Source organism: Streptomyces sp. NPDC059787 (genome assembly GCF_042732315.1).
GTDB lineage: Bacteria > Actinomycetota > Actinomycetes > Streptomycetales > Streptomycetaceae > Streptomyces > Streptomyces atrovirens.
Genome location: NZ_JBHWHX010000045.1, coordinates 1 through 52,354, shown reverse-complemented (window position 1 = coordinate 52,354; position 52,354 = coordinate 1). Strand labels below are relative to the sequence as shown.

Here is a 52,354-nt window from a genome sequence, read left to right as displayed (position 1 = left end):
CGCCGGCGGCCTCCGGTCCGCGTCCGGGCCCGCGCCCCGCGCCGCGACCGGCTCCGGCGGCCCCGGAGTTCCAGGCCCCGCCCGCGGCGGCGGCCTCGGCTCCGGCTCCGTCCGGCCCGAAGCCCGGCGGCGCGCGTCCCGGTGCCCCCAAGCCCGGCGGTCGTCCCGCCGGTCAGGGTGGTCAGGGTCAGGGTCAGGGCGGCCAGGGCCGTCCGGCCGGTCAGGGTCAGCGTCCCGGCGGCGGCGCACCGCGTCCGGGCGGTCGCCCGGCCGGTCCGCGTCCCGGTAACAACCCCTTCACCTCCGGTGGCTCCACCGGCATGGCCCGTCCGCAGGCTCCGCGCCCGCAGGGCGCGCGTCCCGGTCCGGGTGGTCCCGGTGGTCCCGGCGGTGCCGGTCCCCGTCCGCAGGCCCCCGGTGCCCAGGGCGGCGGTCCGCGTCCGCAGGCTCCGGGCGGGCAGCGCCCGACCCCGGGCTCGATGCCGCGTCCGCAGGGTGGTCCCCGTCCCGGCGGCGGCCCCGGCGGCCCGCGTCCGAACCCCGGCATGATGCCGCAGCGTCCCGCTGCCGGCCCCCGTCCCGGCCCCGGCGGCCGCGGTCCGGGCGGTGCGGGTCGTCCTGGCGGTGCCGGTCGTCCCGGTGGCGGCGGCGGCTTCGCCGGCCGTCCCGGTGGCGGCGGCGGTGCCGGTCGTCCCGGTGGTGGCGGCGGCTTCGCCGGCCGTCCCGGTGGTGGCGGCGGCTTCGCCGGCGGCGGTGGCCGTCCCGGCTTCGGTGGTCGTCCCGGCGGTCCCGGTGGCCGTGGTGGCACGCAGGGCGCCTTCGGCCGTCCCGGTGGTCCCGCGCGTCGTGGCCGCAAGTCGAAGCGGCAGAGGCGCCAGGAGTACGAGGCCATGCAGGCCCCGTCGGTCGGCGGCGTGATGCTGCCTCGTGGCAACGGCGAGACCATTCGCCTGTCGCGCGGTGCCTCGCTCACCGACTTCGCGGAGAAGATCAACGCCAACCCGGCGTCGCTCGTCGCGGTCATGATGAACCTCGGCGAGATGGTCACCGCGACCCAGTCCGTCTCCGACGAGACGCTCCAGCTCCTCGCCGGCGAGATGAACTACACCGTTCAGATCGTCAGCCCGGAGGAGGAGGACCGCGAGCTGCTCGAGTCCTTCGACCTGGAGTTCGGCGAGGACGAGGGCGACGAGGAGGACCTGGTGGTCCGCCCGCCGGTCGTCACCGTCATGGGTCACGTCGACCACGGAAAGACCCGCCTCCTCGACGCCATCCGCAAGACGAACGTCATCGCGGGCGAGGCCGGCGGCATCACCCAGCACATCGGTGCCTACCAGGTCACGACCGAGGTCAACGAAGAGGATCGCAAGATCACCTTCATCGACACCCCGGGTCACGAGGCGTTCACCGCCATGCGTGCCCGCGGTGCGAAGTCGACCGACATCGCGATCCTGGTCGTCGCGGCCAACGACGGCGTCATGCCGCAGACGGTCGAGGCGCTCAACCACGCCAAGGCGGCCGACGTCCCGATCGTCGTCGCGGTCAACAAGATCGACGTCGAGGGCGCGGACCCGACCAAGGTGCGCGGTCAGCTGACCGAGTACGGCCTGGTGGCCGAGGAGTACGGCGGCGACACCATGTTCGTCGACATCTCCGCCAAGCAGGGTCTGCACATCGACAGCCTCCTCGAGGCCGTCATCCTCACCGCGGACGCCTCGCTCGACCTGCGGGCCAACCCGGAGCAGGACGCGCAGGGCATCTCGATCGAGTCCCGGCTCGACCGCGGCCGCGGTGCCGTGGCGACCGTCCTCGTCCAGCGAGGCACGCTGCGGGTCGGCGACACGATGGTGGTGGGCGACGCCTACGGCCGTGTGCGCGCCATGCTCGACGACAACGGCAACAACGTCGCCGAGGCGGGCCCGTCGACGCCGGTCCAGGTCCTGGGCCTGACCAACGTCCCGGGCGCGGGCGACAACTTCATCGTCGTCGACGAGGACCGTACGGCCCGTCAGATCGCCGAGAAGCGCGCCGCCCGTGAGCGCAACGCCGCGTTCGCCAAGCGCACGCGCCGCGTGTCGCTCGAGGACCTGGACAAGGTGCTCAAGGCCGGCGAGGTCCAGCAGCTGAACCTGATCATCAAGGGTGACGCTTCCGGATCGGTCGAGGCGCTCGAGTCCTCGCTGCTCCAGCTGGACGTCGGCGAAGAGGTCGACATCCGCGTCCTGCACCGCGGCGTCGGTGCGGTCACGGAGTCCGACATCGACCTGGCGATGGGCTCCGACGCCATCGTGATCGGCTTCAACGTGCGCGCCGCCGGGCGTGCCGCGCAGATGGCCGAGCGCGAGGGTGTGGACGTCCGCTACTACTCGGTCATCTACCAGGCGATCGAGGAGATCGAGGCGGCCCTCAAGGGCATGCTCAAGCCGGAGTACGAAGAGGTCGAGCTCGGTACGGCGGAGATCCGCGAGGTCTTCCGCTCGTCCAAGCTGGGCAACATCGCGGGTGTGCTCATCCGCTCCGGCGAGGTCAGGCGCAACACCAAGGCGCGCCTGCTGCGCGATGGCAAGGTCATCGCGGAGAACCTCAACATCGAGGGTCTGCGTCGCTTCAAGGACGACGTCACCGAGATCCGCGAAGGCTACGAGGGCGGTATCAACCTCGGAAACTTCAACGACATCAAGGTCGACGACGTCATCGCGACGTACGAGATGCGCGAGAAGCCGCGGGTGTAACACCCCACGGTGTGCGCGGGCACACGGCGGAGCGGCCGGCGGAGCACAATATCCGTCGATCGCCGCGTCCCCTTCGATGTACGGTTCTGATGTCCCTGCCCACCACGGATGGCGGGGCCATCGATCCCGTACCGGCGGGTGAACCGGTTGCACATGTATGTGGGGACACTGTCCTTCGACCTCCTCCTCGGCGACGTACATTCGCTGAAGGAGAAGCGCTCCGTCGTCCGCCCGATCGTCGCCGAACTCCAGCGCAAGTACGCGGTGAGCGCGGCCGAGGTGGATCACATGGACCTCCATCGCCGGGCGGTCATCGGCCTGGCCATGGTGTCCGGCGACACGGGGCACCTGACCGACGTACTGGACCGCTGCGAGCGGTTGGTCGCCGGGCGCCCGGAGGTGGAACTGCTGTCCGTCAGGCGGCGCTTCCACGGTGAAGACGACTGACGACCACAGCCCAGAGATACGCAGACAGGAAAGAACGGGAGACGGACCAGTGGCCGACAACGCGCGGGCGAAAAGGCTGGCGGACCTCATCCGAGAGGTGGTGGCCCAGAAGCTGCAGCGCGGGATCAAGGACCCGCGGCTCGGCTCGCACGTCACCATCACGGACACCCGGGTCACGGGTGACCTCAGGGAGGCGACCGTCTTCTACACGGTGTACGGGGACGACGAGGAGCGCAAGGCCGCCGCGGCGGGCCTGGAGAGCGCCAAGGGCGTCCTGCGCTCCGAGGTGGGCCGGGCGGCGGGCGTGAAGTTCACGCCGACCCTGGCCTTCGTCATGGACGCGCTCCCGGACACGGCACGCAACATCGAGGACCTCCTCGACCGGGCGCGCCAGTCCGACGCGAAGGTGCGCGAGGCGTCCGCGGGCGCCGCGTACGCCGGCGAGGCCGACCCGTACCGCAAGCCGGAAGACGACGAGACGGACGACACCGCCGAATGAACCGGAAGCCCACCACGCCCGACGGCCTTGTCATCGTCGACAAGCCGTCGGGCTTCACTTCGCACGACGTGGTCGCCAAGATGCGCGGCATCGCGCGCACCCGGCGCGTCGGCCACGCCGGCACCCTCGACCCGATGGCGACGGGCGTCCTCGTCCTCGGCGTCGAGAGGGCGACCAAGCTCCTCGGCCACCTCGCGCTGACCGAGAAGGAGTACCTCGGCACGATCCGGCTCGGGCAGAACACGCTCACCGACGACGCCGAGGGGGAGATCACCTCCTCCACCGACGCCTCCGCGGTCACCCGCGAGGGCATCGACGCCGGCGTCGCCGGCCTGACCGGCGACATCATGCAGGTGCCGTCCAAGGTCAGCGCCATCAAGATCAACGGGGTGCGCTCCTACAAGCGGGCCCGGGAGGGCGAGGAGTTCGACATCCCCGCCCGGCCGGTCACCGTCTCCTCGTTCTCCGTGTACGACGTCCGGGAGGCAGTCGCCGAGGACGGCACCCCGGTGCTGGACCTGGTGGTGTCGGTCGTCTGCTCCTCCGGCACCTACATCCGCGCCCTCGCCCGCGACCTGGGTGCAGGACTGGGCGTCGGCGGGCACCTCACCGCGCTGCGCCGGACCCGCGTCGGCCCGTACAAGCTGGACTCCGCGAAGACGCTGGACCAGCTCCAGCAGGAGCTGACGGTGATGCCGATCGCCGAGGCCGCCACGGCCGCGTTCCCGTGCTGGGACGTCGACGACCGGCGGGCCAGGCTGCTCACCAACGGGGTACGCCTCGAGATGCCCGAGGAGTACGCCGGCTCCGGAGCCGTGGCCGTGTTCGGCCCCGAGCGCCGCTTCCTGGCCCTCGTCGAGGAGCAGCGCGGCAAGGCCAAGAGCCTGGCCGTCTTCGGCTGACCCGCGGGCGGGTCCGCCCGTGGAGCGGCGTCACGGGGATGGACATGCCGCCGCTCCACGGTCCCCCTCGGTTCCCCCACCCCTAGGGTGTATCCATCCACCCCCGCCTGTTCACCCGTAAGTGCGGGCGCTCGGAGTGAACCGGGGGAGCGGAAGGGGGCGCGTTCACCGGACGATCTGTCCCGCTGATCATCCCGGCCCTACTGTCGCAGCCAAGGGCACGGATGCGCGACGGGAGGCTCGACGATGCCGTCCCCCTACGAATACGAACCCCGTCACGAACGGGAGGCCCCGGACGACGCTCCGGGCCTGTGCGACGTCCTGGTCCGGCTGCACGACCTCGCCGGCCGGCCGCGCGGCACCGGCTTCGTGGCCGATCACCACGGCACGGTGATCACCAGTCACGAGGCGGTCGACGGTCTGCCCCGGATCGTGCTGCACGCGGCGGCCGGCCGCCAGTGCGTGGTGACCGCGGACGCGGTGACCCCGCTGCCCGCGCTCGGCCTGGCCCTCGTCCGCAGCGAGGGGCTCGGCGTCGCACCGCTGCCGGTCACCACGCGGCGCACCGTCCGGCCCGGCACCTATGTGCGGATCCCCGCCGGAGGCTGGCGCGAGGCGCGCGTGCTGGGGACGGGCCCCGTGACCTACACCGCCACCGACCGCGCGTACGCACTGGGTGACGCGCTGGAACTGGCGGTCGGCACCGCGGGCCGGGACGCGCTGCGGCTCGGCGGCGGCGCCGCCGGCGGCCCGGTGCTCGACGCCACCACCGGCACCGTCCTCGGTGTCCTCGGCACCGCGCTCCACTCGGACGACCGCGCCGAGGGCTTCGCCGTACGGCTGCCTCCCCGGGCCCCCGCCGAGGGCCCGCTCGCCGAACTGCTCACCGAGAACACGGCCACGGTCCCGGCCCACGGAGCCGACCTCAACCTCGCCGGGGTGGTGCAGCTCACGGCCGGCTCGGTCGGGTGGGACGGGCCGGCCGGTGGTGTGGGGCTTGTCGGCCGGTCCGCTGTGGGTGCGGAGTTCGCCGCGTTCGAGCGGGGTGGGTCGGCTGGTGTTGTGGGGTCTGTTGTGGGTGCGGGGGGCTCCTCGGTCGGACAGGGCAGGCCGGCCGGTGGTGTGGGGCTTGTCGGCCGGTCCGCTGTGGGTGCGGAGTTCGCCGCGTTCGAGCGGGGTGGGTCGGCCGGTGTTGTGGGGTCTGTTGTGGGTGCGGAGGGTTCCTCGGTCGGACAGGGCGGGCCGGCCGGTGGCGTGGGGCCCGTCGACCGGTCCGCCGTGCTCGCGGAGTTCGCCGCGTTCGAGCGGGGCGAGGCCGCCGTGCTGGGCCTGGTCGGGCCGCCCGGCAGTGGTCGTACGACGCAGCTCGCGGCGCTCGCCGCCCGCCGGCACCGCGCGGGCCGGCCCACGCTCCGGCTGCGCGGTGCCGACCTGGACGAGGGCGACGGCTCGGTCGCGGACGCCGCCCGTCGGGCACTGGACCGGGCCGCCGTCGTCGTCGCGGCCTCCCGCGCCCCGTTCCCGGCCGGCCCGGACGCCCTCGGTGACGTGAGCCCGGAGCACCTGGCCGGGCTCGCCCGCACGGCCGGCCACCCCCTGCTGCTCCTCCTCGACGGCCCCGAGGAGATCCTGCTCGACAGGCCGGCCGAGTGGACCGCCGGGACCGTGCGGTGGCTGCGGGCGACGGGGGCCCGGATGGTGGTCGCGTGCCGCGCGGAGTACTGGGAGGAGGCGGGGTTCCCGGAAGAGCTGCTGCACGCCGGTGCGCCCCGCCCCGACGGGCTCCCCGCCTGTGTGGCCCTCGGCGATCTCACCGCCGAGGAGGCCCGCCAGGCGCGCGCCCGCCACGGCGTCCCCGAGGGCGCGGTGGCCGCCGCCGACGCCCGCCACCCCCTGACCCTGCGGATGCTCGCGGACATCCGGTCCGCCCACGCCGACACCGCCCCCGACGCCCCCGTCGACCGCGACGACGTCTTCTCCGCCCACCTGGACCTGATGTGCCTGCGGATCGCCGTCCGCCTCGCCGACGGGAACGGGATCCGCGGCACCGCCGTACGCCGGCTCGCCGCCAAGGTCGCCGGACAGGTGCACGAGGCCGCCCGGCGCAGCCTCGGGGCGGGCGGGCTGGACCGGGAGACGTTCGACGCGCTGTTCCCCCGGGGGTCCGCCCCCGCCCGGCTCGGCGGCGGCACCGGCTGGGCCTCGGCCGTGCTCGCCGAGGGGCTCCTCGTCCCGGCCGGGACGACCGGCTACCGGTTCGCGGACGAGGAACTGGCCGACTGGCTCCACGGCACCCACCTCGACGTGGACGACGCCCTGCGCGCCCTGGTCCACACCGCTCCCGCCACCCCGGTCGCTCCCGACGGGCGCCTCCCGCGGCCGGCTGCCGCCGAGGACGGCTTCCCGCCGCCCGGCGGCCGGCCCCGATCCGCCGCTGCTTCCGGCGGTCGGGATGCCGTTGAGGGGGCTCTTCCGTTGTCCGGCCGCTGGGCCGGTTCGGCCGGTGATCGTCGTGATCTGCCTGCTGTCGCTTTCGATCCCTGGACCGTTGTCGGTCCCGATCCCTGGGCCGTCGCCGATACCGATTACCGGCCTGCTGACGATTGCCTCTTCCACCACAGCGGTGTGACGGCCGATGACGGTGGGGGCGGCGTGGCTGCCGGACGCCCGGCGCTGCCCGCCGTCGGCCTCCTCCCGGCCGCCCCCGGCGCCGAAGCCGTCCTTCCGGCCGGCACCCCCGTCCCGCACCACCGCATCGGTGTCGTCGTCGAGGCCCTGCTGTTCCTCGCGCGGCGGCACGGCAGCCGGCGGCTCTCCACGCGGCTCACGGATCTGGTGCACGCCCTCGATGCCGCTCCGGGTTCCTGGTGGGCCGTCCGCCTGCTCGGCGGGACCCTCGCGCGCGTGGCCGACGCGACGCCGTACACGGACGTGCTGCGGCTGCTGGCCGACCGTCTCGTGGCCTGGCGGGAGCAACGGCGGGGCGTGCCGCCGGAGCTGGGGCCCGCCTTCTGGACCGCTCTCCGGCTGCCGCCGGAGACGCGGTGCGCACTGCTGCGCCGGCTCGTCCACGCCGACGGCCCCCCGTGCGAGAACGGGCCCCGCTTCCTCGACGCCACCGCGCGGCTGCTCGCCGCCGACCCCGTCGCCGTACTGCCGTACCTCGTCCGCTGGTTCGAGGACGAGCGGCCGCTGCCCGCCACCCCGCACGCGACCGTGGCGACCGCCGCGCAGGCGCTGCTGCACACCCATCGGCACGCGGCCCCGGACGCGCTGACGGAGGCGCTCGCCGACAGTGCGCACCGGCGGGCCGACCAACTGCTCACCGTGCTGACGGAGGAGGAGCCCGCCGCGATGTGCAGGGCCGTCGACCGGTGGGCGAAGGACGGACGACCCGCACGACGGGCCACGGCCGTCGCCTACGGCCTGCTCGTCGCGCCGTACGCGCGCGACGACACCGACCGCACCCTGCTGAGGTACGCGGCGCTCGCCGTCCTCGTCCGCACCTCCGACCGCGAGCTGCACGGCGGCGCCCTCGCCCTCCTCGTCCGCGACCCGAACAGCAGGGACCGCCACCTCCCGCGGGCCCTGGAGCGCTTCGCGGCCGGCGACCCCCACCTCCCGCCGAGCGCGCTCACCCCCGCCCTCGCCACCCACCCGGAGCCCGTCCTCGACGCCTTCCGCACCAGGCTCGGCGGGACCGGCGCGGGCGAGACGCTCCGTGCCCTCGCCGACGCCACCCCGCCCGCCCCGGCCCGCCAGGTCGCCGCACTCGTACGGGAGACGGTGGAGCGGCGGCCGGAGCTGACGGGACAGGTGGCCGCGTACGCCGACGGGCGGCTGGAGCGGGGCCCGGCCGCCCGTGCCGTACTGAGGACCCTGCTCACCGGTCTGCTCGACGGCGGCCCGCAACCGCTCCGGGTGGCCCTCGCCGGCATCCTCGCCGGCCCCGGCACACCGGCCTCCCGCCCGCTGCGCCGCGAACTGCTGGACACCCTGCTCGCCCGCGAGTCCGACCCCGCCGTCCTGGAGGCGGTGCTGCGCGCCGCGGCCCGCAACACCGGCCCCGAGCCGCGCGTCCTCGTCCACCGCACCGGGCTGCTCCTCGCGCGCACCACGGAGGGCGCCACCCGCTTCGACCGCTGTCTGGCCGACCTGGGCAGCCATGTGCCGGGCTTCGCCGCCGCCGTGGCCGGCTGGCTGACGGACGCCCCACGCGAGTGGTCCACGCTGATCGGGCCCGCCACCCGCCGGACCATCGAGAACCTGGCCGGCGCGGTCGTCCCCGCCTGACCCCGCCCGGCCGGCACGTGCACCCCGTCACACAGCCCCCATGCCGATGCGGGCGCCCGGCACACGGCATGGCACCCTTAGAGCTGCGCAGAGAAGTCCACGGACTCGGGTTCGTTCGACAAGGTTTCGACAAGGAGCAGGCACAGTGCAGCGCTGGCGTGGCTTGGAGGACATCCCCCAGGACTGGGGGCGCAGCGTCGTCACCATCGGCTCCTACGACGGAGTCCACCGCGGACACCAGCTGATCATCCGGCATGCCGTGGACCGCGCCCGGGAGCTCGGCGTCCCCGCCGTCGTCGTCACCTTCGACCCGCACCCCAGCGAGGTCGTCCGCCCCGGCAGCCACCCCCCGCTGCTCGCCCCGCACCACCGGCGCGCCGAACTCATGGCCGGCCTCGGTGTCGACGCGGTCCTGATCCTCCCCTTCACCACCGAGTTCTCGAAGCTGTCCGCCGCCGACTTCGTCGTCAAGGTGCTGGTCGACAAGCTGCACGCCAAGGCGGTCGTCGAGGGCCCCAACTTCCGCTTCGGCCACAAGGCCGCGGGCAACGTGGAGTTCCTCGCTGAACAGGGCCGGGTCTACGACTTCGACGTCGAGGTCGTCGACCTGTACGTCAGCGGTGAGGCGGGCGGCGGCGAGCCGTTCTCCTCCACGCTCACCCGCCGTCTGGTCGCCGAGGGCGAGGTCGAGGGCGCCGCCGAGATCCTGGGCCGCCCGCACCGGGTGGAGGGCGTCGTCGTCCGGGGCGCCCAGCGCGGCCGTGACCTGGGTTTCCCCACGGCCAACGTCGAGACCCTCCCGCACACCGCGATCCCCGCCGACGGTGTCTACGCCGGCTGGCTGCACGCCCAGGGCGAGGCCATGCCGGCCGCGATCTCCGTCGGCACCAACCCCCAGTTCGACGGCACCGAGCGCACGGTCGAGGCGTACGCCATCGACCGCGTCGGCCTCGACCTGTACGGCCTCCATGTCGCCGTCGACTTCCTGGCCTTCGTGCGCGGCCAGGCGAAGTTCGACACGCTGGAGGCGCTGCTGGAGCAGATGGCCGAGGACGTCGAGCACTGCAAGGACCTCGTGGCCACGGCCGGGAAGCCGTAACCGGTCAGTTCTTCCGGGCGTGCGCCCAGTGGCACGCCACCTGGGCCGCGCCGCCCCCGCCGAGGATCTCCGGGTCCCGGCCCCGGCACGCCTCCGCCACCCCCGCCCGGTCCGCCTCGCCGCCCGCCAGGATCTGGCAGCGGGCGTGGAACCGGCAGCCGGACGGGACACGGGACGGGTCCGGGGGCTCACCCGTGAGGACCACCGGCTCGCCCGGCGCCTCGGGGAGGACCGACAGCAGGGCCCGGGTGTACGGATGCCGGGGGGCCGTCAGGACCTGCTCCACCGCCCCGGTCTCCACGATCCGGCCCAGGTACATCACCGCGACCCGGTCGGCGATGTTCCAGGCCAGTCCGAGGTCGTGCGTGACGACCAGTGCGGACAGGCCCAGCTCGGCGCGCAGCCGCAGCAGCAGGGCCAGGATCTCCCCGCGTACGGACGCGTCCAGGGAGGCCACCGGCTCGTCGGCGACGAGGAGTTCGGGCTCCAGCACCAGCGCGCCCGCGATCACCACGCGCTGCCGCTGACCGCCGGACAACTCGTGCGGATAGCGCAGGAGGAAGCGCTCCGGCGGACGCAGCCCGGCCCGGGACAGGGCGTCGGCGACCGCGGCCCGCTCGTCACCGCCGTGGCCGTGGATACGCAGTCCCTCGGCCACCGCGTCGTACACCGTGTGCCGTGGGTTGAGCGAGCCGCTCGGGTCCTGCAGCACCAGCTGCACGCGCCTGCGGTACGCCTTCAGGGAGCGGCCGGAGTACTCCAGCGGCCGTCCGTCGAAGGTGACCCGGCCCGCGGTCGGCTCGACCAGACCCAGCAGGGCGCGGGCCAGCGTCGTCTTGCCGCACCCCGACTCGCCGACCAGGGCGACGATCTCACCGGGACGGATGTCCAGATCGACACCGTCCACGGCCCGGGCGACCGGGGCACCGTGCCGCCCCGGGAAGGCGACGCGCACACCCTGAGCGCTGAGGAGGGGAGTGGTGGAGGTGCTCATGGGGTATTGGGCCTCGCTTCCTCCAGGGACCCCGGATCACCGGCTGCCGTGTTCCGCTGGGGGTCCGGATCACCGGCTGTCGTGCTCGGTCGGGGGTCGGGTCCGTCGGTTGTCGTGCCGTGTCGGGTGCCGGAGTCGCCGGCTGCCTTGCTCGGCCGGGGGGCCGGGCCGTCGTCTGTTGTGTCCCGCCGTGGGCCCGGTGCGTCGTCCGCTGTGTTCCGGTGGGGATCCGGACCACCGTCCGCCGGGTCCCGCCGCGCGGCCGGGCCGTCGGTCGGAGTGTCCCGTGGGGAATCCGGTTCGTCGGCCGGCTCGGCCGCCGTGGTGACCCGTACGCACGCCACCCGCCGGCTCGGGCCCGCGTTCCGCAGCGGCTGGTCCTCCGTGGCGCAGGAGTCCAGCGCCACCGGGCACCGTGGATGGAACGTGCAGCCCGACGGCAGCGCCGCCGGGTCCGGCGGGTCGCCCGGCAGGCCACGCGGCGCGAAGCGCGACGCCGGGTCGCCGATGCGCGGGAACGCGGCCGACAGCGCCTGGGCGTAGGGGTGGCGGGCGGACTCGTACACCTCTCCCGCCGGGCCCTCCTCGACCACCCGGCCCGCGTACATCACCGCGAGCCGGTCACAGGTGCCGGCGAGCACCGCGAGGTCATGGCTGATCATGATCAGCCCCACGTCCTGGTCCGCGACCAGCCGCTCGATCAGCCGCAGGATCTGCGCCTGGATCATCACATCCAGCGCGGTCGTCGGCTCGTCGGCGATGATCAGCCGCGGATCGCAGGCCAGCGCCATGGCGATCATGACGCGCTGCCGCTGACCGCCGGACAACTCGTGCGGGTAGGCCGCCGCACGGGCGGCCGGAAGACCGACGTGCTCCAGCAGCTCCCCGGTCTTCTTCCGCGCCCCGGCCGGAGTGGCCTTCCGGTGCAGCAGGATCGGCTCGGCGATCTGGTCGCCGATGCGCCGTACGGGGTTGAGGGAGTGCATCGCCCCCTGGAACACGATGGACGCCCCGGCCCAGCGGACCGCCCGTACCCGGCCCCACTTCATGGCCAGTACGTCCTCGCCGTCCAGCAGGATCTCCCCGCCGACCCGCGTCCCGGCCGGGAGCAGCCGCAGCAGCGCCAGCGCCAGGGTGGACTTGCCGCAGCCCGACTCCCCGGCGATCCCCAGCTTGCGACCCGCGTCCAGCCGTAGGTCCACCCCGCGCACGGCGGCCGCCCCGCCCGCGTACGTGACCGTCAGCCCTCTGACGTCGAGCAGACTCAACGGGACACCCCCAGCCTGGGGTTGAGGACGGACTCCACGGCCCGTCCGCACAGTGTGAACGCCAGCGCCACCACGGCGATGGCGATGCCCGGCGGCACCAGGTACCACCAGTGCCCGGCGCTGACCGCACCCGCCTCCCGGGCGTCCTGCAGCAGCCCGCCCCACGACACCACCGTCGGATCGCCGAGCCCCAGGAAGGCCAGCGTCGCCTCCGCCAGGATCGCTGAGGAGATGATCAGCGTCGTCTGTGCCAGCACCAGCGGCATCACGTTGGGCAGCACATGCCGGGACATGATGTGCCAGTGCCCGCCGCCGAGCGCCCGCGCCCGCTCGATGTAAGGCCGGGTCTCCACCGCCAGCGTCTGCGCCCGCACCAGCCGGGCCGTCGTCGGCCAGGTCGTCACCCCGATCGCCACGACGATCGTCAGCAGCGAGCGGGACATCACCGTGGCCAGCGCGATCGCCAGCACCAGCGTCGGCATCACCAGGAACCAGTCGGTGATCCGCATCACCACCGTCGCGTACCAGCCCCGGAAGTGTCCCGCCGTCACCCCGATCACCGTGCCGATCGCCACCGACAGCACGGCCGCCAGCAGCCCCACCAGCAGCGACACCCGCGCACCCCAGATCACCAGGCCGAGCAGATTCCGCCCGAACCGGTCGGCCCCGAAGGGGAGTTCCGCGCTCGGGCGCTCCAACGGGCTGCCCGGCGCGCCGGTCACGTCGGCCACGTCGGAGCCGACGACCAGCGGAGCGGCCAGCGCGAGCAGCGCGAACAGCGCGAGCGTGGCGAGGCCGAAGAGGCCGGCCCGGTGCGTGCGGTACTGCCGCCAGAACCGCGCGGCCGAGGCCCGGCGCCGCTGCCACGCCAGGGCGCGGGGGCGCGCGGCCGGCGTCTTCTCGGTCGTCATCGGCCCACCCGGGGATCGAACAGCGGATAGATCAGATCGGCGAGCGTGTTCATCACGACCACCGCGGCGGCGAACACGAAGAACAGCCCCTGCACCAGCGGCAGATCGGGCACGCTCAGCGCCTGGTAGAACAGCCCTCCCAGACCCGGCCAGGAGAAGACCGTCTCCACCAGGATCACACCGGCCACCGTCCGCCCGAGGTTGATGAAGATCAGCGTCACGGTCGGCAGCAGCGCGTTGGGCACCGCGTGCCGGCGCCGTACGAGGTCGTCGCGCAGCCCCTTGGCCCGCGCGGTCGTCAGATAGTCGCTGCCCATCTCGTCCAGCAGCGCCGACCGCGTCACCAGCAGCGTCTGCCCGTAATCCACGGCCACCAGCGTCAGCACCGGCAGCACCAGGTGGTGCGCCACGTCCACGACGTACGCGAAGCCCTCCTCCCCGCCCGACTCCATGCCACCGGTCGGGAACAGGCCCGGCAGCGGCCCGATCCCCACCGACAGCGTGGTGATCAGCAGCAGGCCCAGCCAGAAGGAGGGGAGGGAGTACAGCGTCAGCGCCAGCCCGGTGTTGAGCCTGTCGCCGAGCCGCCCGTGCCGCCACGCCGACCGGGTGCCCAGGACGATCCCGAGCGCCGTGTAGAGGACGAAGGCGGTGCCGGTGAGCAGCAGCGTGTTCGGCAGCGCCTCCGTGATCTTGTCGACCACGGGCGCGTTGAACTGGTACGACGTCCCCAGGTCACCGGTGAGCGCCTTGCCGCAGTAGTCGGTGAACTGCTGCCACAGCGGCAGGTCAAGCCCGAACTGCTCCCGGTACGTGGCCAGTTGCTCGGCCGACACCTGGCGGCCGCCGGTCATGAACTTCACCGGGTCGCCGGGGATCAGCCGGAAGAGGAAGAAGCTGGTGACGAGGACGGCGAGCAGGGACACGGCCGCGCCGGCGAGCTTGCCCGCCACATAGCGCGGATACGCGGTGGTGATACGGCCGTCGCGTGGCCCGCGTGGCCCGCGTGGCCCGCGTGGCCCGCGTGGCCCGCGGGTGGCCTCCGGTCCGTCCTTCGCCGGACCGGCGGCCCCCGTGCCCCCCACCGATGCGGATGTCGCGTCAGCGGTCATGAGTGTCCGTTCGCCGCCTACTCGCGATCCTCGGCCGTGGCCCGTCGCCGCATCGCCGCGAGGAGCCCCAGCCCCGCGAGGACGACGACACCCGCGACGATCCCGATGACCACACCCGTCGACGACGAATCACCGCCCCCGTCACCGGAGTCCGCCGGCACCGCCGACCACCAGCTCCAGTAGCCGTCCTGGCCGTAGATGTTGCCCGCCTTCGCCGGCATGGTGGTGATCGACTCGATCTGGTCCGTGCGGTACGCCTCGACCGCGTTCGGATACGCCATGACGTTCATGTACCCGAGGTCGTACAGCCGCGACTCCATCTGCTTGACGAGGTCCGCCCGCTTGCCGGCGTCGTACTCGGCGAGCTGCCGCGCGTACAGCTCGTCGTACGTCTTGTCGCAGATGAAGTTGTCGGTCGCGCCGGTCTCCTCCGGCGTCGCCGGGAGCGCCGCACAGGTGTGGATGGACAGCACGAAGTCCGGGTCCGGGTTGACCGACCAGCCGTCGAAGGCGAGGTCGTACTCACCGGCGAGCCAGGGATCGGTCACGTTGTCCAGGCAGTTGAGCGTCACCCCGATACCGAGGTCGCCCCACCACTCCTCGAGGTACTGGCCGACCGCCTTGTCGTTCGGGTCGGTGGCGTGGCACAGCACGCGGTAGTCGATCGGCTTGCCGTCCTTGCCGATCCGCTTGCCGTCGCCGTTCTTCCTGTAGCCGGCCCGGTCGAGCAGCCGGGCCGCCTCCGCCGGGTCGTACGCCAGTTCCTGGTCGGCCGACGGCTCCCAGAAGTACTGCGAGAAACGTGGCGGGATGTAGCCGGCGCCCTCCACGGCGTGCCCCTGGAACACCTTGTCGATGATGGTCTTCCGGTCCACCGCCATGAACAGCGCGTTGCGCACCCGCTGGTCGAGCAGCGAGGGGTGTCCGTCACCCATCTCCTCGCCGTTCTTCGCCCTGGCGCCCGGGTTGGTGGCCAGCGCGTAGAAGCGGCGCCCCGGCGCGTCGTTGACCCGGATGTTCTTCTCGCTCCTCAGCGCGTCCGTCTGGGCGGGCGTCAGGGACGGCGACCCGGCGACGAACGACACCTCGCCCTTGCGCAGCGCCGACACCGCGGCGTCCTGGTCCTTGTAGTAGCGGAAGACCAGTTCGTCGAACTTGGGTGACCCGCGCCAGAAGTCCTTGTTGGCCTTCAGCCGCACATAGCTGTCCGCCTTGTAGTCGGTGAGGACGAACGGCCCGTTGCCGACGACGGGGAAGTCCTTGTCATTGTTGAACTTCGAGTAGTCGCCGGCCTTCTCCCACACGTGCTTGGGAACGATCGGCACGTCCAGCGCCGTCATCGTGGCCTGCGGCTTCTTCAGCTCGATGACCAGCTCGGTGGGGCTCGGCGCGGTCACCTTCTCGAAGTTGGCGACGTAGCTGCCGTTCGCGGTGGCCGCGCCGGGGTCCGTCATCATCGTGTTGAACGTCCAGGCCGCGTCCTCGGCGGTGGCCTGCTCGCCGTCCGACCACGCGGAGTCCGAGCGGATGGTGTACGTCCAGGTCAGCTTGTCCGGCGACGACTCCCACTTGGTGGCCAGGCCGGGGATGACGTGGTTGTCCTCGGGGTCGTAGTTCGTCAGGTACTCGTAGGTGAGCCGGTGGATGCTCGTACTGAGCAGCCGTACCGCCAGGAACGGGCTGAGCGAGTCGACGCTCTGCGCCACCGCGACGGTCAGCACCTTGGCGCCGTCGTCGGCCGCCCGCGCCTGCTGCGGCGCCGGGTTGAGCGGGGTGGCGAGCCCGGCGCTGAGGGTGAGCGCGGCGGCGCCGGCCGCCATGACGAGCCGGGTGCGGCCCGGGGTGCGGTGCTGGCCGCCGTACTGATCGTTCGTTTCCATGGTCGCTGACCTCACGTCATCGCTCGCACGGGAAGGACGGGTTGATCAGATGAGTGATGAGTGTGTCTATCAGCGACCACCGCGGGCGTCAACGGCGCGAACACCCCATGTGGCCTGCGGAAACAACGAGTTCACGCACATGGCGCGTTCATTGGTCCAGATCACTGAAGCACTGCTGGCCAGGGCCTGACGGCGGATTCCGGCCCCGCACGCGAAAGCGGCCCCTCGAAAGGGGCCGCTCGGCTGCGGTGCCTTACTGCCGGCCGGGGTGAGGGGGATAGGGCTGGCCCGGGACCTGCGGGTACGGGTGGCCGGGCTGGGCCGGGGGCTGTCCGGGCTGCGGCTGCTGGGGGTACGGGCCCGGCTGACCGGGGACGGCCTGACCGGGCATGGGCTGACCGGGCATGGGCTGACCCGGAACGGGCTGGCCGGGGAAGGGCTGGCCCGGCATCGGCGGGGCGGCGACCGGCGGCGGGTTGCCGTCGGAGGTCCACAGACCGTGCGACTGCTGATGCCGTACGAAGTCCTCGGCGACCAGCGCCGCGAGGTTGAAGTACGCCTCCCGCACCTTCGGCCGCATCATGTCGAGGTCGACCTCCGCACCGGCGGCCAGATGCTCGTCGAACGGCACGACGAGCACGCCCCGGCACCGGGTCTGGAAGTGCGCCACGATGTCGTCGACCTTGATCATCTTGCCGGTCTCGCGCACCCCGGAGATCACGGTGAGGGACCGCGAGACGAGGTCCGCGTACCCGTGCGCGGACAGCCAGTCCAGCGTCGTACTGGCACTGCTCGCACCGTCCACGGACGGCGTGGAGATGATGATCAGCTGGTCGGCGAGGTCCAGCACGCCGCGCATGGCGCTGTAGAGCAGACCCGTACCGGAGTCGGTGAGGATGACCGGGTACTGCTTGCCGAGCACGTCGATCGCGCGCCGGTAGTCCTCGTCGTTGAACGTCGTGGACACGGCCGGGTCGACGTCGTTGGCGATGATCTCCAGACCGGACGGCGCCTGGGAGGTGAACCGCCGGATGTCCATGTACGAGTTGAGGTACGGGATCGCCTGGACGAGGTCACGGATGGTGGCCCCGGTCTCGCGCCGCACACGGCGGCCGAGCGTACCGGCGTCCGGGTTGGCGTCGATCGCGAGGATCTTGTCCTGCCGCTCGGTGGCGAGGGTGGCGCCGAGGGCGGTGGTCGTGGTCGTCTTGCCGACGCCGCCCTTGAGGCTGATGACGGCGATGCGGTAGCAGGACAGCACCGGCGTACGGATCAGCTCCAGCTTCCGCTGCCGCTCGGCCTCCTCCTTCTTCCCGCCCAGCTTGAAACGCGAACCGCCGCCCGCGGGGCGGCTGCTCTTCGCCTTCTGCTTCTTGCTGTTGAGCAGCCGGTCCGAGGACAGCTCCACGGCAGCGGTGTAACCGAGGGGCGCCGCACCGGGGTTGGTCGGCTGCCGCTGGTCGTGCTGGATGGGCTGCGGCCAGGCGGCCCCGGTACGCGGATCGACGGGCTGCTGCGGCGGCACACCGGGCTGCTGCCCCTGCGGCGGCTGCTGCGGGAAGCCGTAACCGGCCTGCGGGCCGGGCACGGGCGGGGTGCCGGGCCGGGCCTGCCCGAAGGGCTGCTGCGGAACTGCCGCGCCGGGCTGGGGGAGCCCGTACCCGGCGTGCGCGTCGGGAGCGGGAGCACTCTCGGGCTGCTGCGCCGGGGGTTGGGGGGCTGCCGCGCCGGGGGCGCCGGGCTGCGGGAAGCCGTAACCGGCGGGCTGGGCCGGAGGGGCCGGGGTGGCACCCGGCTGGGGGAAGCCGTAGCCGGCGGGGGCGTTGGGCGCCGGGGTGGGCGGAGTGTCGGGCTGGGGCTGCGCAGAGGGCTGCGGAGCCGACGTCGGGGCTGCCGCGCCCGGCTGCGGGAAGCCGTAGCCGGCCGGGGCGTTCGGCGCCGGCGCGGCCGGGGGCTCGGGCTGCTGGGCCGGGGGCTGGGGGGCTGCCACGCCGGGGGCGCCGGGCTGTGGGAAGCCGTATCCGGCCTGTGGGTCGGGTGCGGGGGCAGCCTCGGGCTGCGGGTTCGCCGCGCCGGGGGCGCCGACGGGCGGGAAGCCGTAACCGGCAGGTTGGGCCGGGGGAGTCGGGGCGGCGCCCGGCTGCGGGAAGCCGTAGCCGGCGGGGGCGCTGGGCGTCGGCGCGGGCGGAGTGTCGGGCTGCTGTGCGGGGGGCTGCGGGGCTGTTGCGCCCGGTTGCGGGAAGCCGTATCCGGCCTGCGGGTCGGGTGCGGGGGCAGCCTCGGGCTGTGGGGCTGCCGCGCCGGGCTGTGGGAAGCCGTATCCGGCCTGTGGGTTCACCGCGCCGGGAGTACCGGCGGGCTGGGCCGGGGGCGTCGGCGCGGGACCCGGCTGCGGGAAGCCGTAGCCGGCCGGGGCGTTCGGCGCCGGCCGGGTCTCGGGCTGTTGCTGGGGTGCCGGGCCGGCGGGCGGGAAGCCGTAGCCGGCCTGCGGGGCGGTCGGCGGGTTCCAGGCGGCGGGCGCGGGCTGCGGCGCCTGGGGCTGGAACGGCGGCTGCTGGGCAGGGACGGCCGGCTGGTCCTGCGCTGCCGCGGGCTGAGGCTGCGCGCCCCCGTCCGCCGGCTGGGCGGGCGCCTGCGCGGGCCACTGACCGGCCGGCGCCGGGGCGGCGGGGTACGCCGACGGCACCGGGGGAACACCCTGCGGCGCCGGGGGAGTCCAGGCGGGCGGGGCGTCGGGCGTGGCCGGGGCGGCGTCCTGGGGCGTGCTGTCCTCGGGGGCCTCTGCGGGCACCGTGTCGGCGGGCACCGCGTCGTTCACCGGCTCGGCGTCCTCGGGCTCGACAGCCGTCGGTTCGTCCGTCACCGGTACGCCCCCGGAGGGCACCGCGTCCTCGGGCTCGGCCTCCGGCTCCGCCGACGCGGCGTCGTCCTCCACGTCGGTCACCGAGGACTCGGCGTCCTCAGGTGTGACGTCCTCCGAGTCGGAGACCTCGCCGACTTCGCGCTCGCCGGACGTACCGGACGCCTCCTGGGCGTCGTCGGCGTCCGACGGGCCCACCGCGGCGTCGGAGACCTCCGCGGTGCTCTCGGCGTCGTCGTCGGTCCCGTCCTCACCGTCGGACGGCTCCAGTCGCACCTCAGCCTCCGCCTCGGCCTCAGCGCCGGCCTCCGCCTCGGCTTCCGCCTTGGCCTCCGCCTCGGCTTCCGCCTTGGCCTCCGCCTCGGCTTCCGCCTCGGCCTCCGCCTCGGCCTCCGCCTCGGCCTCAGCTTCCGCGCCCGCTTCGGCTTCCGCCTCGCGCTCCGCGATCTCCCGCTTCAGCGCGGCGGCGGAGAAGCGGATCGTCGCACCGCTCTCCAGATCACCGTTGTCGGCCTGGAACCCGCCGACCGGGATGTTCGGCACGGCCGAAGGGGAAGCCGCACCCGACTCCTCGGGCTCCTTCTCCGCTTCCGACCGCTGCGGCTCGAACCCGCTCCCCACCGGAAGCCTCGGCACGGCCACCGGCCCTCCGGACGGCGGCGCGGGTGGTGCGGGCGGTGCGGGCGGCGTGAACGGCACGGCGGGCGCGGGCGCCGGAGGCGTGAACGGGGCGCCCGGTGCAGGAGCGGGCGCGGGCGGAGTGAAGGGCGCCCCCGGCGCGGGCGCGGGCGGCTGCGCCGGAAGGGACGAAGGCCCCGCCGCTCCCACCGCGTGCGGCGGCGGAGCCAGCCCCGGCAACGGCGGAACGGGCACATGGGAGGAAGGAGCCGAAGCCGGCGAGGAGGGCGAGGAACCGGAGGGCGACGAAGCGGACGACGCCCCCGACTCCGAACTCTCCGAAGCGTTCTGCGTGTACCAGGCCGGCGGTGCGTAGTCGATGGTGAACTCGCCCGTCGTCTCGATGGCGGACTCCGCGTCGGGCTGGCCATCGCCGGGTGTCGCCCAGCCCCCGCGCGTCCCGTCCCGATCGCTGCTCACAGTTCCTCCTGGTGTGGTCGAGCACCCTCGTGCGTGCTGGGGGCGACCATGTGCCCTCCCCGTAGGACGCCGGGGCCCGGTTCGCGGGTTCTGGCGTCGCGCCGGGTACCAGCCTAATCACCAGTAGCCCCACCCCGTCAGCCCCGCCCACCCCTCGGCACGGGCCGTTCCGCCTCATGCGTCGCGGTCAAGAGCCGTACGAATTTCGCTACTTAAGCGGGCAAACTCGCTCAACACCCACGCAACGGTCAACAGGCGGGCCACCCAGTCCATCCCACGTGTGACACCATCAACCCGCCCTGGACAGCCACCAGTTGACGCACAGGCCAACGGGCGGCACGCACGCGTACCGCCCGTTGCCACATCTCCACATCACTCGGAGGCCGCGGCAAGCCCTCCGTCGCCCGGCGCCGGCTCCAGGTCGAACTCACCGTCCCGCGCCCCCAGCACGAAGGCCCGCCACTCCGCCTCCGTGTACCGCAGCACCGTGTCCGGGTCGAGCGAGGACCGCATGGCCACGGCACCGCCGGGCAGGTACGCGATCTCGACCCGCTCCTCGTGCTCCTCGGTGCCCGGCGCGCTGTGCCACTCGACGCCGGAGATGTCGAGGGCGTAGAGCTCGTCCTTCTCCCGCTCCTTGCGTGCCTTGATCTCCTCAGCCGTCTCCGCCATGCCGCAGCGACCCCTTCCCGACGTACGAACTGTCCGAGCGCTCACCCTAGTGGCCTGCGACGTCCCGTCCGGCCGGTTCGGCGGACCGGGGGGAAGGGCCCCGGTCCAGCCTGGTACCCTGAGTGACGGCCGTTTGTGTACGCGCCACCGGAGCGGGCTCGCTCCGGAGGTCGCGCCCAGCGGATCCCCGCCTTCCGAGTCATGGAAGACCCCCCGAGACGAAGACCGGGGGCGCTCGGTGGCCACTCACAGACTATGAGGAGTACGCGTGTCGCTCGACGCCGCAGTGAAGAAGCAGATCATCTCCGAGTTCGGTACCAAGGAGGGTGACACCGGCTCCCCCGAGGTCCAGGTCGCTCTGCTCTCCCGTCGGATCTCCGACCTGACGGAGCACCTCAAGACCCACAAGCACGACCACCACTCCCGCCGTGGTCTGCTCATCCTGGTCGGTCAGCGCCGCCGGCTGCTGCAGTACCTCGCCAAGAAGGACATCCAGCGCTTCCGTGCGCTGGTCGACCGCCTCGGCATCCGCCGCGGTGCGGCGGGCGCCAAGTAAGACGCCGTGAAGGGAGCGGTTCCCGGGGTAAGGGGACCGCTCCCTTTGCTGTACGTGCGGACTGTCACCGCACCTTTGTAGTGTGGTAGCACAACGCAACAGGTACGAACGACGCACGAGGAGAAGCGCACCTCGCCGCCGCCGGTCCTCGGTAGTGGCCCCCGGGAGAGTGAACCCCGGGAGCTTCGATCGAAGACCGGCCCGCACCAGCGGAGCGCTTCTCCGCCCCCGTCCCCTCCGCCACACGGGCGAGACGGGACGTAAAGACGACAAAGTAACGGAGAAAACGCTAGTGGAGAACGAGACCCACTACGCCGAGGCCGTCATCGACAACGGCTCCTTCGGCACCCGCACCATCCGCTTCGAGACGGGCCGCCTGGCCCGCCAGGCCGCCGGCTCCGCCGTGGCCTACCTGGACGACGACACCATGGTGCTGTCGGCCACCACCGCCTCCAAGAACCCCAAGGACCAGCTCGACTTCTTCCCCCTCACGGTGGACGTCGAGGAGCGGATGTACGCCGCGGGCCGGATCCCCGGTTCCTTCTTCCGCCGCGAGGGCCGGCCCTCCGAGGACGCCATCCTCACCTGCCGCCTCATCGACCGTCCGCTGCGCCCGTCCTTCAAGAAGGGCCTGCGCAACGAGATCCAGGTCGTCGCCACGATCATGGCGCTCAACCCCGACCACCTGTACGACGTCGTGGCGATCAACGCCGCCTCCGCGTCCACGCAGCTGGCCGGTCTGCCCTTCTCCGGCCCGATCGGCGGCGTCCGCGTCGCGCTGATCAACGGCCAGTGGGTGGCGTTCCCGACGCACAGCGAGCTCGAAGACGCCGTCTTCGACATGGTCGTCGCGGGCCGCGTCCTGGAGGACGGCGACGTCGCGATCATGATGGTCGAGGCCGAGGCCACCGAGAAGACCATCAAGCTGGTCGAGGGCGGCGCGGAGGCGCCGACCGAGGAGGTCGTCGCCGCCGGTCTGGAGGCCGCGAAGCCCTTCATCAAGGTGCTCTGCAGGGCCCAGGCCGACCTCGCCGCCAAGGCCGCCAAGCCGACCGGCGAGTTCCCGGTCTTCCTGGACTACCAGGACGACGTCCTCGAGGCCCTCACCGGCGCCGTCAAGCCGGAGCTGGCCTCCGCGCTGACCATCGCCGGCAAGCAGGAGCGCGAGGCCGAGCTGGACCGCGTCAAGGCGCTCGCCGCCGAGAAGCTCCTGCCGGAGTTCGAGGGCCGCGAGAAGGAGATCTCCGCCGCGTACCGCTCGCTGACCAAGTCCCTGGTCCGTGAGCGCGTCATCAAGGAGAAGAAGCGCATCGACGGCCGCGGTGTCACCGACATCCGCACCCTGGCCGCCGAGGTCGAGGCCATCCCGCGCGTGCACGGCTCGGCGCTGTTCGAGCGTGGCGAGACCCAGATCCTGGGCGTCACCACCCTCAACATGCTCCGTATGGAGCAGCAGCTGGACACCCTCTCCCCGGTGACCCGCAAGCGCTACATGCACAACTACAACTTCCCGCCGTACTCCGTCGGCGAGACCGGCCGCGTCGGCTCCCCCAAGCGCCGCGAGATCGGCCACGGCGCGCTCGCCGAGCGTGCCATCGTGCCGGTGCTGCCGACGCGCGAGGAGTTCCCCTACGCGATCCGTCAGGTGTCCGAGGCCCTCGGCTCCAACGGCTCGACGTCCATGGGATCGGTCTGCGCCTCCACGATGTCGCTGCTGAACGCCGGTGTGCCGCTCAAGGCCCCGGTCGCCGGCATCGCCATGGGCCTGATCTCCCAGGAGATCAACGGCGAGACGCACTACGTCGCCCTCACCGACATCCTCGGTGCGGAGGACGCCTTCGGCGACATGGACTTCAAGGTCGCCGGCACCAAGGAGTTCGTGACCGCCCTCCAGCTCGACACCAAGCTGGACGGCATCCCCGCCTCCGTCCTGGCCGCCGCCCTCAAGCAGGCCCGTGACGCCCGCCTCCACATCCTCGACGTGATGATGGAAGCGATCGACACGCCGGACGAGATGTCCCCCAACGCGCCGCGGATCATCACCGTGAAGATCCCGGTCGACAAGATCGGCGAGGTCATCGGCCCCAAGGGCAAGATGATCAACCAGATCCAGGAGGACACCGGCGCCGAGATCACCATCGAGGACGACGGCACCATCTACATCGGCGCCGCCGACGGCCCCGCCGCCGAGGCCGCCCGCACCACGATCAACAGCATCGCCAACCCGACGATGCCCGAGGTCGGCGAGCGCTACCTGGGCACGGTCGTGAAGACGACGACGTTCGGCGCCTTCGTCTCCCTGCTGCCGGGCAAGGACGGTCTGCTGCACATCTCGCAGATCCGCAAGCTGGCCGGCGGCAAGCGCGTGGAGAACGTCGAGGACGTGCTCGGCGTGGGCGCCAAGGTCCAGGTCGAGATCGCCGAGATCGACTCCCGCGGCAAGCTCTCCCTGATCCCCGTGATCGAGGGTGAAGAGGGCGCCTCCGACAACGACAAGAAGGACGACGCCGACAAGTGACGTCCCGTAGCGCCAAGGCGACGGCCCGCACCTCCTCGGAGGCGCGGGCCGTCGCCCGTACCCAAACCCTGATCAAGGGCGAGAACGGCATCGGTACGGTCCGCAGGACCACCCTCCCCGGCGGCCTGCGCATCGTCACCGAGACGCTGCCCTCGGTCCGCTCGGCGACCTTCGGCATCTGGGCCCACGTCGGCTCCCGCGACGAGACCCCGGCCCTGAACGGCGCCACCCACTACCTGGAGCACCTGCTCTTCAAGGGCACCTCCCGCCGCTCCGCCCTGGACATCTCCTCCGCCATCGACGCCGTCGGCGGCGAGATGAACGCGTTCACGGCCAAGGAGTACACGTGCTACTACGCGCGCGTGCTCGACACCGACCTGCCGCTCGCCATCGACGTGGTGTGCGACATGCTGACCGGCTCGCTGATCCAGGAGGAGGACGTCGACGTCGAACGCGGCGCCATCCTCGAAGAGATCGCGATGACCGAGGACGACCCGGGCGACTGCGTGCACGACCTGTTCGCGCACACCATGTTCGGCGACAACCCCCTCGGCCGCCCCGTCCTCGGCACGGTCGACACGGTCAACGCCCTCACCGCCGACCGCATCCGCCGCTTCTACAAGAAGCACTACGACCCGACCCATCTCGTGGTCGCCTGCGCCGGCAACATCGACCACAACAAGGTCGTACGCCAGGTCCGTGCCGCCTTCGAGAAGGCCGGCGCCCTCAAGAACGCCGACGCCGATCCGATCGCCCCGCGCGGCGGCTCGCGCGCGCTGCGCACCGCCGGCCGGGTCGAGCTCATCGGCCGCAAGACGGAACAGGCGCACATCGTCCTCGGCATGCCGGGCCTGTCCCGCACCGACGAGCGGCGCTGGGCCCTGGGCGTGCTGAACACCGCCCTCGGCGGCGGCATGTCGTCCCGCCTCTTCCAGGAGGTCCGGGAGAAGCGCGGACTGGCCTACAGCGTGTACTCGTACACGTCCGGCTTCGCCGACTGCGGCCTGTTCGGCGTGTACGCGGGCTGCAGGCCCTCCCAGGTGCACGACGTGCTGAAGATCTGCCGCGACGAACTCGACCACGTCGCCGAGCACGGACTCCCCGACGACGAGATCGAGCGCGCCGTCGGCCAGCTGAGGGGCTCCACCGTCCTCGGCCTCGAGGACACCGGCGCGCTGATGAACCGTATCGGCAAGAGCGAACTGTGCTGGGGCGAGCAGATGTCGGTCGACGACATGCTGGCCCGGATAGCCTCGGTGACCCCGGACGACGTCCGCTCGGTCGCCCGCGACGTCCTGGGACGGCGGCCCTCCCTGTCGGTCATCGGCCCGCTCAAGGACAAGCAGGCGTCCCGCCTGCACGACGCCGTCGCCTGACCCCTCCCGGTAAGGAAACAAGGAACATGAGCAAGCTGCGCGTGGCGGTCCTCGGTGCCAAGGGCCGGATCGGTTCCGAGGCGGTACGGGCCGTCGAGGCCGCCGAGGACATGGAGCTGGTGGCCGCCCTCGGCCGGGGCGACAAGCTGGAGACCCTCGCCGAGAACGGGGCCCAGGTCGCCGTGGAGCTGACCACCCCCGCCTCGGTCATGGGCAACCTCGACTTCTGCGTGCGTCACGGCATCCACGCCGTCGTCGGCACCACGGGCTGGACCGACGACCGCCTCGCACAGCTGAGGGGCTGGCTGGAGCAGTCCCCGGAGACGGGCGTGCTCATCGCGCCGAACTTCTCCATCGGCGCCGTCCTCACCATGAAGTTCGCGCAGATCGCCGCCCCCTGGTTCGAGTCCGTCGAGGTCGTCGAGCTGCACCACCCGAACAAGGTGGACGCCCCCAGCGGCACCGCCACGCGCACCGCCCAGCTCATCGCGGAGGCCCGCCGCCGGGCCGGCAGCGCCCCCGCCCCGGACGCCACCACCACCGCCCTCGACGGCGCCCGCGGCGCGGACGTCGACGGGGTCCCGGTGCACGCGATCCGGCTGCGCGGGCTCCTCGCCCACCAGGAGGTCCTGCTCGGCGGCGAGGGCGAGACCCTCACCGTCCGCCACGACTCCCTGCACCACAGCAGCTTCATGCCCGGCATCCTGCTCGGCGCCCGCCGCGTGGTGACCACTCCCGGCCTGACCTTCGGCCTGGAACACTTCCTCGACCTGAACTGAGCCCGAGCCGACCCCATGCGCGCGAAGATCTCCTACGCCATCACGGCCGCCGTCCTGGTGGTCTATTTCGTCCTGGTCGGCAGCCGTGGCGTGCTGCTCATCGAGGCCGGCACGCCCCTCACCGTCACCTTCGGCGTGGCGGTGCTGATCCTGCCGGTCATCGGTGTCTGGTTCCTGTGGAAGAACACCGAGTTCGTCCGCGACGCCAACCGGCTCGCCGCCCTGCTCGACGCCGAGGGCGGCCTGCCCGTCGACGAGCTGAAGCGGCTGCCCAGCGGCCGGGTCGACCGCGACTCGGCCGACGAGGTCTTCGCCCGCCGCAAGGCCGAGACGGAGGACGCCCCCGACGACTGGCGCAGCTGGTTCCGGCTCGCCGTCGCCTACCACGACGCCCGCGACACCCCTCGCGCCCGCAAGGCGATGCAGCGGGCGATCGCCCTGCACAAGACCTCTCACTGAGCGTGGGGGGGCCCCGGGCCCCCCCCGCCCGGGCCCCCCGCCCCCGCAGTCACACCGTGACGGTCACGCCTCGCGCGTGCCCTCGTACATCTCCTCGATGAGGTGCTTGTACTCGCGCTCCACCACCGGGCGCTTCAGCTTCAGGCTCGGGGTGATCTCGCCGTGCTCGACGTCGAGGTCGCGGGGCAGGAGGCGGAACTTCTTGATGGTCTGCCAGCGCTGCAGGCCCTCGTTGAGCTGCTTGACGTAGCCGTCGACCATCTCGACCGTGGCGGGCGCGGCGACGATGTCCGCGTACGGCTTGCCCTCCATGCCGTTCTCGGCCGCCCAGGCCGTGAGGGCGGCCTCGTCGAGGGCGATGAGGGCGGTGCAGTAGTTCCGGTCGGCGCCGTGGACGAGGATGTTGGAGACGTAGGGGCAGACCGCCTTGAACCGGCCCTCGACCTCGGCGGGGGCGATGTACTTGCCGCCGGACGTCTTGATCAGGTCCTTCTTGCGGTCGGTGATGCGGAGGTAGCCGTCGGGCGAGAGCTCGCCGATGTCGCCGGTGTGGAACCAGCCGTCCTCCTCCAGGACCTCGGCGGTCTTCTCGGGCAGGTTGTGGTAGCCCTGCATGATGCCGGGGCCGCGCAGCAGGATCTCGCCGTCGTCGGCGATGCGGACCTCGGTGCCGGGCAGCGGCTTGCCGACGGTGCCGGTGCGGTAGGCCTCGCCGGGGTTGACGAAGGAGGCGGCGGAGGACTCGGTGAGGCCGTAGCCCTCCAGGATGTGGACGCCGGCGCCGGAGAAGAAGTAGCCGATCTCGGGGGCGAGGGCGGCGGAGCCGGAGACACAGGCGCGCAGGTTGCCGCCGAAGGCCTCACGGATCTTGGCGTAGACGAGCTTGTCGGCGATGTTGTGCTTCGCCGAGAGGCCGAAGGGCGCGCTCGCGGTGCCGGTGCGGCGGAAGTTGTCCTGGGTGACCTTGGCGTACTCGCGGGCGACCCCGGCGGCCCACTGGAAGATCTTGTACTTGGCGCCGCCGCCGGCCTTCGCCTTGGCGGCCACGCCGTTGTAGACCTTCTCGAAGATGCGGGGCACGGCCGCCATGTAGGTCGGCCGGACCACCGGAAGGTTCTCGATGATCTTGTCGACGCGGCCGTCGACGGCGGTAACGTGGCCGGCCTCGATCTGGCCGGAGGTGAGCACCTTGCCGAAGACGTGGGCGAGCGGCAGCCACAGGTACTGCACGTCGTCGGCGCCGATCAGGCCGGTGGCGGGGATGGCCTTGGCCATGTACGACCAGCAGTCGTGCGGCAGGCGTACGCCCTTGGGGCGGCCGGTGGTGCCGGAGGTGTAGATGAGGGTGGCGAGCTGGTCCTTGGTGATCGCGGCGACCCGCTCCTTGATCAGCTCCGGTTCCTTCTGGAGCCGGGCGGCGCCGAGCTTCTCCAGGTCCGTGAGGGTGATCACGAAGTCGTCGGTGTCGGCGCCGGCCGGGTCGACGACCACGACACGGGTGAGTTCGGGCAGCTCGGCGCGCTTCTCGACCGCCTTGGCCGCCTGCTCCGCGTTCTCCGCGACGAGCACCCGGCTCTGGGAGTCGGACAGGATGTAGGCGGACTCGTCGGCGTTGGTCTGCGGGTAGACCGTGGTGGTGGCGGCGCCGGCGCAGAGGATGCCGAGGTCGGCGAGGACCCATTCGACCCGGGTGGAGGAGGCGAGCGCGACCCGCTGCTCGGGCTCGACGCCCAGCTCGATCAGGCCGGCCGCGATGGCGTGGACCCGCTCGGCGGTGCCCGCCCAGGTGAGGGACTTCCAGTCGTCCGGGCCCTCGCCGGAGGCCGCCGGGACCGGGTAGCGGTAGGCCTCGGCGTCCGGTGTGGCCGCCACACGCTCCAGGAAGAGGGTCGCCACGCTCGGCGGACGGTTCTCGATCAGTGTCTGTGTGTCGCTCACGACATCCTCCGGGGCCCGCGACGGTGCGGCTGGCTCAGTGCGGCTGGGGTTTCCTCGCGTCGTTGTTTAACTCGCGAGTAACTATCGAGCACGGACAGAGTAAAGGGCTACCGGCCACGGCGTAAGGGGCCACGGGCTGTAACTTCACACGGAGAGCCACCCTGCCGACGGGCGGGGCCCGCCGCACCGACGTGCGACGGGCCCCCATTGCACCCGGTTTGCGGAGTGACCCGCGGTAACCTCCGGGCGCTTCCCCGTTGTCTCCCCGGCTGCTTCCCGGCTACTTCTTGCCCTTGGCCGATCCCGCGCTGTCGTCGCTGGAGAGGACGGCGATGAAGGCCTCCTGCGGAACCTCCACCGAACCCACCATCTTCATCCGCTTCTTGCCCTCCTTCTGCTTCTCCAGCAGCTTCCGCTTACGGGAGATGTCACCGCCGTAGCACTTGGCGAGAACGTCCTTGCGGATGGCACGGATGGTCTCGCGGGCGATGACCCGGGAGCCGATGGCGGCCTGGATGGGCACCTCGAAGGCCTGGCGCGGGATGAGCTCGCGCAGCTTGGCGACGAGCCGCACCCCGTAGGCGTACGCCGCGTCCTTGTGGGTGATCGCGGAGAACGCGTCCACCTTGTCGCCGTGCAGCAGGATGTCGACCTTGACCAGGCTGGAGGTCTGCTCGCCGGTGGGCTCGTAGTCCAGGGAGGCGTAGCCGCGGGTCTTGGACTTCAGCTGGTCGAAGAAGTCGAAGACGATCTCGGCGAGCGGGAGGGTGTAGCGGATCTCGACGCGGTCCTCGGAGAGGTAGTCCATGCCGAGCAGGACACCGCGCCGGGTCTGGCACAGCTCCATGATCGAGCCGATGAACTCGCTGGGCGCCAGGATGGTGGCGCGCACGACCGGCTCGTACACCTCGCCGATCTTCCCCTCGGGGAACTCGCTCGGGTTGGTGACGGTGTGCTCGCTGCCGTCCTCCATGACCACCCGGTAGACCACGTTCGGCGCGGTCGCGATGAGGTCGAGGCCGAACTCGCGCTCCAGGCGCTCGCGGATCACGTCGAGGTGCAGCAGGCCGAGGAAGCCGACGCGGAAGCCGAAGCCGAGGGCGGCGGAGGTCTCCGGCTCGTAGACCAGGGCGGCGTCGTTGAGCTGGAGCTTGTCGAGGGCCTCGCGCAGCTCCGGGTAGTCGGAGCCGTCCAGGGGGTAGAGGCCCGAGAACACCATCGGCTTGGGGTCCTTGTAGCCGCCGAGCGCCTCCTCGGCGCCCTTGTGCTGGCTGGTGACGGTGTCACCGACCTTCGACTGGCGGACGTCCTTCACACCGGTGATGAGGTAGCCCACCTCGCCGACGCCGAGGCCGTCGGCGGACAGCATCTCCGGCGAGTTGGTGCCGATCTCCAGCAGCTCGTGCGTGGCGCCGGTGGACATCATCCGGATCCGCTCGCGCTTGTTGAGCTGGCCGTCGATGACACGGACGTACGTCACGACACCGCGGTAGGAGTCGTAGACCGAGTCGAAGATCATCGCGCGGGCGGGGGCGTCCTTGACGCCGACCGGGGCGGGGATCTCGGCGACCACCTTGTCCAGCAGCGCCTCGACGCCGAGACCGGTCTTCGCGGAGACCTTGAGCACGTCGTCGGGGTCGCAGCCGACCAGGTTCGCCAGTTCCTCGGAGAACTTCTCGGGCTGCGCGGCCGGCAGGTCGATCTTGTTCAGTACGGGGATGATCGTGAGGTCGTTCTCCATCGCCAGGTAGAGGTTGGCGAGGGTCTGGGCCTCGATGCCCTGGGCGGCGTCGACCAGGAGGACGGTGCCCTCGCAGGCGGCGAGCGAGCGGGAGACCTCGTACGTGAAGTCGACGTGCCCGGGGGTGTCGATCATGTTGAGGATGTGCGTGGCGCTCTTGTCGTGCGTGGGCGCCCACGGCAGACGCACCGCCTGGGACTTGATCGTGATGCCGCGCTCGCGCTCGATGTCCATGCGGTCGAGGTACTGAGCGCGCATCTGCCGCTGCTCGACCACACCGGTCAGCTGGAGCATCCGGTCGGCGAGTGTGGACTTGCCGTGGTCGATGTGCGCGATGATGCAGAAATTGCGGATCAGCGCCGGGTCGGTACGGCTCGGCTCGGGCACATGGCTGGGGATCGCGGGCACGCAGGGTCCTGATTCTTGAGGCGTCCGCATAACGTGTGCTTGTGCGTCTGCGGTCTCGGGTCGGATCGATACGTAGCTTCCATGGTCCCACGGGTGGCGACCGGGGACGGGTTTGGGCCACCGAATGGGCCGCTGGTAGTGTGGGGGGCTGTGTCTCATGCCCTCTCAGCGCGAGGCACACCCCAAGAAATCACCGGTGCGGGTCCACTGCGGCTCCGTGCCAGAACCTGTAGAGGCTCATTCGTGGCGAACATCAAGTCCCAGATCAAGCGGAACAAGACCAACGAGAAGGCCCGGCTGCGCAACAAGGCCGTCAAGTCCTCTCTGAAGACCGCGATCCGCAAGGCCCGTGAGGCCGCCGCCGCGGGTGACACCGAGAAGGCCACCGAGTACCAGCGCGCTGCCGCGCGTCAGCTCGACAAGGCCGTCTCCAAGGGCGTCATCCACAAGAACCAGGCCGCCAACAAGAAGTCGGCGCTGGCTCAGAAGGTCGCGGCCGTCAAGGGCTGAACCACCCTTTTGATCTGACCGTCGGCGGGACCCCGGGCGGGCCCTCTCTCATCCGCCCCCGGCCGGCACCCCGAGCTCGTACGCGGCCTGCGTTCGCCACGCGGGTGCGAGCTCACACGCTTCAACCGAAGGCCCCGCCCTCACACCCTTCCCCGGGTGGTGGGCGGGGCTTTCGGCCTCTTCCGTGCCGTTGCGCCCGGGCCGTTGTGCCCGGGCCGTTATGCCCGCCCCCTCGACCGGGCCGCGCGGGCGATCGTGACGACCGCCTTCTCCAGGGCGTACTCCGGGTCGTCCCCACCGCCCTTCACGCCCGCGTCCGCCTCGGCGACCGCGCGCAGCGCGACGGCCACACCGTCCGGGGACCAGCCGCGCATCTGCTGCCGCACCTGGTTGATCTTCCAGGGCGGCATACCGAGATCGGCGGGGCCTGCGTTCGGCGACGACTGCAGCTTGCCGATCGCCCGTACGCCCTGGGCCAGCGCGCTGGTGATCAGCACCGGGGCCACGCCGGTCGACAGCGACCAGCGCAGGGCCTCCAGGGCCTCCGCCGCGCGTCCCTCGACCGCGCGGTCGGCGACCGCGAAGCTCGACGCCTCGGCCCGCCCGGTGTAGTACCGCCCGACGACCGCCTCGTCGATCGTGCCCTCGACGTCCGCGACCAGCTGGGACACCGCCGAGGCCAGCTCCCGCAGATCGCTGCCGATGGCGTCGACCAGCGCCTGGCACGCCTCCGGGGTGGCCGACCGGCCGGCGGTCCGGAACTCGCCCCGCACGAAGGCCATCCGGTCCGCCGGCTTGGTCATCTTCGGGCACGCCACCTCCCGCGCCCCCGCCTTGCGCGCCGCGTCGAGCAGCCCCTTGCCCTTGGCTCCGCCCGCGTGCAGCAGGACGAGCGTGATCTCCTCGGCCGGCGAGCCGAGGTACGCCTTCACGTCCTTGACGGTGTCGGCGGACAGGTCCTGCGCATTGCGTACGACCACGACCTTGCGCTCCGCGAAGAGCGACGGGCTGGTCAGCTCGGCGAGGGTGCCGGGCTGGAGCTGGTCCGGTGTCAGGTCGCGTACGTCCGTGTCGGAGTCGGCGGCCCTCGCGGCGGCCACCACCTCCCGCACGGCACGGTCGAGCAGCAGGTCCTCCTGGCCCACGGCGAGCGTCACCGGGGCGAGAAGGTCGTCGGATGCGGTCTTCCTGGCCATCGCGACAAGCATCCCACGCGCCACTGACACCGCCGCCCGGCCGGCGGTCACCGGGCTACGGCTCCTCCCGCCAGCCGTCCCACCCGGCCACGAACTCGTTCAGCTCCCCGGGGTCCAGCCGGGCCGGCTCGTCCCGCAGGACGACGAGCCACTGCGCGTCCTCCGCGTCGTCCTCCCCCGCCAGGGCGTCCCGCACCAGCCGCGGCTCCTCGTCCACGCCGAACCGTTCCCCGAGGGCCTCGGCCACCTCCTCCGCGGCATCACGGTCGGGCAGCACCAGCACATGTCGCACATCACTCACACGGGCCATTGTCCGGTACGGGGGTCAGCTGCCCGTCCCGGTAGGGGAGGCAGCCGCCCGTCCCGGTGCCGGGTCAGCTGCCCGTACCGGTGCCGCGCACCGTCGGCACCGTGTCCAGCGCGATCCCGAACCGGTCCCGGTAGAGCGCGAGCACCTCCTCGTCCGTCCCGGTCTCGTGCTCCTGCCGCGTCCCGTCCGGCGCGGTGACCGTGAACCGCCGACCGCTGAGCGTGATCCTGCCCCCGTCCCCGGTGATCCGCGAGCACACCGGCGACCGCGTGAAGTGGGAGGCCGGTGAGGTGCTGTGCCACCACGCCCCGACCGTGAAGTCGGCGAGCGCCCTCGGCCGGACCTCCAGGCGGTACACCGGCCGCCCGTTCCGGCTCACGTCCAGGTCCGCCGCCTCCACCCGGTCGGACCCGCCGCGCACCCCGGCCGCGTCGGCACCCGCCTCGGCGATCCGGAACGTGCCCCCGGGATCCTCCTGCTCCCCGCGCTCCCCGAAGGCCAGCGGCAGGTGGAAGTGGGCGCCGAAACCGACGTCGGCCAGCCAGTCGCCGCCGTCCACCGTCCGCACCCGCAGCGCGAGATGGTCGTACGGGATGCCGAGCCGGCCTCCGTCGCCGTACACCCGCGCCGCGAGCAGCTGGACGTCGTAACCGAGGGCGGCGAGCAACGCCCCGAAGGCGCCGTTGAGTTCGTAGCAGAACCCGCCCCGCCGCGCCTCCACCACCTTGTCCAGCAGCCGCTTCCCGTCCAGCACGATCTCCTCGCCGAGATGAATGGACAGGTTCTCGAACGGCACGGTCTCCAGATGCCGCAGATGCAGCTCGCGCAGCGCGTCCACGGTGGGCCAGGCGGGCTGCTCGACGCCCAGGCGGCACAGATAGGCGTCGACTCCCGCGGTGTTCATCCCCTCAGTCATGCCCTCAGTGTCGCGCCACCCGCAACTCCTTGCCCCCGTTCCCGCCGACGGCCACCGCCAGCGCCCCGTCCCGGTCCGTGCGCAGCACCGTCGCTCCCCCGGCCCGCAGGGCGGCGACCGTGCCCGGTGCCGGGTGCCCGTACGTGTTGTCCTCCCCCGTGCTGATCAGCGCCAGCCGTGGGGCCGCCCGGCGTACGAGGTCCGGGTCCTGGTACGCGGAGCCGTGATGGGCGACCTTGAGGACGTCCACGTCGGCCAGTCTCCCGGCCGCCGGTGATCTCGCCAGGGCGCGCTGGGACGGGGGTTCCAGGTCTCCGAGGAGCAGCAGGCGCAGGCCTGCCGTGCGGACCAGCATGGCGACGCTGGCGTCGTTCGGGCCTTCCGGCGCGGAGTGGGCGCCCGGTGGGGGCCACACCACCTCCCAGGACAGTTCTCCCGTGCGCCGCACCTCACCGGCGGCGGCGTGCGTCACCGGGATGTGGCGGGCGGCGGCGAGTCTTCGGACGAACGCGGCCTGGCCGGCGGGTTCCTCGAAGGCCGTCGTCCCGATGGCGCCGACCGCGCGTCCGCGCAGTACGCCGGGCAGGCCCGCCACATGGTCGGCGTGGAAGTGGGTCAGGACGACGAGCGGGACGCTGGTGATGCCGAGGGAGCGCAGACAGTGGTCGACGAGGGCCGGGTCGGGGCCGGCGTCCACGACCACGCCGGCGTTCCCGCCCGCCGCCAGCACCAGCGCGTCGCCCTGGCCGACATCGCACATCACCATCCGCCAGCCCGGCGGGGGCCAGCCCGTGATCGCCCGGGTGAGGGGGCGTGGCTGTATCACCACCAGTACCAGCAGGAGTGCGCAGGCGGTGCACCACCAGGGGTGTCCCAGCAGGCGGCGGCCCACGAGCAGTGCCGTCAGGGTGAGGGCGCCGAGCGCCGCCGCGCCGGCCCAGCTGCCGGGCCAGTCCACTCCCGCGCCGGGCAGCGCGGCCCCCGTTCTGGCGACCTGTGCGAGCCACTCCGCGGGCCAGCTCGCGCACCAGGCCAGCGCCTTCGCCGCCGGCATCACCACCGGTGCCGTGGCCAGGGCCAGGAAGCCCAGCACCGTGGCCGGTGCGAGCGCGAACTCCGCGAGCAGGTTGCACGGGATCGCCACCAGGCTGACCCGTGCCGCCAGCACGGTGACCACCGGTGCGCACACGGCCTGCGCGGCACCCGCGGCGGCCAGCGCCTCCGCGAGGCGGGGCGGCACCCCGCGCCGCCGCAGTCCCGCGCTCCAGCGCGGCGCGAGGGTGAGCAGCGCTCCGGTGGCCAGCACGGAGAGCAGGAAGCCGTGACTGCGGGCCAGCCACGGGTCGTACAGCACCAGGAGCAGGACCGCCGTCGCCAGCGCCGGGATCAGTGATCTGCGACGGCCGGTGGCGAGCGCGAGCAGGGCGACGGATCCGCAGGCGGCGGCCCGCAGCACGCTGGGGTCGGGCCGGCACACGACGACGAAGGCGAGGGAGAGCACGGCGCCGAGGAGTGCGGTGGCCCGCAGGGAGATGCCGAGGCGGGGTGCGAGTCCGCGGCGCTCGGCCTGCTGCGCCAGGCCGGGCGGGCCGAGGAGCAGGGCGAGGAGGATGGTGAAGTTGGCGCCGGAGACGGCGAGCGTGTGGGTGAGGTCGGTCTCCCGGAACGCCTCGTCCAGTTCCGGGGTGATCCTCGCGGTGTCGCCCACGACCAGGCCGGGCAGCAGCGCCCGCGCGTCCGCCGGCAGTCCGTCGGTCGCTTCCCGCAGTCCGGCCCGCAGCCGTCCCGCCAGCCGCTGCGGACCCGACGGCCGGCCCACGGTCTCCGGGCCGTCGCGGCCCTTCACCCGCAGCACTGCGGCGAACCGGTCGCCGCCCGCCCTCGCCGGGGCGAGCCGTGCCTCGACGCGGAGGCGGGTGGAGGGCAGGAGGGCGAGCCAGGGGGAGCGGCCCTCGGTGTCCGGTGCGGTGCGGTCGGACGGGCCCGGGTCGACGATCAGCAGTACGGGCGTGCGGGTCGTCTCCGCCGTGCCGTCGGCCCGCTCCACCCGTCGTACGTCGGCCTCGATCAGTACGGATGCCGGGGCCATGTGGTTGCCGCTGACCCTGGGCCGGGTGAGCCGGGGGTCGGAGGTGGTCTCGACCTCGGCGGTCACCGGGGCGTACTCCCGCGCCAGTGCGGGCACGGGGCCCCGTCGCAGGTCCGCGCCGTGCAGTCCCGCCGATCCGGCGGCCGCTGCGACGCAGAGCAGGACGGCGGTGGTGGCGTGGGCGGTGGCCCGTGCCCGCCCGGTCAGGCGGCTGCGCGCCACGAGGAGAGCGCCGGCCGTCAGCAGGGAGACGATCACCGTGCCCGCCGCCCGGCCGGGCGGGGCGTGCAGCATCACGGCGGCCGCGGCCCAGGCGGCCAGGGCGGGCGGGACCAGTCGTAGGTCCGTCGGTCCCTCCTGCCTCGGGTGCGCGGCTCCGAGCCGCTTCCCGGAGGCGGCGTGGACACGCTGCCGGGCGGTGGGCTGCGGGGGCGGTGGCGCCGCCGGGTCCGTCGGCTCGGTCCTCATGGCCGTACGAGGTTCCGCAGGTCCGCGAAACGGCGGTCGCCGATGCCGTTCACCTCGCGGAGTTCGTCCACCGCGCGGAAGCCGCCGTTGCGGGTGCGGTAGTCGAGGATGTGCTGGGCCAGCACGGGGCCTACTCCGGGGAGAGTGTCGAGCTGGTCGAGGGTGGCGGTGTTGAGGGACACCGGCGTGGTGGGACCGGCTCCCGCCGCCGCACCCGTACCGCCGGGGGCTGCCGCGGCCGGTGCCGGGCCCCCTACGACCACCTGCTCGCCGTCGACGAGGAAACGGGCGCGGTTCAGGGTGTCGGTCCTGGTGCCGGGCCGCACTCCGCCGGCTGCCCGCAGCGCGTCCTCGACGCGTGAACCGGCGGGCAGGCGGTGGATTCCCGGGTCCCGCACCTTGCCGCTGACGTCGACCACGATCTCGGTCCCCGCCGGGCCCGGGGCGCCGGGCTTCACCGCACCGTCCGGCACGGCCTCCCCCTTCGCCGCGTCCTTGACGTGCTCCCCGTGCGGAACCGCCGCCGCCCGCACCACCTCCGGTGCCCGTACCGGCTGGGTCCGCCCGGCCCAGAAGTGCTGTACGGCGAATCCCACAGCGACCACGAGCAGCACCGACAGCGCGACCACGCTCCGCCGTTCCATCCCGCACCGCGTCTGCACCCACAACGGCAGGCGCTCCCGCAGCGCGAGCCCGGCCCGCTCCCGCCGTCGCCCCCGTACGGACGCACCGCCGGCTTCCTCCGGGCCCGCGACATCGCCCTCGTCATCCACCGCGCCCGCACCACCACCGGGCCCCGCCGCGAGGGAGTCCCCAGCCGTCGCCCGCCCCCGCGCAGCCTGCCGGTCCACGGCCGCCGCCCGCCCCGGCCCCACCGACCGCTCCGGAGTCACCGACCGGCCCACGTCCGCCGACCGGTTCCCGGCCCTCGCCGCATGCTCCCCGGCGCCCCGACGTTCCACAGTCACCGAGCGGCCCTGGGCCGGCACGTGATCCGCAGCCGCCCCACGGTCCGCACCCCCCACCCGCCCCGCGGCCCCCGACCGGTCCCCGGCCTCCGAAGAACCGGCCCGCGTAATACGGCGGGTGCCGGTCAGGGCCCAGGCCGGGGGGCGCCTGCCGTGCGTGGTGCGGTCGTCGCCGTCGAACAGTGACTCCGCCCGGCGGCGGAGTTCCTCCGCCGCCGCCCGGCGGTCCCGGTGCGGGGTCCGGCCGCGGGGTCCGGTGGGGCGGCGGTGGCGGGCGCGGCCGTCGGAGGCGGATGGGCGGCCCGGGCCGCTGGTCGCCGTCGCTGCGCGTGAGCGTGATCGAAGTGCCATGCCAGGAGGATCCGGCACATCGGCCCACTCGCGATGATCTTGCTCGGTTTCCGGGGACTACCGCCCGACTGTGGACAACTCCGTCATCCGTACGAGCACACCGGCCTCACCGGGCCGAGACCACGACCCCCAGCAGCCCGGGCCCCGTGTGCGCCCCGATCACCGCGCCCACCTCGCTGACGTGCAGGTCGGCCAGTCCCGGCAGCCGGGTCCGCAGCCGGTCCGCGAGGGCCGAAGCGCGCTCCTGCGCGGCGAGATGGTGGACGGCGACGTCGACCTCCGCCCCGCCCGCCCGCTCGGCCGCGATCTCCTCCAGGCGGGCGATCGCCTTCGACGCCGTACGCACCTTCTCCAGCGGTTCGATACGGCCGCCCGCGAGCTGCAGCAGCGGCTTGACCGCAAGGGCCGAGCCCAGCAGGGCCTGCGCGGCACCGATCCGGCCGCCCCGGCGCAGATAGTCGAGCGTGTCGACGTAGAAGTAGGCGGACGTGTCCGCGGCCCGCTTCTCCGCGGCCGTGACCGCCTCGTCCACCGTGCCGCCCGCCTCCGCGGTCTCCGCCGCCGCCAGCGCGCAGAACCCGAGCGCCATCGCGATCATGCCGGTGTCCACCACCCGTACCGGCACCGGAGCCTGCCGGGCCGCGACGACCGCCGCGTCGTAGGTGCCGGAGAGCTCGGCGGAGAGGTGGAGGGAGACGATGCCGGTCGCGCCCGACTCGGCGACCCTGCGGTAGGTCTCGGCGAACACCTCGGGGCCGGGCCGCGAGGTCGTGACCGGGCGCCGCTTCTGCAAAGCCTGGGCGAGGGAGCGGGTGGAGATCTCGGTGCCCTCTTCGAGCGCGCGGTCGCCCAGGACCACGGTCAGGGGTACCGCCGTGATGCGGTGCCGCTCCATCGTCAGGGCCGGCAGGTAGGCCGTTGAATCGGTGACGATCGCGACATGGCGGGACATGAGCTGGAGGTTACCTGCCGTGGTGCCCGTGCGGCAGCCCGGCCTCGCGGGGCGGGGCCGACGGTGGCCGGATCAGGAGGTGCTCATGTGGTGCTCTCGGGGCGGGGCTTCTTCTGCCAGGAGTAGGTGGGGCGCGGTGCCGGCGGGGTGATGGCGGGCCGCTGTTCCGGTTCCTTCGCCGGGGCGGGCTCCGGGGTGTCCTGCCGGGTCCGGCCGGCCGTCGGGGCGTCGGTGGCGGGGGTCTCGGGCCAGGGCGGGGGTGCCGGGTGCTGTTCCGTGGTGGTCCAGTGGCGCAGGGCCCCGGCCTCCATGTCGATCTGCTCGCTCAGCGAGTCCAGGTCGTCGGAGGCGAACCGGCGGGCGCGGTCGCGGGCCGCCCAGCGCAGGGAGTCCGCGGCGCTCGTGATGCGCTCGGTGCGCTCGCGCAGCTCGGGCAGCCGGGCGGCGAGGGTGGTGCGGTCCGGTTCGGACTCCAGGCGCCTGAGTTCGCCGTCCAGTTCGTGGCCGTGCGCGCTGAGCCGCTGAAAGAGGCCGAGGGACTCCTTGAGGGACTCGTCCTCGGCGACGGCGGCCTCCAGGGCGTCCTGGGTGGCCCGCATGGAGGTGCGCAGCCCCAGCCGGAGCTGGGCGATCTCGCCGGCCGGACCGGGCTGCACGAAGGCCTTGGCCCGCAGGGTGTGATCCTCGACCGTGCGGCGGGCCTGGGTGATGTGGCGGTCGGCGCTGCGCTTGGCGGCGCCGACGACCTTCACCGTGGCGTAGGCGCCGAGCACGACGAAGAGCACGAAGAGCAGGGCGACCACTGCGAACACCGTCTCCACGAAGCTCCTCCTCCGGGCCCTTCCGGCCTGTCCCGGCGCACTTCGCGCCGCTCTTCAACGGTAAACGCAGCGGGCAGGTCCGGAGTTCCTGAAAAACCCCGAACCTGCCCGTAGGGGACCACCCGGACCACCGGTACCCCGGTACCACCGGGATCCCGGTATCACCGGGCGCCCTGAGGTCCGTCCGGCGGATCGCACCGGCCGGACCCCGGAACGCTCACCTCACGCCGGGACGATGTTCACCAGCTTCGGCGCCCGGACGATCACCTTGCGGATCCCGGCCCCGTCCAGCGCCGCGACGACCCGCTCGTCGGCCAGCGCGACCTTCTCCAGCTCGTCCTCGGCGATGCCCGGGGACACCTCCAGCCGCGCCTTGACCTTGCCCTTGATCTGCACGACACAGGTGACGGTCTCGTCGATCACGTACGCCGGGTCGGCGACCGGGAAGTCCCGGTGCACCACCGAATCCGTGTGCCCCAGCTTGCGCCACAGCTCCTCGGCGATGTGCGGGGCCAGCGGGGCGACCAGCAGCACCAGGGACTCCGCGACGGGGCGCGGCAGCGCGTCTCCCCGCTTGGTCAGGTGGTTGTTCAGCTCGGTGACCTTGGCGATGGCGGTGTTGAAGCGCATGCCCTCCAGGTCGCCGCGCACGCCGTCGATCGCCTTGTGCAGGGCGCGCAGGGTGTCCTCGTCGACGTCGTCGGTGTCGACGACGGTGACGTCACCGCTCGTCTCGTCGACGATGTTGCGCCACAGCCGCTGCAGCAGCCGGAACTGGCCGACCACCGCGCGGGTGTCCCACGGCCGGGAGACGTCCAGCGGGCCCATGGCCATCTCGTACAGGCGCAGCGTGTCGGCCCCGTACTCGGCGCAGATCTCGTCCGGAGTGACCGCGTTCTTCAGGGACTTGCCCATCTTGCCCAGCAGCCGGGAGACCTTCTCGCCCTGGTACCAGTAGCCGCCGTCGCGCTCCTCCACCTCGGCGGCCGGTACGGCGATGCCCCGGCTGTCGCGGTAGACGTAGGCCTGGATCATGCCCTGGTTGAACAGCTTGTGGAACGGCTCCGCGGACGACACGTGCCCCAGGTCGTACAGCACCTTGGACCAGAAACGGGCGTACAGCAGGTGCAGCACGGCGTGTTCGGCGCCGCCGACGTACAGGTCGACGCCACCGTGCGGCATGCCCTCGCGCGGGCCCATCCAGTACTGCTCGACGGCCGGGTCGACCAGCTTCTCGCTGTTGTGCGGGTCCAGGTAGCGCAGCTCGTACCAGCAGGAACCGGCCCAGTTGGGCATGGTGTTGGTCTCGCGGCGGTACTTCTTCGGCCCGTCGCCCAGGTCCAGGGTGACGTTGACCCAGTCCTCGTTGCGCGACAGCGGCGTCTCGGGCCGGGTGTCGGCGTCGTCCGGGTCGAAGGTGCGCGGGCTGTAGTCCTCGACCTCGGGCAGCTCCAGCGGCAGCATCGACTCGGGCAGGGCGTGGGCGACGCCGTCCTCGTCGTAGACGATCGGGAAGGGCTCGCCCCAGTAGCGCTGCCGGCTGAACAGCCAGTCGCGCAGGCGGAAGTTGACGGTGCCCTCGCCGTGGCCCGATCGCTCCAGCCACTCGATGATGCGCGCCTTGGCCTCGGCGACGCCCAGGCCGTCCAGGGAGACCTCGTCGTTCGACGAGTCGATGATCCTCGCGTCGTACGAGGAGAAGGCGTTCTCCCACGTGGAGGTGTCCGTGCCGCGGCCGTCGGTCGGCTCGACGATGCAGCGGATCGGCAGCTCGAAGGCGCGCGCGAACTCGAAGTCGCGCTGGTCCCCCGCCGGGACGGCCATGATCGCGCCGGTGCCGTAGCCCATCAGGACGTAGTCGGCGATGAAGACGGGGACCCGCTCGCCGTTGACCGGGTTGGTGGCGTACGCGCCGATGAAGACGCCGGTCTTGTCCTTGGCCTCGGCCTGCCGCTCGACGTCGGACTTGGAGGCGGCCTGCGCGCGGTAGGCGGCGACGGCCTCCGCGGGCGTGGCGTGCCCGCCGGTCCACACCTCGTGGGTGCCCTCGGGCCACTCCTGGGGCGTGAACTTCTCGACCAGCGGGTGCTCGGGCGCCAGCACCATGTAGGTCGCGCCGAACAGGGTGTCGGGGCGGGTGGTGAAGACGGTGATCTTCTCGCCGTCGATCGGGAAGCCGACGCGGGCGCCCTCGGAGCGGCCGATCCAGTTGCGCTGCTGCAGCTTGATGGCCTCGGGCCAGTCCAGGGCGTCCAGGTCGTCAAGGAGGCGGTCGGCATAAGCCGTAATGCGCATGTTCCACTGGCGCAGCTTGGCCTTGAAGACGGGGAAGTTGCCGCGCTCGGAGCGTCCCTCGGCGGTGACCTCCTCGTTGGCCAGCACGGTGCCCAGGCCGGGGCACCAGTTGACCGGCGCGTCGGAGGCGTAGGCCAGGCGGTACTCGCCCAGGACGTCGGCGCGCTCGGCCTCGGTCAGCTCGCTCCAGGAGCGGTCGCCGGGGACGCCGCGCTCACCGGACTCGAACTTCTCGACCAGCTCGGAGATCGGGCGGGCCCGCTTCGCCTCGTCGTCGTACCAGGAGTTGAAGATCTGCAGGAAGATCCACTGGGTCCACTTGTAGTAGTCCGGGTCGATCGTGGCGAACGAGCGGCGCTTGTCGTGGCCCAGGCCCAGCCGGCGCAGCTGGGACTTCATGTTCTCCATGTTGGCCTCGGTCGACACGCGCGGGTGCGTGCCGGTCTGCACCGCGTACTGCTCGGCGGGCAGGCCGAAGGCGTCGAAGCCCAGGGTGTGCAGGACGTTGTGCCCGGTCATGCGCTGGAAACGGGCGAAGACGTCGGTGGCGATGTAGCCCAGCGGGTGTCCGACGTGCAGTCCCGCACCGGAGGGGTACGGGAACATGTCCATGATGAACTTCTTGGGCCTGGCGGCCGTCTCCGGATCGCCCGACAGGTCGCCGCTCGGGTTGGGCGCGGCGTAGGTGCCGTCGGCGTCCCAGAAGTCCTGCCAGCGTGCCTCGATCTCGGCGGCCAGGGCGGCCGTGTAGCGGTGCGGCGCGGCCTCCGCGGCTGCGGGGTTCGTCTCGCTCATGATCCTCAATGCTCCATCGATCGTCTCTGCCTGCTGCTGCGAACTTCCCGGAAATGAAAAATCCCCTCGCACAGGAGGGGACGCCGCGCCGATTCCGACCTGCCGGTCACCGGCGGTCGGGACTGATCAGCGCGGCTCGCTAAGCAGAAGGCGTACGGCACGCATGGCGCCAGGGTACCGCAGCCGCCGATCCGGCCGCGACGCGCTTCCACGACGCGTTGACCCAAGGTCAAAGATTACTTCGCGTAACGACCGCTAAGGGACATCACAACGGCCTCATTGTCTTTTGATAACAGCGCAATAACTCAAACCTCGTACTCATCGGTATGACGACCCTTAGAGTTCGGCAGCGGGACCGCTTTACCGAACCTTCGGAGACGCCCCATGAACCCTCGTCCAGACAGCAGCCCACCCCCCGCTCGGGGCCGGTCGGCTGCGACCCCGTCGTGCCCGCTCCGCGTCGGGACGCCGGGAGGCAGGTCGTGAGGCCGGACGACAGCACGGCGGACGACTGGCTCGTCGAGTTCCTCAGCTTCGGTGCGGGCGTACTGTCCCTGGTCTGCCTGAGCTGTTCGGTGATCTGGGGACTCGTCGCCCAGGACCGCATCCTGCTCGGCCCCCGGCAGCGGATCCTGGCGCAGGCGGTGCACCGGACGACCGCGGTCGCCTCGATCGTCTTCCTGCTGGTGCACATCGTCGTCAAGCTGCTGCAGGAGCACACCACCTGGATCGCCGCGGTGATCCCCTTCGGACTGCTCCTCACCGACGACGAGGCCGTCGCCGGCAGGGGGGTCCTCATCGGGCTCGGCACCCTCGCCGGGATGCTGATGATCTTCGTCGGCATCACCGGTGTGCTGCGCAACCGCTTCGCCTCCCCGGCGCCGGTCGCGGCCCGCTGGCGGGCGATGCACATGCTGGCCTATCCGGCCTGGTGCGCCGCGCTGGTGCACGGCCTCTACGCGGGTCGAGCGGCGAAGCCGGTCTTCACGATCCTCTACGGGCTGTCCGTGGTCGGCGTCATGGCGGCCCTCGCCGTGCGCGCCTCCCCGCCCCGCGTGAAGCGCAGAATCGCCGACCGGCTCACCGCACTGCTCGGCGCCGCCGACCAGCAGCGGAGCCGTGAGAAGCAGTTGGAGGAGAGCAGGTCCCGGGCGGCCGAGTCCCCCCTGCCGGGATACGACGGCGGGCGCGGCTCCGCGCGGGGCGACGGGCGTCCGCGCGGGGACGGCGACTGGCGGAGCGATGTCCCGCGCGGCGGGCGCCCGCTGTACGAGACCGCCGAACGCGCGCCCGCCCCGGAACCGGCGAACGGCTTCGCGGCCGCCTACCGCGCGGTGTCGACGCCCGGCGGGACGCCGTTCGGACAGACCCCCCTCACCGACGCGACCGCCCGCATGGAACTGCCGCTGGACATGCAGCCCACGGAGGCCATCCCGCGCGTGGACGGCCCCTCGAGCACCTCGGGCAACTGGCCGATCCCGTCCCCGCCACCGGTCGGCGAGGCCCCGCCGTCGGCGTACGACCCGCTCCAGGACACCGGATACAACATCCCGGCCTATGACAATTCGGCCGCCTCCGGGTTCGGTTCACGTGATGTGCGCGACACCGGTGAGACGAACGGCCTCTACGGCACGTACAACCCGGGTGACACGTACAACAGCGGTCCCGCCCCCGCACCGAACCCCGGCGCGTCGTCGTCCTACGACTTCGACGCACCGGGTTCGGGTGAATCCTGGAACACGACGAACACACCGAACACGTCGTCCGGAGGCTTCAATTGAACCCTCCCCCGACAACAGCATTGGAAGAGTTGCGCGTGCTTGGTCCTCGCGACACACGGCAGTCGGTCCGTCCGGCCGACCGGTCCGTCTGTCGTCTCCGGGGTGAAACCCCGTTTCCCGCCCTGCCGCGCAGGAGCCCGATTTCTCTCCCGGCCGAAGCCGGGGGCACCCTCGGAGGTCGCTGGTGAACGAGGCCCTGCCCGACGTACCCGAAGTCCGCGTGGTCGGGCTTCCCCAGCTCACGTCGGGCTTCGACCTTGTCGACCGGCTCGATCTGCCCATGCACCTCAAGGTGCACGGGCCGCTCGAGCCCCTGGGCGGTGAGCAGCTCGCGCAGCTCGCCGAACGCATCAACCTCAGGGGCCGCGGCGGCGCGGGGTTCCCCTTCCACAAGAAGCTGCGCTCGGTCGCCGAGACGGCGATCAAGCGCGGCGTGCGGCCGGTCGTCGTCGTCAACGGCAGCGAGGACGAACCGGCCTGCCGCAAGGACACGGTGCTGATCAACCGTGCTCCGCACCTCATCCTGGACGGCGCGCTGCTGTGCGCCGAGGCCATGGGTGCCCGCACGCTCGTGGTGGGGGTCACCCGGGAGTCCACCCAGCGCTCCATGGAGGCCGCGCTCGCCGAACGCGGCCTGAACAACGGACGCCGCTCCGCGCTGCGCGCCCGTGTGCAGCGCAACCCGGTCCGCATGGTCACCGGCGCGGCGGCCTCCCTGATCCGCTCGATCGACGGCGGCCCGGCGATCCCGCCGGGCCGCAAGACCAGCGCCTCGAAGAACGGCGTCGGCGGCGCTCCCACGCTGCTGTCCAACGCCGAGACGTTCGCCCAGCTCGCCATCGCCGCCCGCATCGGCCCGGAGCGCTACGGCAACACCGGCCTGTACGACGAACCGGGCACCGTGATGCTCACGGTGTCGGGGGCGGTGGCCCGCCCGATGGTGATCGAGGCACCGACGGGTGTGCCGCTGCGCTACATCCTCCAGCTCGCCGGGGCTCCCCCGGTGCCGCAGGGGGTGCTGACGGGCGGCTACCACGGCAAGTGGATCGACGCGGCGACCGTCAACGAGGCGATCGTCTCCCGTAACTCCCTGGATGCCGTGGGCGGTGCGCTCGGCGCCGGGGCGATCCTGCCGATCAGTCAGGACACCTGTCCGCTGGGCGAGTCGCTGCGGGTCGCCCAGTGGCTGGCGGAGGAGAGTGCCGGCCAGTGCGGCCCCTGCTACCTGGGGCTGCCGGCCGCCGCGCGCGGCCTGGAGGACATCCTCAACGGAGGCGGTCCCGCCGCCCTGGAGGCGGTCAAGCAGGTCGCCAAGAACGTGAAGCGGCGCGGGGCGTGTTCGCACCCGGACGGCTCCGCGATGTTCCTGGAGTCGACCGTCAAGGCGTTCACCGACGACCTCGCCGCGCATGTCCTCGGCAATGGCTGCGGACGGCCCGTGGCGGGCGTCCTGCCGCTCTTCGAGGGGGGCAGGGCCCCTACGGGCATCCCGGGCGGCGGAGGCGAGGAGAACGGGCCCAGCCGCCAGAAGATCTACGTCGACTGGACGCTGTGCCGGGGCCACGGCCTGTGCGCGGACATCCTCCCGGAGGTGTTCCAGCTCGGCGCGGACGGCTTCCCGACGGTGGCTCAGGCCCAGGTGCCGCGTTTCGCGGAGGCGAAGGCGCTGCGGGCGGTGCGCCGCTGCCCGGCGCTGGCCCTGCGTATCGAGGACGAGTCGCCCCAGGCGAAGGCGCCGTCCCGCAATCTGCCGGTGCTCTCGCAGGGACGCGGCCGGCGCGCCCTGGGCCGCTGAGACGGGTCCCGGGCCGCTGCGGCGGTCCGGGACAAGCAGCAAGGTCCCGGACAACCAGCGAGGGCGGACCATCCGTTCGGATGGTCCGCCCTCGACTTCTGTGGAGCTAAGGAGAATTGAACTCCTGACCTCCTGCATGCCATGCAGGCGCTCTACCAACTGAGCTATAGCCCCTTGCTGCCACGCGGCGGAGCCGCATGTCCTTCGTGTCGCCCGGTTTCCCCGGCGGCGACGCCAACTTTACACGGTCCACCCGGGCCAACACCAAATCGGTTTCGCTTCGCTCGCCTATGTCCCGAATTTCCCTCACCGAGGGTCACGCGGTCACGAACGAATAGAAGCGCTTGAGCGTGCAGTGCTCCTCCAGCAGCCGACCGTAGATCGGCTCCCCCTCGAGTTCGCGGTACGTCTCGATGGGGTCGCCTTTTATGATCAGCGCCCGCGCGCATTCCTCGCACCAGTACTGGTAGTCGGGGTTGAGCGGCTCCATGTCCCGGACGATCGGCGTCCCGCTGCCGCACCAGTCGCACTTCCGCCTGTGTGCACCCATCGGTCAGCTCCAGCTGTGGCCGCAGGCCGTGCACACGTAGGAGATCCCGCCGTTGTCGCCGAGCACCTGGGCGACGTGCGCGGAGCCGCAGGAAGGGCAGCTGAGGCGGGTAGAGGTCCGTCGCGTCGACACCGCTCCGAGGAGGTGGTCGACCTCCTCGAGGATGCTCGCAGGCATCACAACTCCCTCCCGTCGGGCCGCGCCCCCTTCCGGCCGTTTGATTCTGCCACGACCGGGCCGACACGGTCAGCGACGCCGGGGTACCGGTCGGGACACGGCTCGACGCCTCGCGGAGGTATACGCCCGTGAGAGCCGTCCTGCTCAACGGCGGACAACAAAAGATCCCGCCTCCCTGGGGGAGGCGGGATCTTCGTCATGTGGAGCTAAGGAGAATTGAACTCCTGACCTCCTGCATGCCATGCAGGCGCTCTACCAACTGAGCTATAGCCCCTGGTTGCCACGTGACGCGGCTTCCTGGTGTTCTCTCCCGCTCGGCGGGGCGAACAAGAAGAACTCTAGCCTGTGACCTGCCGGAAAGTGAAATCCGGGTCCCGGGGCGCCCCGGGGCCGGATCGAAGCACTCTCAGTCGTCGTCGCCGAGCACCGGTTCCGGCAGGGTGCCGGCGTTGTGCTCGAGCAGCCGCCAGCCGCGGGCACCCTCGCCGAGGACGGACCAGCAGCAGTTGGTGAGACCGCCCAGGCTCTCCCAGTTGTGCGGGTCGAGTCCGAGCAGCCGGCCGATGGTGGTGCGGATGGTGCCGCCGTGGCTGACCACGACGAGCGTGCCGTCCCCGGGGAGCTTGTCGACGTGCCGCAGCACCACGGGGGCGGCGCGGTCGGCGACCTCGGTCTCCAGCTCGCCCCCGCCCCGGCGGACCGGCTCGCCGCGCTTCCACGCGGTGTACTCGTCTCCGTACCTGGCGATGATCTCGTCGTGCGTCAGGCCCTGCCAGACACCCGCGTAGGTCTCCCGCAGGGCCTCGTCGAGGGTGACGTCGAGGCCGGTGAGCGCGGCGAGCTCGGCGGCGGTGGCCGCGGCCCGCCTCAGGTCGGAGGCGACGATCGCGTCGGGCTTGAGCCCCGCGAGGAGGCGGGCGGACCGGCGTGCCTGGGCGACGCCGGTCTCGGTGAGGTCCACGTCCGTGGAGCCCTGGAAGCGGCGCTCCACGTTCCAGGACGTCTGGCCGTGCCGCCACAGGATGACGCGGCGGCCCCGGCGCGCGGACCCGCCCACCTCACCGGTGGCGCTCACCACTCACCGCCGGTCTGCGCGGCCTCCTCGGCCTCCTGGAGCTTCGCGTGCTCGGCGGCCTTGCCGCGGGTGGCCTTGGCGTCCTCGGGCAGCTCCAGCTCGGGGCAGTCCTTCCACAGCCGCTCCAGGGCGTAGAAGACGCGCTCCTCGCTGTGCTGGACGTGGACGACGATGTCGACGTAGTCGAGCAGCACCCAGCGGGCCTCGCGGTCGCCCTCGCGGCGGACCGGCTTGGCGCCGAGCTCCTTGCTGAGCCGCTCCTCGATCTCGTCGACGATCGACTTGACCTGGCGGTCGTTGGGGGCGGAGGCCAGCAGGAAGGCGTCGGTGATGGACAGCACGTCACTGACGTCGTAGGCGACGATGTCGTGCGCGAGCTTGTCGGCGGCCGCCTGGGCGGCGGCGGTGACGAGCTCGAGGGAACGGTCGGTTGCGGTCACTGCGAGGCTTTCGGTCGGTGGACACTTGCTCCCAAGGGTCTCACGGACCGCCGGGCGCACCTTCCGCAATTACGGAGGGTGCGCCCGGAACGCGCTACGAGCCGGGGTCGTAGTCCTGGCCGAGGACGACCGAGACGCGGGCGTTCGCGGAGACCTCGCCCTTGGTGACGGAGTCGGCGGGCAGCCCCAGGGTCTTGGCGACCTCGGTGGCGTTCTCCTTCTCGGCGGCGTCGGCGTAGACGACCTTCGAGGCGGTCTCGGCGGTGCCGGCGGTGCCCGCGTCCCGGAAGGTGAAGCCGCCGTTGAGGAGCACCACGCGGGCCTTCTCGGTGTTGTCCTTCGTCCCGGTGGCGTTGCGCACGGAGACGCTGACGGCGGCGTCCTTGTCGGGGCTCTTGGCGGTGCCGCCGAGGACGTCCTTGACGACGCTGTCGCTCGCCTCCGCGGTGAGCGTGCCGTCGTCCTGCACGGGCAGCAGCGCGCTCTTGTGGTCGCCGCCCTTGGCGCGGTCGGAGAGCCGGGCGAGGAAGGAGCCGAGGTCCTTGTCGGTGAGCGGCGGCTCGATGATCTGCCCGAGGGTCTGGACGGTGGTCGTGGCGGCGTCCGGGTCGGAGGTCATCTTGCGCAGGACGCCGTGCAGGACCTGCCCGAACCGCTCCAGCTGGGCGTTCTGGGACTCTCCGGAGCCGCGGTGGGTGGCGTAGGCGACGGCCATCTTGCCGCTGAGGGTCTGGTTCTTCCCCTTCCTGACCAGGGGTGCCTCGCCCTTCTTCCCGGCGTCCGGGTCGGGCACGTCGGTGTCGGTGTCGATCTCGATGTTGCCGACGAGGTCGACGAGGGTGAGCAGGAAGGGGGTGTCCAGCCGCCAGGTGCCCTCGATGTCGGTGCCGAGGACGGTGTCGAGGGCGGTCCTGGTGCCCTCGGAGCCGTCGTCCTCGACGGACTTGGCGAGCGTGGTGGTGGTGCCGTCGTCGGCGGTCAGGGTGAGGGAGTTGGGCAGCAGCACGGTGGTGCCCTGCTCGGTGGTGGTGTTGTCGACGAGCAGGGCGGTGGCGGTGCCGCCGTCGGTGGTGTCGTGCAGGTGTACGACGATGACGTCCCGCTTCTGCGCGCCCGCGGCCGTCGTGGTGCCCGTGCCGGGGCCGGAGTCGGACAGGCCGGGCAGTTTCCCGGCGTACCAGAGGTAGCCGACGCCGCCGGCCACGACCAGGGCGAACACCACGACGAGGGCGACGATCCGGCTGCGGGCTCGGCGCTTGGCCTCCTCCCGGCGCTCGGTGCGGTTCTCCGTGAACTTCATCCAGTCGATGACGTCCTCGGAGTCGCCGTCGGGCTCCTCGACGAAGGCGAACTGCTCGGTGCGGTAGTCCGGTGCGGGTCCGGCGGTGTCCTGCTCGTCGTCGGCCGGGCCGGGCTGCTGCGGGATGTGCGCGGTCTGCTCGGTGACACGGGGCTGCTGCCCGGTGTGCGTGGTCTGCCCGTAGGGGTCGTACGGGGTGCTCTGGCCGTCCTGGCCGCTCTGCTGAGTGCCGTAGGAGTCGTAGGAGTCGTAGGACGGCGCCTGCGGCTGCTGCGGGGCCCCGGTCCCGGTCCCGTAGGGGTCGTACGAGGGCTGCTGGTGTCCTCCCGTGTGGTACGGGTCGTAGCCGTAGCCCTGCTGCTGGTAACCGTCGTACTGCTGGGCCTGCCGGCCCTGCTGGTCCGTGGCCTGGCGGTAGACGGGCCTGCCGTACTCGTCGTAGCCGACGAGCTCGTACGGGGCGCCGCCCCCGTCGGCCCCGTAACCCGCGTCGTATCGGTCGTTCACCGGTGCCCCTCTCGGCTCACTCGCCGCGGTACAGCTCGCGCTTGTCGATGTAGCGCACGACTCCGTCCGGCACCAGGTACCAGACGGGTTCCCCCTTGGAGACTCTCGCACGGCAGTCCGTGGAGGAGATGGCGAGGGCGGGAACCTCGACGAGCGAGACACCGCCCTCGGGCAGGCCCGCGTCGGTCAGGTGGTGGCCGGGCCTGGTCACGCCGATGAAGTGTGCCAGGGAGAACAGTTCCTCGCTGTCGCGCCAGGTGAGGATCTGGGCGAGGGCGTCGGCGCCGGTGATGAAGAACAGGTCGCTGTCCGGGTTGAGCGCGCGCAGGTCGCGCAGGGTGTCCGTGGTGTAGGTGGGACCGCCGCGGTCGATGTCGATGCGGCTCACCGAGAACTGCGGGTTCTCGGCGGTCGCGATGACCGTCATCAGATAGCGGTCCTCGGCGGCGGACACCGCGCGGTGGCTCTTCTGCCACGGCTGGCCGGTGGGGACGAACACCACCTCGTCGAGGCGGAACTGCGCCGCGACCTCACTGGCCGCCACCAGGTGCCCGTGGTGGATCGGGTCGAAGGTGCCGCCCATCACGCCGAGACGGCGCCTGCCCTGCCGCGCCGGGCCGCTGCCGGGGCCGGTAGGCATGTCCTGCTCTCCCATGCGTGCAGACCCTACCGGCCCGGCCTGAACACCCCGTCCGCCAGGGCGGCCGGCGGAGGGCTCAGCGGTCGCGGTTGAAGCGGGTGGTGATCCACAGCAGGAGCAGCAGGACGAACAGGGCGCCGCCGCCGGTGAGGGCGGGGCTGAGGCTCTCGTGGTTGCCTCCGTGCTCTCCGCCCTCGGCGGCGAGGGTGGCGAACTGGGCAGCGGTGCTGTGGATGCTCATCTTCGGCAGAACCTATCGCGTGTGGGCGGGACAAAGACGTCGCCTCATCGTATGCGGGGGCCCTCGCGCCGATCACGCCGACTCCGCCGTTGCGGGCCCGGTGGCGGGCGGAAGGAACCTTCCCCGCCGCTCAGTCGTCCTTCCGGCTGTAGCCGCGCAACAGGAACCACGCGGTGAGCGCACAGCCCACCACCATCACGATCAGAAGCACCCGGAGCAAGATCCCCGCACCTCCTCGGCCGTCCCGTCCGTCACTGCCCGTCCACGGTAACTCCGCCTGGGCCGGGCATCGCCTCGGGGGAGCGAAGGGCCGTACAAGGGGCCGCGAAGGGTCACTCAGACGCACATGGGGGATACATGTCCGACGGCCATCAGCACAACGGGCACGAGAGCGTGCCGAGCAGGCAGCGCAGGCGCTTCCCCGGGATCTCCACGCGGGCGTACGAACATCCGGCGGACCGCTCCGCGCTGGTGGCGCTGCGCAAGCTGACCGGTTTCGACACGGTGTTCAAGGCGCTGAGCGGTCTGCTGCCCGAGCGCAGTCTGCGGCTGCTGTTCCTGTCCGACTCGGTGCGGGTCTCGGACCGGCAGTTCGCGCATCTCAACGACATGCTGCGGGACGCCTGCTACATCCTGGACCTGGAGAAGGTCCCGTCGATGTACGTCAAGCAGGACCCGAATCCGAACGCGATGTGCATCGGCATGGACGAGCCGATCATCGTGGTGACCACCGGTCTGGTGGAACTGCTCGACGAGGAGGAGATGCGGGCGGTCGTCGGGCACGAGGTCGGGCACGCGCTGTCCGGGCACTCGGTGTACCGGACGATCCTGCTGTTCCTGACGTCGCTGGCGGTCCGCGTCGCGTGGATCCCGCTCGGCAACGTCGCGATCATGGCGATCGTGACGGCGCTGCGCGAGTGGTTCCGCAAGTCGGAGCTGTCGGCGGACCGCGCGGGGCTGCTGGTCGGCCAGGACGTGCAGGCCTCGATGCGCGGCCTGATGAAGATCGCGGGCGGCAACCACCTGCACGAGATGAACGTGGACGCGTTCCTGGAGCAGGCCGAGGAGTACGAGGCGGGGGGCGACCTGCGCGACTCCGTGCTGAAGATCCTCAACGTGCTGCCCCGCTCGCACCCGTTCACCACCGTGCGGGCGGCCGAGCTGAAGAAGTGGGCGGCCTCCCGTGACTTCCAGCGGATCATGGACGGCCACTACCCGCGCCGCGAGGAGGACAAGGACGCCTCGGTGCGGGACTCCTGGCGGGACTCGGCGAGCAGCTACGCGGACGAGGTGCGCAACTCCAAGGACCCGCTGATGAAGCTGGTCAGCGACATCGCGGGAGGCGCCGGAGACCTGGGCGGCCGGGTGCGCCGCGGCTTCGGCGGCTTCACGTCCTCGGAGCCGAAGTCCCCGAAGCCGGGTGCGCCGTCGGGCACCGAGGACGACGAGCCGCCGCGCGACGGGGCGTAGCCCCGCCCGACCACGGCGGCCGGCGCCCCCGCTCATGCCCACATGGTGCACCCCGCCACTGACGACGCCGATCGCCCCCGCCGCCCCTTCCCGTCCCGAACCTGGGGCTCCGCCCCAGACCCCGCTCCTCAAACGCCGGAGGGGCTAAATTTCAGCCCCTCCGGC

Annotated in this window: 41 protein-coding genes, 2 tRNA genes and 1 pseudogene; 16 read left to right on the top strand and 28 right to left on the bottom strand. The window is 72.3% G+C overall.

Annotated elements, in window-relative coordinates; all coding sequences use genetic code 11:
- The 6 genes from infB to ACFV5H_RS30930 all read left to right on the top strand — a co-directional run.
- A partial coding sequence (gene infB, locus ACFV5H_RS30955; RefSeq protein WP_385198238.1) for a translation initiation factor IF-2 occupies positions 1–2,732 on the top strand: 2,732 nt, incomplete at its 5' end.
- A gap of 153 nt (positions 2,733–2,885) precedes the next feature.
- Entirely contained in the window at positions 2,886–3,179 is a 294-nt protein-coding gene (locus ACFV5H_RS30950) for a DUF503 domain-containing protein (RefSeq protein WP_385056925.1), read from the top strand.
- Positions 3,180–3,228: 49 nt separating this feature from the next.
- Positions 3,229–3,678 carry a 30S ribosome-binding factor RbfA gene (gene rbfA / locus ACFV5H_RS30945; protein ID WP_385056923.1) on the top strand — a complete coding sequence of 150 codons (450 nt, stop codon included), beginning with the start codon at positions 3,229–3,231 and terminating at the stop codon, positions 3,676–3,678.
- A complete protein-coding gene (gene truB / locus ACFV5H_RS30940) occupies positions 3,675–4,580 on the top strand; it encodes a tRNA pseudouridine(55) synthase TruB (protein WP_385056920.1) in 906 nt (301 codons plus the stop codon). Before rbfA ends, truB begins: the two co-directional genes overlap by 4 nt.
- A 246-nt stretch (positions 4,581–4,826) precedes the next feature.
- Positions 4,827–8,873, top strand: coding sequence for a serine protease (locus tag ACFV5H_RS30935; protein ID WP_385198236.1), 4,047 nt, complete (start codon positions 4,827–4,829; stop codon positions 8,871–8,873).
- A 145-nt stretch (positions 8,874–9,018) separates the two neighbouring features.
- Entirely contained in the window at positions 9,019–9,972 is a 954-nt protein-coding gene (locus ACFV5H_RS30930) for a bifunctional riboflavin kinase/FAD synthetase (protein ID WP_385198235.1), read from the top strand.
- A 4-nt stretch (positions 9,973–9,976) separates the two neighbouring features.
- Here the strand turns inward: ACFV5H_RS30930 and ACFV5H_RS30925 are convergent, their stop codons facing one another.
- The 6 genes from ACFV5H_RS30925 to ACFV5H_RS30900 all read right to left on the bottom strand — a co-directional run bounded on the left by ACFV5H_RS30925 (position 9,977) and on the right by ACFV5H_RS30900 (position 19,540).
- The gene (locus tag ACFV5H_RS30925; protein WP_385056912.1) at positions 9,977–10,966 is read right to left on the bottom strand and encodes an oligopeptide/dipeptide ABC transporter ATP-binding protein; all 990 of its coding nucleotides are present in this window, start codon (positions 10,964–10,966) and stop codon (positions 9,977–9,979) included.
- On the bottom strand, positions 10,963–12,234 hold the full coding sequence (locus tag ACFV5H_RS30920; RefSeq protein ID WP_385198234.1) for an oligopeptide/dipeptide ABC transporter ATP-binding protein: 1,272 nt from the start codon (positions 12,232–12,234) through the stop codon (positions 10,963–10,965). Before ACFV5H_RS30920 ends, ACFV5H_RS30925 begins: the two co-directional genes overlap by 4 nt.
- Entirely contained in the window at positions 12,231–13,145 is a 915-nt protein-coding gene (locus ACFV5H_RS30915) for an ABC transporter permease (RefSeq protein ID WP_385056906.1), read from the bottom strand. Before ACFV5H_RS30915 ends, ACFV5H_RS30920 begins: the two co-directional genes overlap by 4 nt.
- The gene (locus tag ACFV5H_RS30910; protein ID WP_385198232.1) at positions 13,142–14,257 is read right to left on the bottom strand and encodes an ABC transporter permease; all 1,116 of its coding nucleotides are present in this window, start codon (positions 14,255–14,257) and stop codon (positions 13,142–13,144) included. The genes ACFV5H_RS30915 and ACFV5H_RS30910 overlap by 4 nt, the downstream gene beginning before the upstream one ends.
- A gap of 17 nt (positions 14,258–14,274) precedes the next feature.
- Entirely contained in the window at positions 14,275–16,137 is a 1,863-nt protein-coding gene (locus tag ACFV5H_RS30905) for an ABC transporter substrate-binding protein (RefSeq protein WP_385198231.1), read from the bottom strand.
- A gap of 253 nt (positions 16,138–16,390) precedes the next feature.
- Positions 16,391–19,540: an AAA family ATPase gene (locus tag ACFV5H_RS30900; RefSeq protein ID WP_385198242.1), complete on the bottom strand. Its 3,150-nt coding sequence runs from the start codon at positions 19,538–19,540 to the stop codon at positions 16,391–16,393.
- Between ACFV5H_RS30900 and ACFV5H_RS30895 the strand changes: the two genes are divergently transcribed.
- Positions 19,530–19,991: a hypothetical protein gene (locus tag ACFV5H_RS30895; protein ID WP_385198243.1), complete on the top strand. Its 462-nt coding sequence runs from the start codon at positions 19,530–19,532 to the stop codon at positions 19,989–19,991. The genes ACFV5H_RS30900 and ACFV5H_RS30895 overlap by 11 nt on opposite strands.
- A gap of 23 nt (positions 19,992–20,014) precedes the next feature.
- On the opposite strand, the pseudogene ACFV5H_RS30890 reads toward ACFV5H_RS30895, so the two are convergent.
- Together ACFV5H_RS30890 and ACFV5H_RS30885 are read right to left on the bottom strand one after the other, a co-directional pair.
- Positions 20,015–20,095, bottom strand: a pseudogene (locus tag ACFV5H_RS30890) (hypothetical protein); the annotation flags it as partial.
- A 372-nt stretch (positions 20,096–20,467) separates the two neighbouring features.
- Positions 20,468–20,767: a DUF397 domain-containing protein gene (locus tag ACFV5H_RS30885; RefSeq protein ID WP_385056899.1), complete on the bottom strand. Its 300-nt coding sequence runs from the start codon at positions 20,765–20,767 to the stop codon at positions 20,468–20,470.
- Between the two features lie 268 nt (positions 20,768–21,035).
- On the opposite strand from ACFV5H_RS30885, the gene rpsO reads away from it, so the two are divergent.
- The 5 genes from rpsO to ACFV5H_RS30860 all read left to right on the top strand — a co-directional run bounded on the left by rpsO (position 21,036) and on the right by ACFV5H_RS30860 (position 26,455).
- Positions 21,036–21,323: a 30S ribosomal protein S15 gene (gene rpsO / locus ACFV5H_RS30880; RefSeq protein ID WP_004924725.1), complete on the top strand. Its 288-nt coding sequence runs from the start codon at positions 21,036–21,038 to the stop codon at positions 21,321–21,323.
- A 292-nt stretch (positions 21,324–21,615) separates the two neighbouring features.
- Positions 21,616–23,841, top strand: coding sequence for a polyribonucleotide nucleotidyltransferase (locus tag ACFV5H_RS30875; RefSeq protein WP_385198229.1), 2,226 nt, complete (start codon positions 21,616–21,618; stop codon positions 23,839–23,841).
- On the top strand, positions 23,838–25,217 hold the full coding sequence (locus ACFV5H_RS30870) for a M16 family metallopeptidase (RefSeq protein WP_385198227.1): 1,380 nt from the start codon (positions 23,838–23,840) through the stop codon (positions 25,215–25,217). The genes ACFV5H_RS30875 and ACFV5H_RS30870 overlap by 4 nt, the downstream gene beginning before the upstream one ends.
- 26 nt (positions 25,218–25,243) lie before the next feature.
- Entirely contained in the window at positions 25,244–25,996 is a 753-nt protein-coding gene (dapB, locus tag ACFV5H_RS30865; protein WP_385058996.1) for a 4-hydroxy-tetrahydrodipicolinate reductase, read from the top strand.
- A gap of 15 nt (positions 25,997–26,011) precedes the next feature.
- Complete coding sequence (locus ACFV5H_RS30860; protein ID WP_030871707.1) at positions 26,012–26,455, top strand: hypothetical protein; 444 nt, start codon at positions 26,012–26,014, stop codon at positions 26,453–26,455.
- 63 nt (positions 26,456–26,518) lie between these two features.
- On the opposite strand, the gene ACFV5H_RS30855 is transcribed toward ACFV5H_RS30860, so the two are convergent.
- Both ACFV5H_RS30855 and lepA read right to left on the bottom strand, forming a co-directional pair.
- Positions 26,519–28,393: an AMP-dependent synthetase/ligase gene (locus tag ACFV5H_RS30855; RefSeq protein WP_385058094.1), complete on the bottom strand. Its 1,875-nt coding sequence runs from the start codon at positions 28,391–28,393 to the stop codon at positions 26,519–26,521.
- Between the two features lie 280 nt (positions 28,394–28,673).
- The gene (gene lepA, locus ACFV5H_RS30850) at positions 28,674–30,542 is read right to left on the bottom strand and encodes a translation elongation factor 4 (RefSeq protein WP_385198225.1); all 1,869 of its coding nucleotides are present in this window, start codon (positions 30,540–30,542) and stop codon (positions 28,674–28,676) included.
- A gap of 243 nt (positions 30,543–30,785) precedes the next feature.
- Between lepA and rpsT the strand changes: the two genes are divergently transcribed.
- A complete protein-coding gene (rpsT, locus tag ACFV5H_RS30845) occupies positions 30,786–31,052 on the top strand; it encodes a 30S ribosomal protein S20 (protein ID WP_189555767.1) in 267 nt (88 codons plus the stop codon).
- A 218-nt stretch (positions 31,053–31,270) separates the two neighbouring features.
- Here the strand turns inward: rpsT and holA are convergent, their stop codons facing one another.
- From holA to leuS, 8 genes are all read right to left on the bottom strand, one after another.
- On the bottom strand, positions 31,271–32,248 hold the full coding sequence (gene holA, locus ACFV5H_RS30840) for a DNA polymerase III subunit delta (RefSeq protein WP_385058090.1): 978 nt from the start codon (positions 32,246–32,248) through the stop codon (positions 31,271–31,273).
- A gap of 55 nt (positions 32,249–32,303) precedes the next feature.
- On the bottom strand, positions 32,304–32,558 hold the full coding sequence (locus ACFV5H_RS30835) for a hypothetical protein (protein WP_385058088.1): 255 nt from the start codon (positions 32,556–32,558) through the stop codon (positions 32,304–32,306).
- Between the two features lie 64 nt (positions 32,559–32,622).
- Positions 32,623–33,462, bottom strand: a complete 840-nt coding sequence (locus tag ACFV5H_RS30830; RefSeq protein WP_385198240.1) for an arylamine N-acetyltransferase — start codon at positions 33,460–33,462, stop codon at positions 32,623–32,625.
- A 16-nt stretch (positions 33,463–33,478) separates the two neighbouring features.
- On the bottom strand, positions 33,479–36,031 hold the full coding sequence (locus ACFV5H_RS30825; protein WP_385198223.1) for a ComEC/Rec2 family competence protein: 2,553 nt from the start codon (positions 36,029–36,031) through the stop codon (positions 33,479–33,481).
- Positions 36,028–36,882, bottom strand: coding sequence for a helix-hairpin-helix domain-containing protein (locus ACFV5H_RS30820; RefSeq protein ID WP_385198221.1), 855 nt, complete (start codon positions 36,880–36,882; stop codon positions 36,028–36,030). Before ACFV5H_RS30820 ends, ACFV5H_RS30825 begins: the two co-directional genes overlap by 4 nt.
- Before the next feature lie 574 nt (positions 36,883–37,456).
- On the bottom strand, positions 37,457–38,302 hold the full coding sequence (locus ACFV5H_RS30815; protein WP_385058082.1) for a DegV family protein: 846 nt from the start codon (positions 38,300–38,302) through the stop codon (positions 37,457–37,459).
- A gap of 83 nt (positions 38,303–38,385) precedes the next feature.
- Positions 38,386–39,123 carry a hypothetical protein gene (locus ACFV5H_RS30810; protein WP_385198219.1) on the bottom strand — a complete coding sequence of 246 codons (738 nt, stop codon included), beginning with the start codon at positions 39,121–39,123 and terminating at the stop codon, positions 38,386–38,388.
- A 222-nt stretch (positions 39,124–39,345) separates the two neighbouring features.
- Positions 39,346–42,213, bottom strand: a complete 2,868-nt coding sequence (leuS, locus tag ACFV5H_RS30805; protein ID WP_385198218.1) for a leucine--tRNA ligase — start codon at positions 42,211–42,213, stop codon at positions 39,346–39,348.
- Between the two features lie 482 nt (positions 42,214–42,695).
- Between leuS and ACFV5H_RS30800 the strand changes: the two genes are divergently transcribed.
- Together ACFV5H_RS30800 and ACFV5H_RS30795 are read left to right on the top strand one after the other, a co-directional pair.
- Positions 42,696–43,994, top strand: a complete 1,299-nt coding sequence (locus ACFV5H_RS30800) for a cytochrome b/b6 domain-containing protein (protein WP_385198216.1) — start codon at positions 42,696–42,698, stop codon at positions 43,992–43,994.
- Positions 43,995–44,178: 184 nt separating this feature from the next.
- Complete coding sequence (locus ACFV5H_RS30795) at positions 44,179–45,789, top strand: NADH-ubiquinone oxidoreductase-F iron-sulfur binding region domain-containing protein (protein WP_385058074.1); 1,611 nt, start codon at positions 44,179–44,181, stop codon at positions 45,787–45,789.
- 101 nt (positions 45,790–45,890) lie between these two features.
- Here the strand turns inward: ACFV5H_RS30795 and ACFV5H_RS30790 are convergent.
- The 10 genes from ACFV5H_RS30790 to ACFV5H_RS30745 form a co-directional block, all read right to left on the bottom strand.
- Positions 45,891–45,963, bottom strand: a tRNA-Ala gene (locus ACFV5H_RS30790).
- Positions 45,964–46,105: 142 nt separating this feature from the next.
- On the bottom strand, positions 46,106–46,339 hold the full coding sequence (locus ACFV5H_RS30785) for a hypothetical protein (protein ID WP_019523121.1): 234 nt from the start codon (positions 46,337–46,339) through the stop codon (positions 46,106–46,108).
- A gap of 3 nt (positions 46,340–46,342) precedes the next feature.
- Entirely contained in the window at positions 46,343–46,516 is a 174-nt protein-coding gene (locus ACFV5H_RS30780) for a hypothetical protein (protein WP_006136075.1), read from the bottom strand.
- Between the two features lie 201 nt (positions 46,517–46,717).
- Positions 46,718–46,790, bottom strand: a tRNA-Ala gene (locus ACFV5H_RS30775).
- A 132-nt stretch (positions 46,791–46,922) separates the two neighbouring features.
- Positions 46,923–47,591, bottom strand: a complete 669-nt coding sequence (locus tag ACFV5H_RS30770) for a histidine phosphatase family protein (protein ID WP_385052493.1) — start codon at positions 47,589–47,591, stop codon at positions 46,923–46,925.
- Entirely contained in the window at positions 47,588–48,031 is a 444-nt protein-coding gene (gene rsfS / locus ACFV5H_RS30765) for a ribosome silencing factor (protein WP_385052495.1), read from the bottom strand. The genes ACFV5H_RS30770 and rsfS overlap by 4 nt, the downstream gene beginning before the upstream one ends.
- Before the next feature lie 94 nt (positions 48,032–48,125).
- Complete coding sequence (locus tag ACFV5H_RS30760; RefSeq protein WP_385198215.1) at positions 48,126–49,838, bottom strand: LytR C-terminal domain-containing protein; 1,713 nt, start codon at positions 49,836–49,838, stop codon at positions 48,126–48,128.
- A gap of 16 nt (positions 49,839–49,854) precedes the next feature.
- Positions 49,855–50,493, bottom strand: coding sequence for a nicotinate-nucleotide adenylyltransferase (nadD, locus tag ACFV5H_RS30755; protein WP_385052501.1), 639 nt, complete (start codon positions 50,491–50,493; stop codon positions 49,855–49,857).
- Between the two features lie 61 nt (positions 50,494–50,554).
- Positions 50,555–50,719 carry a hypothetical protein gene (locus ACFV5H_RS30750; RefSeq protein WP_385052503.1) on the bottom strand — a complete coding sequence of 55 codons (165 nt, stop codon included), beginning with the start codon at positions 50,717–50,719 and terminating at the stop codon, positions 50,555–50,557.
- A 130-nt stretch (positions 50,720–50,849) separates the two neighbouring features.
- Positions 50,850–51,059, bottom strand: a complete 210-nt coding sequence (locus ACFV5H_RS30745; protein WP_385052584.1) for a hypothetical protein — start codon at positions 51,057–51,059, stop codon at positions 50,850–50,852.
- Positions 51,060–51,076: 17 nt separating this feature from the next.
- On the opposite strand from ACFV5H_RS30745, the gene ACFV5H_RS30740 reads away from it, so the two are divergent.
- Positions 51,077–52,189 carry a M48 family metallopeptidase gene (locus ACFV5H_RS30740; RefSeq protein ID WP_385052506.1) on the top strand — a complete coding sequence of 371 codons (1,113 nt, stop codon included), beginning with the start codon at positions 51,077–51,079 and terminating at the stop codon, positions 52,187–52,189.
- Positions 52,190–52,354: the final 165 nt, after the last annotated feature.

Excerpts from the sequence above, each read along its gene's own strand:
- ACFV5H_RS30740 (WP_385052506.1), top strand. The coding sequence starts at position 51,077 with ATGTCCGACGGCCATCAGCACAACGGGCACGAGAGCGTGCCGAGCAGG.
- ACFV5H_RS30825 (WP_385198223.1), bottom strand. The coding sequence starts at position 36,031 with ATGAGGACCGAGCCGACGGACCCGGCGGCGCCACCGCCCCCGCAGCCC.
- ACFV5H_RS30830 (WP_385198240.1), bottom strand. The coding sequence starts at position 33,462 with ATGAACACCGCGGGAGTCGACGCCTATCTGTGCCGCCTGGGCGTCGAG.
- truB (WP_385056920.1), top strand. The coding sequence starts at position 3,675 with ATGAACCGGAAGCCCACCACGCCCGACGGCCTTGTCATCGTCGACAAG.
- ACFV5H_RS30910 (WP_385198232.1), bottom strand. The coding sequence starts at position 14,257 with ATGACCGCTGACGCGACATCCGCATCGGTGGGGGGCACGGGGGCCGCC.
- ACFV5H_RS30915 (WP_385056906.1), bottom strand. The coding sequence starts at position 13,145 with ATGACGACCGAGAAGACGCCGGCCGCGCGCCCCCGCGCCCTGGCGTGG.
- ACFV5H_RS30895 (WP_385198243.1), top strand. The coding sequence starts at position 19,530 with ATGTTCGGCACGGCCGAAGGGGAAGCCGCACCCGACTCCTCGGGCTCC.
- holA (WP_385058090.1), bottom strand. The coding sequence starts at position 32,248 with ATGGCCAGGAAGACCGCATCCGACGACCTTCTCGCCCCGGTGACGCTC.
- nadD (WP_385052501.1), bottom strand. The coding sequence starts at position 50,493 with ATGGGAGAGCAGGACATGCCTACCGGCCCCGGCAGCGGCCCGGCGCGG.
- ACFV5H_RS30935 (WP_385198236.1), top strand. The coding sequence starts at position 4,827 with ATGCCGTCCCCCTACGAATACGAACCCCGTCACGAACGGGAGGCCCCG.
- ACFV5H_RS30905 (WP_385198231.1), bottom strand. The coding sequence starts at position 16,137 with ATGGAAACGAACGATCAGTACGGCGGCCAGCACCGCACCCCGGGCCGC.
- ACFV5H_RS30950 (WP_385056925.1), top strand. The coding sequence starts at position 2,886 with ATGTATGTGGGGACACTGTCCTTCGACCTCCTCCTCGGCGACGTACAT.
- ACFV5H_RS30925 (WP_385056912.1), bottom strand. The coding sequence starts at position 10,966 with ATGAGCACCTCCACCACTCCCCTCCTCAGCGCTCAGGGTGTGCGCGTC.
- ACFV5H_RS30815 (WP_385058082.1), bottom strand. The coding sequence starts at position 38,302 with ATGTCCCGCCATGTCGCGATCGTCACCGATTCAACGGCCTACCTGCCG.
- dapB (WP_385058996.1), top strand. The coding sequence starts at position 25,244 with ATGAGCAAGCTGCGCGTGGCGGTCCTCGGTGCCAAGGGCCGGATCGGT.
- leuS (WP_385198218.1), bottom strand. The coding sequence starts at position 42,213 with ATGAGCGAGACGAACCCCGCAGCCGCGGAGGCCGCGCCGCACCGCTAC.
- ACFV5H_RS30785 (WP_019523121.1), bottom strand. The coding sequence starts at position 46,339 with ATGGGTGCACACAGGCGGAAGTGCGACTGGTGCGGCAGCGGGACGCCG.
- ACFV5H_RS30780 (WP_006136075.1), bottom strand. The coding sequence starts at position 46,516 with ATGCCTGCGAGCATCCTCGAGGAGGTCGACCACCTCCTCGGAGCGGTG.
- ACFV5H_RS30885 (WP_385056899.1), bottom strand. The coding sequence starts at position 20,767 with ATGGCGGAGACGGCTGAGGAGATCAAGGCACGCAAGGAGCGGGAGAAG.
- ACFV5H_RS30750 (WP_385052503.1), bottom strand. The coding sequence starts at position 50,719 with ATGAGCATCCACAGCACCGCTGCCCAGTTCGCCACCCTCGCCGCCGAG.
- ACFV5H_RS30835 (WP_385058088.1), bottom strand. The coding sequence starts at position 32,558 with ATGGCCCGTGTGAGTGATGTGCGACATGTGCTGGTGCTGCCCGACCGT.
- ACFV5H_RS30860 (WP_030871707.1), top strand. The coding sequence starts at position 26,012 with ATGCGCGCGAAGATCTCCTACGCCATCACGGCCGCCGTCCTGGTGGTC.